Here is a 53,864-nt window from a genome sequence, read left to right on the forward strand (position 1 = left end):
GAGGCCTATGGCTGGCAGGTTATCCATGTCGACGATGCCAACGACACCGCGGCGCTGACCGCGGCGCTGGAGGCGTTCCGGGCGTGCGCCGACAAGCCGACCTTCATCGTCGTACGCTCGGTGATCGGCTGGGGCAGCCCCAAGGCCGGCAGCGAGAAGGCGCATGGCGAGCCGCTGGGCGCCGACGCGATCACCGCGACGAAGCAGGCCTATGGCTGGCCCGGTCAGGAGCCGTTCTTCGTCCCGGATGGCGTGCGTGAAGAATTCCGCGATGCGGTCGCCGGGCGCGGCGGGCGTCTGCGGGAGGAATGGGTCGTGAGCTTCGATCGCTATCGCGTTGAATTCCCGGAACTGGCGGGCGAGCTCGACCTGCTCTTGCGTGACAAGCTGCCCGACGGCTGGGATGCGGACGTGCCGGAATTCCCGGCGGACGAGAAGGGTCTCGCCAGCCGTGATTCGGGCGGCAAGGTGTTGAACGCGATCGCGGGCAGAGTGCCTTGGCTGCTCGGCGGTTCGGCCGATCTGGCGCCGTCGACCAAGACGGACATCAAGGGCAAGGCGTCGTTCGAATCCGGCAATTATGGCGGCCAGAACTTCCATTTCGGCGTCCGCGAGCATGGCATGGGCGCGGTGGTGAACGGCATGGCGCTGTCGCACTTGCGCTCCTACGGCTCTACCTTCCTCGTCTTCCTCGATTACATGCGCGCGCCGGTGCGGCTGGCGGCGATCATGGAAGTGGGCGCGATCTGGGTATTCACGCATGATTCCATCGGGGTCGGCGAGGACGGGCCGACGCATCAGCCGATCGAGCATCTGGCGACGCTGCGCGCGATCCCAGGCCTCGACACGATCCGGCCGGGCGACGCCAACGAGGTCGCCTGGGCGTGGAAGGCGGCGGTGATGGATGCCGATCACCCGACCGCGCTGATCTTCTCCCGCCAGGCGCTGCCGACGCTCGATCGCGGCAAGTATGCGTCCGCCGAGGGGGTGGTGAAGGGCGGCTATGTGCTGGCGGACAGTGACGACCCGCAGGTCATTCTGATCGCCACCGGCAGCGAACTGTCGATGGTGGTGCAGGCGCATGAGCGGCTTACGGCGGAGGGCGTGCGCAGCCGCGTCGTGTCACTGCCGAGCTGGTATCGGTTCGAGCTGCAGGATCAGGAATACCGCAATGCCGTGCTGCCGCCGCCGGTCAAGCCGCGCCTGGCGGTGGAGATGGCGGGGGAGATGGGCTGGGACCGCTATGTCGGCACGGCAGGCGACACGATCACCATGTCCACCTTCGGTGCGTCCGCCCCGATCGCCAAATTGCAGGACAAATACGGCTTCACCGTCGACAACATCGTGGCGAAGGCGAAGCAGTTGATCGCGGAAGCGGCGGATGAATAAGGTTCCTGCCGTTCGTCCTGAGGAGCCACTGAGCTTGTCGAAGTGGCGTCTCGAAGGACGATGTGGTTCGAGACGAGCCTTCGGCTTCGCTCAGCCTCTCCTCACCACGAACGGAATAGAGGACGCAGCTTATGAGCAAGCTTGGTGATCTCAGCGCGGCGGGGACCGCGGTGTGGCTGGACTTCGTCGACCGTAAGTTCCTCGCCGCTGGGGGGCTGGGCAAGCTGGTCGAGGAGGACGGCCTCACCGGTGTGACGTCCAACCCGTCGATCTTCGAAAAGGCCATGGGCTATGGCGACGCCTATGACGCCAGTTTGGCCAAGTTCGATGCCGCCAGCCCGGGCGCCGCGACGATCGACCGCTACGAAGCGCAGGCGATCGAGGACATCAAGGCGGCGGCCGACACGCTGCGCCCGGTCTATGACCGGCTGGGCGGCGCGGACGGCTATGTCAGCCTGGAGGTGTCGCCCTATATCGCCGACGATACCGACGCGACGATCGCCGAGGCACAGAAGCTGTGGCGCGCCGTCGACAAGCCCAATCTGATGATCAAGATCCCCGGTACGCTCGCCGGTGGCCCTGCCATCGCGGCGACGATCGCCGCCGGAATCAACGTCAACGTGACGCTGCTGTTCTCGCAGGCGGCGTATCAGCGGGTCGCGGAAGCCTATGCGACCGGACTGGAGGAGCGGGTGCGACAGGGGCAGCCGATCGACCGGCTGGCGTCGGTGGCGAGCTTCTTCGTCAGCCGGATCGACGCGGTGATCGACAAGCGGATCGACGACCAGGTTGCGGCTGGCGATGCGGAGGCGGAGGCGCTGAAGGCGCTGCGTGGCAAGGTCGCGATCGCCAACGCGAAGCTCGCTTATGCCTGGTATCGGGAGTTCGTCTCGTCCGAGCGCTGGCAGGCGCTGGCGGCGAAGGGCGCACGGCCGCAGCGGCTGTTGTGGGCCTCAACCGGGGTCAAGGACCCGGCGTATCCCGATACGCTGTACGTCGACACGCTGATCGGGCCCGACACGGTCAACACCATGCCGCCCAAGACGATGGACGCGTTCCGCCAGACGGGCACTGTCGCGCAGACGCTGACGCAGGGTGTCGACGACGCGCGCCACGTTCTAGCCGAAGCGGAGCGGCTGGGGCTCAACCTCGACGGCGTCACCGACGGGCTGGTCCAGGAGGGGGTCGCGTCATTCGCCAAGGCCTTCGACGACCTGCTCGGCGCGATCGCCAAGAAGCAGCCCGCCCCGCTCTAGACTGCGGTCTCTCTGAGCTCGTCTCAGGGTCGTGGGCGATGACGGTCGTCGGAGCGATGGCCGACGGCGCGCAAGGATGCTGAAACAGGTTCAGCATGACGAAGGTTGGGATGAACGCAATTCCGGATAGGGCATCAGCATGAAACTCGGGATCATCGGCCTGGGCCGGATGGGCGGCAATATCGGGCGGCGGCTGATGCGGGCCGGGCATCAGGTGGTGGCGTTCGATCGCGACCCGAAGATGGTCGAGGCGCTGGTCGCCGACGGGGCGGAAGCGGCTGGCTCGCTCGAGGCGATCAAGCGGCAACTGGACAGCCCGGCCATCTGGTGGGTGATGCTGCCGGCCGGCGACCCGACGGAGCAGACAATCCAGGCGCTGCTCGCGGCCGCCGAGCCCGGCGACATCATCATCGATGGCGGCAACACCTTCTACAAGGACGATATCCGCCGCGCGAAGCTGTTGGCCGAGCAGGGTGTGCGCTATGTCGATGTCGGCACGTCGGGCGGCGTATGGGGGCTGGAGCGCGGCTATTGCATGATGATCGGCGGCGACAAGGACGCGGTCGACTATCTCGACCCGGTCTTCGACACGCTGGCGCCGGGGCTCGGAACCATCCCCCGCACACCAAATCGGATGGCCGAGGAGGGCGAGGACGCGCGCGCCGAGAAGGGGTACATCCACGCCGGTCCCGCGGGCGCGGGCCACTTCGTCAAGATGATCCACAACGGCATCGAATACGGACTGATGCAGGCCTATGCCGAGGGCTTCGACATCCTCAAGGGCAAGTCGTCGGACAAGTTGGCCGAGGACGAGCGCTACGACCTCAATCTGACCGACATTGCGGAGGTGTGGCGGCGCGGATCGGTGATCTCGTCCTGGCTGCTCGACCTGACCGCCCAGGCGCTGGCGCACGACATGACGCTGGAGAAGTTCTCCGGCCGGGTCGCCGACTCGGGCGAGGGGCAGTGGACGATCGACGCGGCGATGGAGGAAAAGGTGCCCGCCAACGTCCTTACCGCTGCGCTGTTCGCGCGCTATCGCAGCCGGGTAGACCATACGTTCGGCGATCAGGTGCTGTCGGCGATGCGGTTCGGCTTCGGCGGGCATGTCGAGATGCCGCAGTGAGCTCGTTCCGGCTGCTGGTGTCCGACGTTGACGGCACGCTCGTGGACAAGCGCAAGCAGCTAACGGCCGGCACGATCCAGGCGGTCGGGCGGCTCCGCGCGGCGGGCATCGGGTTTACCGTCATCTCCGCGCGACCGCGCTCGGGCGTGCTGCCGATCGCCGACGCGCTCGCGATCGACGGGCCAATCGCCGCGTTCAACGGCGGGCTGATCTTCCGGCGGGAGGGCACGGTCGAGCGCCGGCACCTGATACCCGGCGATGTCGCGCGCGGGGCGTTAGAGGCGGTTGGCGAGCTGGCGGTCGACGTTTGGGTGTTCGCCGACGATCAATGGCATGCCTCGACCGACCAGGGCGCGCATGTCGTCAGCGAGCGCATCGCCGCGAATCAGGAACCGGTCATTCGCGGCGACTTCGCGGACCTGCTCGACCGCGCCGACAAGATCACCTTCGTCAGCGACGAGCCCGCGACACTGGCGACGCTCCACGCGCGGATCAACGCGGCGTTTCCGGGTCGCGCAACGGTGGCGCTGTCGCAGACCTATTATCTCGACGTCACCGCGATGGCCGCGAACAAAGGCGCGGGGATCGAGGCACTCGCCGCCGCCGCCGGCGTGCCGCTGACCCAGGTAGTCGCGATCGGCGATCAGGCCAACGACATCGCCATGCTGAAGCGCGCCGGTCTGGCGATCGCGATGGGCAACGCGCCCGATGCGGTGAAGGCGGTCGCTGATCAGGTCACCGCCACGAACGACGCCGATGGCGTCGCGCAGGCCATCGACACCCTCATCCTTTCCGCCGTGGAGCATTTACCGTGAAGCAACTCGTCGCCTTCGACCTCGACAACACGCTGGCCGCCAGCAAGCAGGCGCTGGAGCCGTTCATGGGCGAGGCGCTGGCCGACCTGCTCGGCGTTGCACATGTCGCGGTGATCTCCGGCGGCGACTGGCCGCAGTTTCAGAAGCAGGTCGCAAGCCGGCTGCCCGAGCGCGCCGATCGGTCGAAGCTGTGGTTGATGCCGACCACCGGCACCAAGCTCTACACCTTCCGCGACGGCGAATGGGGGACAGTGTATGCCGAGCTGTTCGAGCCGGAGCTGAAGGCGCGCATCCTCAGCGCCTTCACCGAGTCGCTCGCCGCCACCGGCTTCACGCCCGAACAGACCTGGGGCGAGTTGGTCGAGGATCGTGGCAGCCAGATCACCTTCTCCGCGCTCGGCCAGCAGGCGCCGCTGGAGGAGAAGGAGCATTGGGATCCCGATTTCGCCAAGCGCAAGATCATCCAGGCCGACCTGCGCACCCGGCTGCCCGGCCTGTCGATCAACATGGGCGGCGCGACCTCGATCGACATCACGCGCGAAGGCGTCGACAAGGCCTATGGCCTGCGCAAGCTGCACGAGGCCTCGGGTATTCCACTGGAGAACTTCATGTTCATCGGCGACGCCATCTTTCCGGGCGGCAACGACTACCCGGCGAAGACGATGGGGCTCGACACGGTCCGGGTCCGCGAGCCGCGCGAGACCGCGGCGGTAATCGAGGGGATTGTCGCCTGTCTGAAATAGGTTTGCGCCAGGGACTAGAGCGATGACGATCGATCGACGCTCACTGCTGGGGATGCTGGGCGCCGGCGCGGCATTGCCTGTCCAGGCGACGAGCGTACCGGCACCGCCAGCGATCGAGTTCTTGCACGGCGTTGCCAGCGGCGATCCGACCGTGCGTGGTGCGATCCTGTGGACGCGGGTGACACCGCCGTCCGGGTACGAAGCGCCGATCGAGGTGCGCTGGCAAGTCATGGAGGGCGATCGCCCGGTCGCGAGTGGCCGCACCCAGGCGCGCGCGAGCCGCGACTGGACGGTAAAGGTCGAGCCCCGCACCCTCAGGCCGGGCCAGGAGTATCGCTACTGGTTCGAGGCGGTCGGCATTCGCTCGCCGGAGGGTCGCGTCCGCACCCTGCCGGTGGGATCGATCCGCGACGTGGTGCTCGCCGTCGCCTCCTGCGCGCTGCACCCGGGCGGGCTGTTCAACGCTTATCGTTCGATCGCCGACCTGCCGCGCGTCGACGCGGTCGTGCATCTCGGCGACTATATCTATGAATATGGCGAGAGCGGTTTTGGCGCCAGCATCGGCAAAAAGCTGGGGCGCATCCCGGAGCCACGCCACGAGATCGTCACGCTGGCCGATTATCGGAAGCGGCACGCGCAGTACAAGCGCGACCCCGATCTTCAGGCCTGTCATGCCCGCGCGGCGATGATCGCCGTGTGGGACGATCACGAGACCACCAACGACGGCTGGACGGACGGCGCGCAGAACCATCAGCCGGGCACGGAAGGCGACTGGGCGACGCGCAAGGCGGCGGCGATGCAGGCCTATTTCGAGTGGATGCCGATCCGCGATCCGGTGCCGGGCAAGCCGTGGGAAGCGATCAACCGCGCGTTCCGCTTCGGCGATCTCGCGACGCTGGCGATGGTGGAAACGCGGCTGTTGGCGCGCAGCGAACAAGTGGTGGCCGGCGCCCCACGCGTTCCGAGCGCCTATGCCGCCGCGCTGGCCAGGCGCGACGATCCCGCCCGCGAGCTGCTGGGCGAGGGACAGCGGCGCTGGCTGGAGGGTGAGCTCGCGCGCTCGGTCCGCGCGGGAGAGCCGTGGCAGGTGCTGGGAAACCAGGTCGTCATGGCGCGGGTCGCCGGCGTGGCGGTCGATTCGGCCAAGGTGATACCAAGCTACCGCGCGCAGGCCGTGGCGGCGCAGGCGAGCTACGCCGCCGGCCTGCCATTCAACCTCGATGCCTGGGACGGCTATCCGGCGGCGCGCGAGCGGCTCTATGCCACCTTTCGCCGCGCCGGGTCGCGGCCGCTGGTGCTGTCGGGGGACAGCCACGCCCATTGGGCCAACCGGCTGGCGGACGCGGCCGGGATGCCGGTGGCGGCGGAGTTCGGCGCGACGGCGATCACCAGTCCGTCGATCGGCGACGCCATGCCCGAGCTGGCGGTCGGCGCGTTGCTGGCCGATGCCAATGACGAGGTGCTGTTCTGCGACCAGCGGTCGAAGGGCTATGTGCTCCTGACGCTGACGCGCGAACGGGCGCGGGCCGAGTTCCGGGCGGTGTCGACGGTGCTGGAGCGGCCGTTCACGGAGGCCACGGTCGCGACCTACGAGGTGCGAGCAGGGGACGCGCGTTTGGAGATGCGGCGGGTCTAGTCGCCGGAGGCCGGTGGTTACGCCGCCAGGGACGCCAGCCAGGCTTCGGCCTTCGCGAGCGCCGGCGCGTCGTCGACGTCGATCCAGTCGATGCCGCTGCAATCCACGGTGCGTGCATGGCCTCGGGCGGCGAGCAGGCGTACGCCCTCGGTCAGCGACGGCTGCGGCAGACTCGCCAGCGCGGCGAACAGCGCCGGACCGACCGCAAACACGCCGGTGTCGTGCGCGTTGTAAGGCTCCAGGCCCTTGCCGAGCGCGACGATGCGATCGCCTTCGGTCTGGACGCGGGTAACATCGTCGTCGTCGACCCAAGGATGCCGCAGCCGCCGGTCGATCCCGAGCCGCAGACCGTCGCCGGCGCCGGCCTGCGCGACGCGGCCGTAGAGCTGCGGCGAGACCAGGTGGTCGCACATCACCAACAGCGCCTCGCCACCGCCGACCGCCTCGGCCGCCGCCAGCGCGGAAACGCCATTGGGCAGGGCGGGGTCGGAAGTGCGGACACATCCCACCGCCAGCGGCAGGCGCGCCGAGGCGAGGTGCGCCTCGATTGCCTGCGCCTCATAGCCGAGCACCACCACCGCGCGCGTCAGGCCCGCCGCGGCCAACCCCGCGAGCGCATGGTCGATCAAGGTCCGGCCGTTCACCTCACACAGCGGCTTGATCGGCGCGGAGTCGCGCAGGCGGCTGCCGTGACCCGCGGCCAGGATCACGGCGGTGTCGATCATCACGCGGCCTTGATGAACTCTTCTACCGCGATCTGCGCCAGGTCGTCGGTCATCTGGTGGCGCGGATGCTTGCAGAAATACGCGCTCGCCGGGTCGATCACGCCCTTGATGCCGCGATCGCTGGCGATCTTGGCGCAGCGGATCATGTCGATGGCGACGCCGGCGGAATTGGGGGAGTCCTCGACCGAGAGGCGCAGCTCCAGGTTCATCGGCACGCCACCGAACATCGAGCCTTCCATGCGCAGGAAGCAGACCTTGTTGTCGTTCTGCCACGGCACATAGTCGCTGGGGCCGATATGGACGTTGTCGTCGCTGAGGCGCTCGGCGGCGACGGACTGCACGGCCTCGGTCTTGCTGACCTTCTTCGATGCCAGCCGGCGGTGGTTCGACATATTGAGGAAGTCGGTGTTGCCGCCGGTGTTGAGCTGGTAGGTGCGCTCCAGCTTGACGCCACGCTTGGCGAACAGGTCGGTTAGGACGCGGTGAACTATCGTGGCCCCCAGCTGTGCTTTGATGTCGTCGCCGATGATGGCGACGCCGGCATCCTCGAACCGCTTCGCCCAGACCGGGTCGGACGCGATGAAGACAGGGATGTTGTTGACGAAGGCGACGCCCGCCTCAAGCGCGCACTCGGCGTAGAATTCGGTCGCTTCCTGGCTGCCGACCGGCAGGTAGTTCATCAGCACGTCGGCGCCGGTGCGCTTCAGCTCGGCGACGATGTCGTCCTTAGTCGGCTGATCACCGTCGGCGACGAGGAAGGTGCGATCGTCGGCGAATTCGCTCATATGATCGGCGACGCCGTCGAGGATCTTGCCCATCTTCACGACGGTGCCGGTCGGCGTCACCTTGGGCGCGAAGACGGCGGTGCAGTTCGGCTTGGCGAAGATCGCCTCCGCGACGTCGGTGCCGACCTTGCGCCGGTCGACGTCCCAGGCGGCCACGACCTTGATGTCCGACGGTTTGTAGCCGCCCATCTCCCAATGCATCAGCCCGACATTGTCGTTGGTGCCTTCGCGGTAATGCTCCAGCCCCTGGACAAGGCTGCTGGCGCAATTGCCGATGCCGACCACGGCGACGCGGATGCTGCTCATTCGATATTCCCGTTATTCAAGCGAAAAAGGAGGGGCGACCGCCCCCGTGAGAAGCCGAGGGTGGGCCGAAACGCTGCTCGACGCGGCGATGCCAGACGAGCCCAATGGCGGCAATGGCGGTAAGCGCGACGATCTCGAGCCACCAGAACAGGGCGGGCCTGCCGGCGAGACAGGCCAGGAAGATCAGCAAGACGCGTACGTTCGCGCTGAGCAGGGACAGGAACCGCATCGGCGCGACCGCGTCGGCGCCATAGGCTTGCCCCATCCGCTCGGGCGAGGAACTGTCGGCGAGTGCTGTCTCAAACGGGCGGGCGAGCCGACCCACGCTGCCGGCGAGCGCGTCGTACCAGCGGACGAGCGGGTTGGCCGAAAGCGGCGGCGCATCCACCTCCGCCATGCCCTTCAGCCGGCGGTGATAGCGGGTACGCTCGCCCTCATAGAGGCTCGACTGGACGCCGTGGGCGATGCCGGCGACAACCGCGAGCACCCAGCCTTCGGCCGTGTTCACGGAGAAGGCCAGCGCCAAATAGATCAAGATAAAGACGCCGTGATCGCAGACGCCGTCGAGGAAACGGCCGAGCGGGCTGGCCGTCCCGGTCGCCCGCGCGATCATGCCGTCGAGCCCGTCGGCGATCAGCCAGCCGACCGACAGCAACAGCCCGGCAACGGCCGCCACGGGTGAGGACCAGTGCGAATAGGCCCAGGCCGCGCCCGCCCCGATCGCCAGTCCGGTCAGCGACACCGCGTTGGCGGACACGCGCGCACGCAGCGCGAACGGCAGCAGCGCACGGGCGGAAGGGTGTATCAACCAGCGGTTGGATGGGTCCTCGATCCGGCGATCGCGCGATCCATCCGGGGGAGGCGTTGTCATCAGGCCTTCCCAATGCGCGTCGCGGCGGGTTTTTGCAAGGCGGCTGAATGGCTTTGCAACCAGGGGCCAGCATCAGGGCAGGTTGGCGGCAAGCTCCTCCAGCCAAGCGCGTGCGGTGCCGTCGGACGGCGCCCGCCAGTCGCCGCGCGGCGAGAGCGCGCCGCCGCCGGACACCTTGGGGCCGTTGGGCAGCGCCGATCGCTTGAACTGCGACCAGGCGAAGAAGCGCTGGAGAAAACGCTCCAGCCACAGCCGTACGGTCGGCAGGTCATACGCGGTCCGCGCGTCGGCCGGGAAGTCGAGCGGCCAGCGGCCCGACTCCATGTCGCGCCAGGCATGCCAGGCCAGGAACGCGATCTTGGACGGCGCCAACCCGTGACGGAGGACGAAATGCGCGAAAAAGTCGTTGAGCGCATAGGGTCCGACCTTGTCCTCGGTGCTCTGCATCGCGCCCGAGGCATCCGCGGGGACGAGCTCGGGCGAGATTTCCTGCGCCAGGATCGCTTCCAGCACCGTGTCGGTAGCTACGTCATACTGATCCGTGCGGATGCACCAGCGGATCAGGAATTGGATCAGAGTCTTGGGCACACCCGCGTTGATGCCGTAATGGCTCATGTGGTCGCCGACGCCATAGGTGCACCAGCCGAGCGCCAGCTCGCTGAGGTCGCCGGTGCCGAGCACCAGCCCGCCGCGCTGGTTGGCGAGGCGGAAGAGATAGTCGGTCCGGAGGCCGGCCTGCACATTTTCGAAGGTAATGTCGTACACCGGCTCGCCCCGACCGAACGGGTGGCCCATCGTCTCCAGCATCGCTTGCGCGGCGGGCTTGATGTCGATCTCCTCGCCGGTGACGCCTAGCGCGAGCATCAATGCCCAGGCGTTGGCCTTCGTCCCTTCGCCGGTCGCAAAGCCGGGCAGGGTGAAGCCGAGAATGTCGCTACGCGGCTTGCCGAGCCGATCCATCGCCTTGGCCGCGACGATCAACGCGTGCGTCGAGTCGAGCCCGCCGGAGACCCCGATGACGAGTTTTTCGCTCTTGGTCGCCGACAGCCGCTTGGCGAGCGCCTCCACCTGGATGTTGAACGCCTCATAGCAATCTTCGTCGCGCTTCTCCGGCGTGTTGGGCACGAAGGGGAAGCGGCGGACAGGGCGGTGCAGCCCGATGTCGGCGAGCGTCGGCTGGTGCTCGAACGCGATGCGGCGGAAACGCGTCTCGGGGTGGGCGGTGAAAGCGGCGGAGTCGTTGAAGGTGCCGTTGCGCAGCCGCTCCTGCGCGATCTTCTCGACGTCGACATCGGCGATCACCATCGTGCCGCTGACGAAGCGCTCCGACTCGGCGAGCAGGTCGCCGGTCTCGTAGATCAGCCCCTGACCGTCCCAGGCGAGGTCGGTGGTGCTCTCACCCGGCCCGGCGGCAGAATAGACATAAGCGCAGATGCCGCGCGCGGACTGGGCCGCGCACAGCATCGCCCGCTCGCGCGCCTTGCCGATGACGATGTTGGAGGCGGACAGGTTGGTGCAGATCAGCGCCCCGGCGAGCGCGCCGGCGGTCGACGGCGGGGTGGGCGCCCAGTAATCCTCGCAGATCTCGGTGTGAAAGACGAAGCCCCGCAAATCGGCGGCGGCAAAGATCAGGTCGGTCCCGAACGGCGCCTGCTGGCCCGCCACCTCAATGGTCAAGCCGGTCAGCCCGGCGCCTGACGCGAACCAACGTTTCTCGTAATATTCGCGGTAATTGGGCAGGAACGTCTTCGGCACGACGCCCAATACCCGGCCGCGCGCGATCACGATCGCGCAATTGTAAAGCCGGCCGTTGCGCGGCAGGGCGGCGCCGACCAGCAGCACGGGGGCGAGGCCGGCGCTGGCTTCCACCACCCGGGCCAGCGCCTGCGCCGTGGCGCGGTGCTGCGCGGACTGCAGATGGAGGTCGTCGATCGCATAGCTGGTGAGGTTGAGCTCGGGACAGACGAGCAGGTCCACCCCCGCCGCATCCGCTTCACGCGCCATCGCGATCGTCGCGTCGGCGTTGAACAGCGCGTCGCCGACGCTCGCGGCCGGGGTACCGGCGGCGACGCGGACAAGGCCATGGGCGTGGATCGAATAGAAGGGGTGGGTCATGGTTCTCGTCCTAACGAGCGCCACAACCCCCGTCATGCTGAACTCGTTTCAGCATCCATGCGCAGGCGCTTCCTCGAACGTGACGTTTGCGGCTATCGGTTCGCATGGATGCTCAAACAAGTTCAGCTTGACGAGGGCTTTAGCGATGATCCTTTACGGCATCCGCAATTGCGACACGGTGAAGAAGGCGCGCGCCTGGCTCGACCCGCGCGGCGTCGGCTACACCTTTCACGACTATAAGACGGCGGGCGTCGGTCCTGAGCGGCTGGCAGGCTGGGTCGATCGGATCGGCTGGGAGGCGTTGCTCAATCGCTCCGGCACCACCTTCCGCAAACTGCCCGAGACCGACAAGGTTGAGCTGGATCGGGCCCGGGCGATGGCCCTGATGCTCGCCCATCCTTCGGCCATTCGGCGGCCCGTGCTGGAGAGCGGCGACACGCTGCTCGTCGGGTTCAAGCCCGAGGCCTATGCCGGGCTGGGCTGACGGCTTGCGCACGCCTCGACCTGGGCGCAGACTGGCGAGAGGGGAGAACGCACATGCTCAACGCACGCGCCACGCCGCCGGTCTGGTTTTGGGTGGTTGCCGCCCTTCTGCTGCTCTGGGGTCTGGCGGGCATCGCTTCCTTCTGGATGCACCTGACGTACAATCCGGACGATCCTGCCAACGCGGCTTATGATCGTCAGCTCTATCGGTCGCTGCCCGGCTGGTTGAACTGGGTCTATGCGGTTGCCGTAGGGGGCGGCCTGCTTGGCGCCGCGGCGCTGCTGATGCGCCATCGCGCGGCAGTGCCGCTGACGATCGCCTCGCTGATCGCGATCGTGATCCAGTTCGGCTGGACGCTGGGTATGACCGATCTGATCGCGGCCAAAGGCTTTGCGACGGCGGCTGGATTCCCGATCTTCATCTTCGCCATGGGCTTGTTGGGCGCCTGGACGGCGCGGACGGCGCGGGCGCGGGGGTGGATCGGCTGACCCTGCGGGCCTAAGCGCACCGCCATGTCCACCACCTTCACCGTCGATACCGCGACCAGCCGTGCCACCCCCGTCGCGGCGCCGATGAAGCGGCTCACCATTCCCGCCGTCCGCCGCCGCAAGGCGGAGATCGCGCGCGGCGAGGGGCAGCCGCTCGTGATGCTGACCGCCTATACGGTGCGCACCGCGCAGCTGCTCGATCCGCATTGCGACCTGCTGCTGGTCGGCGACAGCCTGGGGCAGGTGATCTATGGCCTGCCCTCCACCGTGCCGGTGACGCTGGAGATGATGGCGGCGCATGGCGCGGCGGTGGTGCGCGGAAGCTATCACGCCGCGGTCGTCATCGACATGCCGTTCGGCAGCTACGAAGCCTCGCCCGAGCATGCGTTCGCCAGCGCCGCGCGGCTGATGAAGGAGACCGGCGCGGCGGCGGTCAAGCTGGAGGGCGGCGCGGCGATGGCGCCGACGGTGCGCTTTCTGTCCGAACGCGGCATTCCGGTGATGGGGCATGTCGGGCTGACCCCGCAGGCGGTCAACATGCTCGGCGGCTATGGCGCGCGCGGACGGACCCAGGAGGAGGCGTCGAAGATCATCGAAGACGCGCAGGCGATCGCCGCCGCCGGCGCTTTCGCGATCGTCGTCGAAGGGGTGGTGGAGACCGTTGCGATCGAGATGACGCGCTCGGTCGATTGTCCGACCATCGGCATCGGTGCATCGGCGCAATGTGACGGGCAGGTCTTGGTCGCCGAAGACATGCTGGGGATGTTCGAGCGTGTGCCGCGCTTCGTGAAGCGCTTCGACGAGTTGGGCGAGCGCATCGCCGCCGCGGCGCAGACCTACGCCAGCGACGTACGGTCGCGCGCCTTCCCGGGGCCCGAGCAGGTCTACGCCGCCAAGTCGTGACCCTTTCGTTTGAGGGCCGGCGCGGCTAGAGACCCTCACTCGACTTTACCGGAGTTTCCCTTGGCTCTTCCGCCTGCCCCTGCCGACAAAGCCTTCATGCGCGAGGTCGACGAGGAGCTGCGCCGCGACCAGATCGCGACCGCGTGGCAGCGTTTCGGCCGCATCGGCATCGTCGCGGTCCTGGCGGGACTGATCGCGCTTGCAGGCTGGCTGTACTGGCAATCGCGCCAGCAAGCGCGGGCCGGAGCCGATGGCGAGCAGCTGCAGGCGGCGTTCGACCAGCTTCAGGCGGGACAGGCGCAGCAGGCCGAGCCGACACTGGCGACGCTCGCGAAATCACGCGGTGATGGCTATCGCGCGCTGGCGCAGTTGGCGCAGGCGGACCTGCTGCTCGGCAAGAACGACAGCAAGGGCGCCGCCGCCAAGTTCGCCGGCATCGCCGCCGACGCGTCGCTAGGCCAGCCGTTCCGCGATCTTGCGCTGGTGCGCCAGACCGCGATCGAGTTCGACACGCTGCCGCCGCAACAGGTGATCGAGCGGCTGCGGCCGCTGGCAGTCGCGGGCAACCCTTGGTTCGGCAGCGCCGGCGAGATGACCGCGGTTGCGCATCTGCGCCAGAACCGCCGCGACCTCGCGGGCAAGCTGTTCGGGCAGATCGCCAAGGCCGAGGACGTGCCCGACTCCACTCGTCAACGCGCGGTTCAGATGGCCGGGCTATTGGGCGTCGACGCCGCCCCGTCTGCAGGAGCTACCCCCTCGTGATCTCATTCCGTTCGCCGCTGATGGTGGCGGCGCTCATCGCGCTGTCCGGGTGCGGCATCTTCAAAGGGGGCACGAAGAAGACCCCGACCGTCGGCAACCGCGTCGCCATCCTCACCTCGGAGAACGCGATCGAGGCCGACAAGACGATCGCCGATGTTCAGGTGCTGCTGCCCGCCGCCGCCGCCAACGACAGCTGGACGCAGCCGGGCGGCAACGCGGCCAAGACGATGGGCCAGCTGGCGCTTGGCGACGCCCCCGCGCGCGCCTGGTCGGCGACCGTCAACGGCGGATCGGACCGCGAGCGATTGGCGGCGGCGCCGGTGGTTGCCGAGGGCAAGCTGTTCGTCATCGACGTCGATGCGACGGTGCGTGCCTTTGCCGCAGACACGGGCGCGGCGCTGTGGAATGCGAAGGTCGCGCAAGGGGACGAGAACCGCAATTCCCGCTTCGGCGGCGGCGTCAGCTATGACGGCGGCCAGGTGTTCGCGACCGACGGCGTCGGCGACGTGGTCGCGCTGCAGGCGGCGGACGGCAAGGAAGTGTGGCGCGCCAAGCCGGGCGGGCCGTTGCGTGGGAGTCCGACGATCGCCAACGGCGTTGTCTATGTGCTGACGCAGGACGACCAGCTCTTCGCGCTTGATCAGACCAAGGGGACGGTCAACTGGTCGGCGCAGGGCACGGCGGAGACGCAGGGCGTGTTCGGCGTCGCGGCGCCGGCGGCCGGGCAGGGATCGGTCGTCGCGGGCTACTCGTCCGGCGAACTCAACGCCTATCGCTACGAGAACGGCCGACCGCTGTGGCAGGACGCGCTGTCGCGCACCTCGGTCAGCACGTCGGTGTCGTCGATCGCGGATATCGACGCGGCACCGGTGATCGACCAGACCCGCGTCTATGCCGTGGGTCAGGGCGGCCGGATGGTCGGGCTGGAGCTCGCGACCGGGCGGCGGCTGTGGGAGCAGAACCTCGCCGGCATCTCGACACCCTGGCTGGCGGGCGAGTGGTTGTTCGTGGTGACCGACGACGCGCGGCTGCTGTGCCTGTCGGGCGCGAGCGGCAAGGCGCGCTGGATCGCGCAGCTGCCGCGTTTCCGTAACGCCAAGGGAAAGAAAGGGCCGATCACCTGGTTCGGGCCGGTGCTGGCGGGCAACAAGCTGGTGCTGACCAACAGCCGCGGCGAGGTGGTGTTCGCCAATCCCAACGATGGCTCGGTCGTGCGAACGGTCGAGGGTAAAGAGCCGTTCGCGCTGCCGCCGGTGGTGGCGAACGCGACCTTGTACACGCTGGATCAGACGGGGCGGATCACCGCCTGGCGTTGAAACCCTCTCCCTTCTAGGGAGAGGGAAGGTGACGGCTATACGCGCTTAGGCTACGGCCTCCCCATGCCCCTACCCACTGTCGCGATCGTCGGCCGGCCCAATGTCGGCAAGTCGACGCTGTTCAACCGCCTGGTCGGCAAAAAGCTCGCGCTGGTCGACGATCGGCCCGGGGTGACGCGCGACCGACGCGAAGGAGAGGCGAGCCTGGTCGGGCTCGACTTCCGCGTCATCGATACTGCCGGTTACGAGGACCAGGACGCCCAGTCGCTGCCCGGCCGGATGCGGCGTCAGACGGAGGCGGCGGTCGCAGAAGCCGACGTCGCACTGTTCCTGTTCGACTCGCGCGCGGGCATCGTGCCGCTCGACGAGGAGATCGCCCGCTGGCTGCGCAGCTCGACGACGCCGGTGGTGCTGGTCGCCAACAAGGCTGAAGGCCGCGCGGGCGATGACGGCATCCTCGATTCGCTCAGTCTCGGCTTCGGCGACCCGGTGCAGCTTTCGGCCGAACATGGCGAAGGTGTCGCCGACCTGTTCGAGGCGATCCTGCCGCTGCTCGAGGGTCGGGCAAGCATAGAGGAGCCCGAGGACGACGAGAGCCCCGACGCGCCGCTCAAGCTGGCGATCGTCGGCCGGCCGAACGCAGGCAAGTCGACGCTGGTCAACCGCATCCTGGGCGAGGAGCGCATGATCACCGGCCCCGAGGCCGGCATCACGCGTGATTCGATCGCGACCGACTGGCTGTGGACCGATCCAAAGGGCGGGACACGCCGGGTGCGGCTGATCGACACGGCGGGGATGCGCAAGCGCGCCAAGGTGCAGGACAAGCTGGAGAAGCTGTCAGTCGCCGACGCGCTGCACGCGGTCGATTTTGCCGAGGTGGTCGTATTGCTGCTCGACGCGACGCTAGGTCTGGAGTCGCAGGATCTGCGGATCGCCGACCGGGTGTTGGAAGAGGGCCGTGCGCTCGTGATCGCGCTCAATAAATGGGATGTGGCGGAGAACGCCTCGTCCCTGTTCAACGGCGTCAAGAAGGCGCTCGAGGACGGGCTGAGCCAGGTCAAGGGCGTGCCGCTGCTGACCGTCTCCGGCGCGACCGGGCGTGGTATCGACCAGTTGCTGGGTGCCGCGTTCGAAACGCGCGAGGCTTGGTCGAAGCGGGTCGGAACGGGTGAGCTCAACCGATGGTTCGAGCGCGCGATCGAGGCCAATCCGCCGCCCGCGCCGGGCGGCAAGCGGATCAAGATGCGCTATGTGACTCAGGTCAAGACACGGCCGCCGTCCTTTGTCGTGTTCGGCACGCGCGTCGATCAGCTGCCCGCAAGCTATGAACGCTATCTGGTCAACTCGATGCGCCGCGAGCTCGGCTTTGGCGCGGTGCCGGTGCGGCTCATGCTGCGCGCGCCGAAAAACCCGTTTGATCCTTGATTCGAAAGCAATTGTTTACGCTATCCGGATAGAGCCGACCGGCGGTAGGCGCGACCGGGAGTAGCTAGTGGGGTTCGAGGGCAGCACGTTGGTGAACTGGACCGCGTTCGCGCAGGCGCGCAGCGAGCTGGGCGCCGGGTTCGTCCGCATCCTTGGCTATTTTCGCGAGGACGGCGTCAAGTCCGTCGCCGCGATCGAAGCCGCAATGCAGGCCAAGAGCGCAGCCGGCCTGGTGATCCCCGCGCACACGCTGAAAGGCGAGGCGCGTCAGTTCGGCGCCGAGCCACTCGGCGCGCTCGCCGAGGAGATCGAGATGACGGCGCGCGACTGTGTCGAGGCGCAGGACACGCCCGATCATCTGCTGGAGCAGATCGCCAGGCTGCGACCGCTGTTCGAAGACACGCTGGCGCTGCTCGAGCGCGAATCCAACCCGCTGGTGATGCGCAAGCCGCAGGGCGGTGGCTTCGGTCGACGCGTCGGCTGAGTTCGACGCAAGCTGCTCCCCCGCGAGCGGGGGAGGATCGATTCAGCCCTTCAGATAGGCAGCCGCGCCGGTCTTCGGCTTATCTCCTTCGGTGACCGAGTGGAGCTGGATGTAATTCTGCAGCCCCATCCGGCCGATCATCTCGAATTGGCGTTCCAGCGTGTCGACATGCTCTTCCTCGCTGGCGAGGATACGCGCGAACAGCTCACGGCTGATATAGTCCTTCACCTGCTCGCAATGAGCGATCGCGCCCTTTAGCTGCTCGACCGCCTCGATCTCCATCGCCAGGTCGGACCTGAGCACCTCCTCGACCGTCTCGCCGATACGCAGACGACCGAGTAGCTGGAAGTTCGGCAGGCCGTCGAGAAAGAGGATGCGCTCCGCCAGCCAGTCGGCGTGCTTCATCTCGTCGATCGACTCCTCGCGCTCGTACTGGGCGAGCTTGTACACGCCCCAATGGTCGAGCAGCCGGTAGTGCAGCCAATATTGGTTAATCGCGGTCAGCTCGTTCCTGAGCGCCTCGTTCAGCAGCTCGATGACCCGGGGGTCGCCCTTGATCGCCATGATGTGCTCCTTTGCGCCCGCTCTAACGGTGCGACGCGACGCGGAGCAAGCGCGAACGACTCGCGCGAGTCACTCTCACTCCCAGCGGATCAGGCGGCGGCGCGCTCTTCGTCGAGGATAGCGCGGGCGACGACCGAGCACTGCCCGCATTTCGCCTGGCAACCGAGCGCCGCATACGCCTGGCAAGCGGTCCGGCATTGCTGCGCCACGCCGCGGATCTGGTTCTCGCGAATGGCATTGCAGATGCAGACGACCATGACCGGCTCCCTCGCTGGGGAGCCGTTTACCGCTAATGAGAACCGTTCGCAAGCCTGTTGTGAATAGGTCGCAATAGCGTCTATTCGTGATGCGCCACCATCAACCGGTCCGCCTGCGCCCGAAGCCGCTTGTCGCGAGTCCAAAGCCTAACATGCGGTGCCACCCTGGCGGATGCGAGGAGGTGTACATCCGCCAAGCCCATACCCAAGCTGAAAAGCTGCTGCCATTCGATCAGCGCCATGACTTCGGCATGTGTCGCCGCAACGACGCCGGGCAGGCGGTTCAGGTCACGAAGCGTATCGCGGCGATTGGGCAGGCTACTCATGGCGAGTTCGCCTATGACGAACGGGTGGGTGGCTGCCTCATTGCGTTCCACTAGCTCAATGACAGCAGAGATCGGGCGGCGGAAGTGATCGATCCACACCGACGTGTCGATCAGGATCATTCGTTCACGAAGCGAGGAGGGCGACGGCGTGGGGCGGCCTCGGCGGTAGGATCGCTGCCGCCCAGCCGTGCGAGTCGGCGGCCGGCTTCAACCGCGACGAGCGTCTTCATGGCATGACGGACCAAAGCAGCGCGATCTTCAATGCCGGTGTACTCGATCGCTGCCGCAATAAGCTCATCGTCTATGTTGATGGTGGTACGCATTCATCGCAGCTAACATCATGTGATGCGGCTTACAACATCACGCCAGCGCCGCGTCCGCGCCCATCAGCTTGGGGAAGAACCCCTCATGCGCCTCGCGCAATGCAGCGAGCGGCAGGGCGTAATCCGCATGCGCGCGCTCGAAGATCAGGCGGGTACCGCCGGTGCGGCCGAGCGGCTCCGCTGGCACGCCGGCGGCGTGCGCAGCGTGGAGGAAGCCCATCAGCGCGTGATCGTGAACGGTGACGAGGTAGACGCCCTGGTCCTCACCGAAAAAGGCGCGTGCGCAGCCGAAGGGCTGCGGCTTGTTGATCATGGCGCCGACATGGCCGGCCAGCGCCATCTCCGCGACCGCGACCGCCAGGCCGCCGTCGGCGACGTCGTGGCAGGCGGTGATCGCGCCACCCTCGATTTGCGCGCGGACGAAGTCGCCGGCGCGACGCTCGGCGGCAAGGTCGACCGGCGGCGGCGGGCCCTCCTCGCGGCCATGAATCTCGCGTAGCCATAGCGATTGGCCGAGATGGCCGGTGCGCGTGCCGAGCACCAGAATGATGTCGCCCGACGCCTTGAAGGCGAGCGTCGCCGCCTTGCGCCAGTCGGCGAGCAGGCCCACGCCGCCGATCGCAGGCGTGGGCAGAATCGCGGAGCCGCCGCCGGTCGCTTTGCTTTCGTTGTAGAGGCTGACATTGCCCGACACGATCGGGAAGTCGAGCGCGCGGCAGGCATCGGCCATGCCTTCGATACAGCCGACGAACTGGCCCATGATCTCGGGTCGCTGCGGGTTGCCGAAGTTCATGCAGTCGGTCGCCGCGAGCGGCTTCGCACCGACCGCGCAAAGGTTGCGCCAAGCCTCGGCGATCGCCTGTTTGCCGCCCTCGACCGGGTCGGCGAAGCAATAACGCGGCGTGCAATCGGTGGTGATCGCCAGCGCCTTGTCGGTACCATGGACGCGCACCATCGCCGCATCGCCGCCGGGCGGCTGTACGGTGTCCGCGCCGACCATGTGGTCATACTGCTCCCAAATCCAGCGGCGAGAGGCGAGATCGGGCGAGCCCATCAGCTTGAGCAGGTCGGCGGCGATGTCCGTGTCGTCGGCGATGCCGGTCAGCGGCGGCTGCGCGGGGGTGGGCACCCAGGGGCGGTCATAGCTCGGCGCGTCGTCCGCAAGCGGCCCGAGCGGAATGTCGCACACCGTCTCGCCGTGATGCCTCAGGACCATGCGACCGGTGTCCGTCACCCGTCCGATCACCGCGAAGTCGAGTTCCCATTTGCGGAAGATCGCCTCCGCCTCCGCCTCGCGGCCGGGTTTCAGCACCATGAGCATCCGCTCCTGGCTCTCCGACAGCATCATCTCGTACGCCGTCATGCCGGTTTCGCGCTGCGGCACGTCGTCCATCACCAACTCGATGCCGACGCCGCCCTTGCTCGCCATCTCGACCGACGAGGAGGTGAGGCCGGCCGCGCCCATGTCCTGGATCGCAACGATGACGTCGGTCGCCATCAGCTCCAGACAGGCCTCGATCAGCAGCTTCTCGGTAAAGGGATCGCCAACCTGGACGGTCGGGCGCTTGGCGTCGGCATCGTCCCCGAAATCGGCCGACGCCATGGTCGCACCGTGGATGCCGTCACGGCCGGTCTTGGAGCCCACATAGACGATCGGATTGCCGATCCCGGACGCGGCCGAGTAGAAGATCTTGTCCTGATCCGCGATGCCGACGGTCATCGCGTTGACCAGGATGTTGCCGTCATAGGCCGGGTGGAAGTTCACCTCGCCGCCGACCGTCGGCACGCCGACGCAATTGCCGTAGCCGCCGATGCCATGGACGACGCCGGCGATCAGATGCCGCATGCGGGGGTGATCGGGGCGGCCGAAGCGCAGCGCGTTCATGTTGGCGATCGGCCGCGCGCCCATCGTGAACACGTCGCGCAGGATGCCGCCGACCCCGGTCGCCGCGCCCTGATAGGGCTCGATATAGCTGGGGTGGTTGTGGCTCTCCATCTTGAAGATCGCCGCCTGGCCATCCCCGATATCGACCACGCCGGCATTCTCGCCGGGGCCGCAGATCACCTGCGGTCCGGTAGTGGGCAGCTTCTTCAGGTGGATGCGAGACGATTTGTAGGAGCAATGCTCCGACCACATGACGGAGAAGATGCCGAGCTCGACCAGGTTCGGCTCGCGGCCGAGCGCGTGGAGGACGTTGGCATATTCCTCGGGGGAGAGGCCGTGATCGGCAACGATCTGGGGCGTGATCTGGCTCATGGGGCGCGCGATAGCGGCGCGCGGTTCTTCTTGCCACCCGCGCTGCGCCTGTGCATCATCCGGCTAACACACTTAAGGGGGAGACTCGCCGTGACCAGAACCGCCAAGCTGCTGCTGCTCGCCACCGCCGCCGGCGCCGCCGTGCCGCTCGCCGCCCAGAGCGCCCCTGGGTCGGCGGTGCCGCTGATCGAACGCGCCAAGCTGTTCGGAAACCCCACCCGTGCCGCCGGTCGGCTGTCCCCGGACGGCAAGTGGCTGAGCTATATCCAGCCGCGCGATGGGGTGATGAACCTGTGGGTCGCGCCCGCGTCCGCCCCCAACGAGGCGCGGCCGCTGACGGCGGAGAAGGTGCGGCCGATCCGCAACGCCTTCTGGTCGCCCGACAGCAAGCAGCTGCTGTTCATCAACGACAAGGGCGGTGACGAGAACTTCCTGCTCTATGGCGTCGATGTCGCCACCGGCGCGCAACGGGCGCTGACGCCGTTCGAAAAAACGCGCGTCCAGCTGATCGGCGGCAGTCAGAAGATCAAGGACAAGCTGCTGGTCGGCGTCAACAACCGCGATCCGCGCTGGCACGACGTCCACCTGCTCGACCTCACCACCGGCAAGCTGACGCTGGTGTTCCAGAATGACGGCTATTCCGGCTTCGTCGCCGACGACGATCTGCGGCTGCGGCTGGTGTCGAAGCCTCGGCCGGACGCCGGCAGCGATTGGTTCCGGGTGACCAACAACGTGCCCGAGAAGACGGCGGTGGTCAGCTACGGGCTCGACGATTCGCAGACCACGGCACCGCTGGGCTTCACCACCGACGGCAAGACGCTGTACTGGACCGACGCGCGCGGCCGCGACCGGGCGGCACTGTTCGCGCAGGATGTCGCGACCGGCAAGATGACCGTGGTGGGCGAAAGTGCCCGCGCCGACGTGTCGGGCGGGCTGTTCCACCCGCGCACCGGCGCGCTGGAGGCCTATTCAGATTATTATCTGCGCAACGACTATGTTCCGGTCGGCGACTCGGTGCGTGCGGACCTTGCCTTCCTCAAGGCGCAGAACAAGGGCGACTTCGCGGTCACCTCGCGGACGGAAGCGGACGACAAGTGGCTGGTTTCGTTCGATCCGGTCACCGCGCCGGCCGCCACTTATCTCTACGATCGCCGCGCGAAGACGCTGACGCAATTGTACGTCAGCCGACCCGAACTGGTCGGCGCGCCGCTGGTCGGCATGCACCCCCAGGAGATCAAGTCACGCGACGGGCTGACGTTGGTGTCGTACCTGACGCTGCCCAAGGGCGCCGATCCCGATGGCGACGGCAAGCCGAACGCGGCGGTGCCGATGGTGCTGCTGGTCCATGGCGGGCCGTGGGCGCGCGACGGCTTCGGCTATAACAGCGCGCACCAGTGGCTCGCCAATCGCGGCTATGCGGTGCTGTCGGTCAACTTCCGTGCCTCGACCGGTTTCGGCAAGAGCTTCACCAGCGCCGGCGACGGGCAATGGGGACGGAAGATGCACGACGACCTGATCGACGCGGTCGACTGGGCGGTGAAGCGTGGCGTCACCACCAAGGACAAGGTCGCGATCATGGGCGGTTCGTACGGCGGCTATGCGACGCTGGCCGGGCTGACGATGACGCCCGACACCTTCGCCTGCGGGGTCGACATCGTCGGACCATCGAACCTGCACACGCTGTTGAAGACGATCCCGCCCTATTGGGAAGCGGTGAAGCTGCAATTCTACAAGCGAATGGGTGATCCGACCACCGATGCCGGGCGGGCGATGCTGACCGAGCGCTCGCCCCTGACCTATGCCGACAAGATCAAGAAGCCACTGCTGATCGGGCAGGGTGCTAACGATCCGCGCGTCAACGTCGCCGAATCGGATCAGATCGTCGCGGCGATGAAGGCCAAGAACATCCCTGTCACCTACATCGTCTTCCCGGACGAAGGGCACGGCTTCGCCCGGCCGACGAACAACATCGCCTTCAACGCGGCGGCGGAGAATTTCCTCGCCGGCTGTTTGGGCGGCCGCGCGGAGCCGGTCGGCGGCGCCATCGCGGCGTCGACGGCGCAGGTGAAGGAGGGCGCGCAGCACGTCGCCGGGCTGGCGCCCACCGCGCAGTAGTTTCGCCTCTCCCCTCCCGCTTGCGGGAGGGGAGACGCTTTTAAGCGGGGGCGTAGCTTTCGAGGTAGCCGCAGCGGCCGCAGCGCCAGGTGACGACGGGATAGTTGGTGCGGCCGCGAATCTTCAGGCCGGTCCACATGCTCTTTACCGGCGGACCCTCGTACCATTTGGCGACGGCGCGGGTGCCATAGCTTTCGTCGATCAGAAAGCCCTCGGCCATCCGGCCCTGGCACTTCGCACAGGTCTGTTGACCCGCCATCAGCAGTAGCCCTGTTCCCGATCGTAGCCCGCCAGCGTGAAGATCTCGCAGCCGGTGTCGGTGATGCCGATCGAATGCTCGAACTGCGCCGACAGCGAGCGGTCACGCGTCACCGCCGTCCAGCCGTCCTCTAGCAATTTCACGTCGGCGCGGCCGATGTTGATCATTGGCTCGATCGTGAAGATCATGCCGGGCTTGAGCTCCGGGCCGGTGCCGGGCTTGCCGACATGCACGACTTCGGGCGCGTCGTGAAACAGGCGGCCGAGGCCATGGCCGCAGAAGTCGCGCACTACGCCGTAGCGGTGCTTCTCCGCGTGGCGCTGAATGGCGTTGGCGACGTCGCCCATGTGATTGCCCGGCCGCGCCTGCTCGATGCCGAGCATCAGGCATTCATAGGTGACCTCGACCAGCCGCCTGGCCTTCAAGGGAACCTCGCCGATCAGGTACATGCGGCTCGAATCGCCGTGCCAGCCGTCGAGGATCGGCGTCACGTCGACATTGACGATGTCGCCCGCCTTCAAGGTCTTGTCCGATGGGATGCCGTGGCACACGACATGGTTGATCGAGACGCAGGTCGAGTGCGTATAACCGCGATAGCCCAGCGTCGCCGGCACCCCGCCGGCCGCGAGGACGAAGTCGTAGATCAGCCGGTCGATCGCGGCGGTCGTCGTGCCCGGCATCATGTGCGGCACGAGCATGTCCAGCGTCTCGGCGGCGAGCTTGCCCGCCTTGTGCATGCCGGCGAAGGCTTCGCGCCCATAAAGCTTGATCGCGCCGGTGCGGGCCATCGGCAGGTCGGCGGTCACGGTGGTATAGTCGGTCATCGTGCCGACGATATAGCGTGGCGGCGGCGGCTTGGCGAGGCTAGGGTCCGCGGATGCAGCCCGAACGTATCTGGACCGCCGCGCTGGTGGTGATCGGCGACGAGATCCTGTCCGGGCGGACCCAGGACAAGAACGTCGCACAGGTCGCCGCCTGGCTCAACGTCCAGGGCATCCGCCTGACCGAGGTGCGCGTCGTCGCCGATCGGACGGAGGCGATCGTCGAGGCGATCAATGCGCTCCGCGCGCGCAACGATTATCTGTTCACCACCGGCGGCATCGGGCCGACCCACGACGACATCACCGTCGATGCGATCGCCGAAGCGCTCGGGGTCGGCGTCGAGCACCACCCCGATGCGATGGCGATGCTCGACCGCTATTACGCGACACGCGGCGGACTGACCGAGACGCGCGCGCGGATGGCGCGGGTGCCGGCGGGCGCGACGCTGATCGTCAACAAGGTGTCGGGCGCGCCCGGCATCCGCTGGGGCAACATCTTTATCATGGCGGGCGTGCCGCACATCACGGCGGGCATGCTCGACGCGCTGACGGGAATGCTGGAGGGCGGCCGCCCGGTGGTGTCGCGCTCGATCGGCTGCTGGGTGGCCGAAAGCGAGGTCGCGGACCTGCTCCGCGACGCGGAACGTGCGCACGAAGGCGTCGCGATCGGCAGCTATCCGTTCTTCCGCGACGGCCGGGTCGGCGCCAACTTCGTGGTGCGCAGCCCCGATGCCGCGCTGGTCGAGCGCTGCCTGACGGCGCTGGCGGAGGCGCTGCGGGCGCAGGGCCGTGACGTGGTCGCCGATGGCATCTGAGGCCGCGCCACGGGCCGTGGCCGCCGACGAGGTGGCGGGCGGGCAGTTCCGCTATTTCGACTATGTCATGGCCGCGTTCGTCGCGGTGCTGCTGCTCTCCAACGTGCTGGGCGCGGGCAAGCGGGCGGTGATCGACCTGCCGTTCTTCGGGCCTTGGCCGTTCGGGGCAGGCATCCTGTTCTTCCCGATCGCCTATGTCATCGGTGACGTGCTCACCGAGGTGTATGGCTATGCCCGGGCGCGGCGCTGCATCTGGGCGGGGTTCGGGGCGCTGTTGTTCATGGTGTGCATGAGCTGGATCGTGGTGGCGCTGCCGCCCGACGCCGGTTGGGAGGGGCAGGCGGCGTACGAGGCGGTGTTCGGGCAGGTGCCGCGCATCGTCTTTGCGTCGATGATGGCGTTCTGGGCGGGCGAGTTCGTCAACTCCTATGTGCTGGCGCGCATGAAGGTGTGGACGCAAGGCCGCGCGCTGTGGAGCCGCACGATCGGTTCCACCGTGGTGGGGCAGGGGGTGGACAGCCTGCTCTTCTATCCGCTGGCGTTCCTCGGCGCGCCGGGGTGGACGGCGGAACAGGTGTGGTGGGTGCTGGTCACCCAATGGGTGCTCAAGGTGAGCTGGGAAGTGTTGCTGACGCCGTTCACCTACCTGGTCGTCGGCTGGCTGAAGCGGCGCGAAGGGGTGGATGTGTACGACCAGGCCACCGACTTCTCGCCGTTCAGATCCGCGGTTTGATCCACTCCGTGAGCCCGTTTCAGGAGGTCAAATGGTGGCTGATCCTCAACCTCGGCCTAGCGAAGGATGCGCTCCACGTCTATGTCGGCCTCACCGTGATGTTCGGCAGCGCGTTGTTGTTCGGGTGGCGGCTGTCGAGCTGGCGACCCTGGCTGGCGGTGCTCATCGCCGCGCTTGCGGGTGAGGCTTGGGACATCCGCGACCGCTGGGTGATCGGTTTCCCACAAGAATGGTCCGGTAACTGGCACGACCTGTGGAACACGCTGTTCTGGCCCAGCGTCTTCCTGCTGCTGGCACGCCGCACGTGGCTGTTCGGGCGCTAGGCGATCGCGCCGAGCAGCCCCTCGAACAGCCGCCGCCCATCCGCGCCGCCATGAGCCGCCTCTACCTTGCGTTCGGGGTGGGGCATCATGCCGAGCACGTTGCCGGCCGCGCTGACGATGCCGGCGATGGCGCGGGCGGAGCCGTTGACGGGCTCGGCGTAGCGAAAGGCGACTCGGCCTTCGCCCTCGAGGCGGTCGAGCGTGTCGGGATCGGCCACATAGTTGCCGTCGTGGTGCGCGACCGGCACACGGATGGTCTCGCCCGACTGGTAGCCGCTGGTGAACGCGGTGTCCGCATTGTCGATGGTCAAGGCCACGTCGCGGCACACGAAGTTCAACCCTTCGTTCCGCATCAGCGCGCCGGGCAGCAGTCCCGCCTCGGTCAGCACCTGAAAGCCGTTGCAGACGCCGAGCACGGGCAGCCCCTTGCCCGCCGCATCGACCACCGCGCGCATGATCGGCGACCGCGCGGCGATCGCGCCCGAGCGGAGATAGTCGCCATACGAGAAGCCGCCCGGCACCGCGACAAGGCCGACGCCCTCGGGCAATTCGCTGTCGCCATGCCAGACCATCATCGGCTTCGCGCCGGTCACGCTCTCCAGCGCGACCGCAAGATCGCGGTCGCAGTTGGAGCCGGGAAAGACGATGACCGCCGTTTTCACGCGGCCGTCTCTTGCCGCTCGATGCGGTAGTTCTCGATCACGGTGTTCGCCAGGAGCTGCCGGCACATGGCGTCGATAGCGGCGTCGTCGGTCGCGTCGTCCACGTCCAACTCGAGCAGCTTGCCGGCGCGCACGTCGTTGACACCGGCGAAGCCGAGGGCGCCAAGGGCATGTTGGATGGCGCGACCCTGCGGGTCGAGGACGCCGGGCTTGAGCGTCACGAAGATGCGCAATTTCATTCTGGCGGCTCCCGAGGCGCGGCCGCTATGCCGTCGCCGCCGGCGCCGGGCAAGCTTCACGACTTGTTTACGCCGAAAGCCGACCCTCCCCCGGCCGAGTCGGCGCGTGGGGTGTCGCGCTCGGGACGGGGAGACGCATCATGGCTGGACTTGCCATGGTCATGTTCATCGCGCTTTTCGCCTTCGGGGCGAGTTATTTCGGCTGGGAGGATCCCGGCGGGCGCGTGTCGCTAGCGCTATTCTCCAGCTTCATCTTCGGGATTATTTGCGGGTATCGGGTGAAGTAGCTCCAGAACGCGGGCCGTCACGGGGGTAGATCCCGTGACCCCGAAGCTCGGCAGCGCCGAGCCCGGCAGGCCCGACGCTTCTCGTTTCTAGCTGCGGTAGGCGCGTGGGCGCCGGCGGCTCAGCGGCCTCGCTTCTTACGGTGGCTGTCCAGATCGAGCACGGCGTGGTCGCCGCCCTCGGGCAACAGCCCCAGTCGCCGCGCGACCTCCTGATACGCCTCGACTTCGCCACCCAGGTCACGCCGGAACCGGTCCTTGTCGAGCTTCTCGCTGGTTTCCATATCCCACAAGCGACAGCAATCCGGGCTGATCTCGTCGGCCAGGATGATGCGGCCATAGTCATTGTCCCAGATCCGGCCGAACTCGAGCTTGAAATCCACCAGACGGATGCCGACGCCGGCGAACAGCCCGCAGAGGAAATCGTTGATGCGGATCGCCAAGTCGGCGATGTCGTGCATCTCTTCCTGCGACGCCCAGCCGAACGCGGCGATATGCTCGTCGGTGATCATCGGATCGCCGAGCGCGTCGTCCTTCAGCGCATATTCGATGATCGTGCGCGGCAGCTTGGTGCCTTCCTCGATCCCCAGCCGCTTCGACAGCGTGCCCGCGGCGACGTTGCGGACCATCACCTCGATCGGGACGATCTCCACCTGCCGGATGAGTTGCTCGCGCATGTTGAGACGGCGGATGAAATGCGTCGGCACGCCGATCAGGTCGAGCAGCGTGAAGATGTGCTCGGAGATGCGGTTGTTGAGGACGCCCTTGCCGTTGATCGTGCCCTTTTTCTGATTGTTGAAGGCGGTGGCGTCGTCCTTGAAATACTGGATCAGCGTGCCCGGCTCCGGACCCTCATAGAGGATCTTGGCCTTGCCCTCGTAGATCTGGCGGCGGCGAGCCATGTGTGTCCCCCAAAAAAACGCAAAGCCCCGGCGGCGGACGGCGGCCGGGGCGGATATGGCCTGCGCCATAGGCGAAGGGGGCTAGCCGATCAATCGGCAGGCGGCGCCGAGGAGACTGTCGCGCGCGGGGTGCGCCGCCGCCACGCAGCGCGCCCCCGCAGGAACAGATAAAGGGCCAGCCCGAGGGCGAGCGCGGGTGGGCCGAAGATGGCGAGGATGCCGAGCAGCACCGCAAAGGTCGCCTGCGCCGAGCCGATAGCGGTGTCGATCGCGCTGGTGAGCGGGGCCGAGGTGTCGAAGCCGCGCACCGCCGGACCGGATTCGTAGAGGAAGCTGACCGGAGTCTGCGCCAGGCTTTCGCGCGCGGTCGCCGCCGTGTCGCCGGCCGCAGCGATGCGGCGGGCGATCTCCGCACGCTGCGCCTGCAGCTCTGCGCGCTCAACGCCGGTGCGGGCACCTGCGATAGCGGCATCGAGGCGGCGGAGCTCGTCGCCGGCGCGCGCGCCATCGCTCCTGGAGCGGTCGATCACCGCACCGGCATCGGTGCCGGTGATCTCCGCGTCGACCAGGGTACCGTCGGCGCGCTCGACGACGGCAATCCCCTCCTTGCCGAAGCCGCGCGCCAGTTCGGGCGCGAGCTTGAGATCGAGCGCCGCCTCGATGTTGTTCTCGCCGAGCAGGCGGTAGCGCATGCCGGTGACGCGGCAGCGCGCGGTGCCCAGCTTCTCGCAGGCCTGGGCATGGCTCTCCTGCGCTGCGGAGATCCGTGCTGCCGGCAGTCGGAAGCCGTAGCGGTAGATGAATGCGACGCCCGGCGCGGCGGTGACGTTGATGCCGGGCGCGGTGAAGCCGGCCGCCCTGCTTTCGGCCCGGGACGCCGCCGCCATGTCGGTCGTGGTCATCTCCGCAGGCGCCGCTTCACGGCTCTCCTGTTGGCCGCATCCGGCGACGGTGAGCGCACCCAGTCCGATCAGCAGCAAACGCGTCATCGCAACCTCCCCGCCTACGTCGGGGATATCCTACTCAGCTGGTGTGGAATAGGTCAAGACACATTCTTGCCATATTTGGGCCATGATGTGGTCAGGTCACCAGATGCCGTTCGGAGAAGCGAGGATCGGTCCAGGGTTCTTGTCTCACCACCCCGGCCAACAGCTCTCCCGCGCGCCAGACGTCCTCGTGAGTTAGGTACAGCGGGGCCAGGCCAAGTCGGAGAATATCTGGGGCGCGAAAATCGCCGATCAGGCCCTGCGCAATCAGCGCCTGCGAGAGCGCATAGGCATGTGGGTGGCGAAAGCTGATGTGACTGCCGCGCAGGATTGGGTCGCGTGGCGTTATGCAGTCGAGGCCGAGGCGGTCGCCGGCCGCTGCGAGGATGTCGAACAGTGCCGCGCTCTTCGCCCAGACCGCCGCCGGCTCGATTCCGGTCCAGAGATCGAGACCGGCTTCAAACGCCGCCATCGCGAGGATCGACGGCGTGCCGGTGAGCCAACGCTTCATCCCGGGCGCGGGTGCGTACGCATCGGCAAAACCGAAGGGCTCAGCGTGGCCCATCCAGCCGGACAGCGGATTGGCAAGGCGCTCCTGCCATCTTTCCGCCACATACAGGAAGGCTGGCGCGCCCGGCCCGCCATTCAGATACTTATAGCCACACCCGACCGCGAGATCGGCGCCGCAGCCAGTCAGGTCGAGCGGTACCGCGCCGACCGAGTGGCTGAGATCCCACAGCACCAGCGCGCCTGCCTCGTGCGCGGCGGCGGTCAGCGCGGCCATGTCCCAGCGCTCGGCGGTCTTGTAATGGACATGCGTAAGGAGAAGCACCGCCGTGTCGGGGTCGAGCGCCGCCGTCACCTCAGCGCGCGGCACCGCCCGAAGCCGCCCGCCGGTCACGCACCCGGCGGCGCCCTCCGCGATGTGAAGATCGGTGGGGAAGTTGCCGGATTCACTCAGGATCGTGGTGCGGGCCGGATGGACGCGGAGCGCGGCCACCAGCAGCTTGAACAGATTGGCGGACGTGGAGTCGCCGACGATCACCTCATCCGCCCGCGCGCCCAGCAGCGGCGCCAGCTTGGCGCCGAGCCGCTGCGGCGCGTCGATCCAGCCCTCGTTCCAGCTGCGGATCAGCCGCTCGCCCCATTGCCGGTGCGTGAGATCCTCGAGCGCAGGGGCAGTCGCCCGCGGCAGGGGGCCGAGCGAGTTGCCGTCGAGGTAGATGATGCCGTCGGGCAGCTGGAAGCGGTCCCGGATCGAGGCGAGCGGGTCCGCGGCGTCGCGCGCGCGGGCTTGGGCGAGGTCCACTTACTTCTCTCCGGAACGTGGCGGACCGAAAGCGGCGGCGATCAGTTGCTTGGCTTTGGTCCAGGCGGCGCTTTCCGGGGCGATCAGCTCGACATGACCGGTGTTCGCCACCGCGTGCAGCACTACCCGGTCGCCCGCCCTGCGCGCCTGCTCCTCATATCCGGTGGCGAGCCGGAAGGGGATGATGCGATCCTCGCGGCCGTTGACCAGATCCTGCGGGACGCCCAGCGGCAGCAGGCGGGGCACGGAGGTGTCGGCAAAGCGGCCGCCGGTGAGCTGCGCGACGACTTCGGTGCCGCAGCCATTGTCCGGGCTGGCGGCGGTCGCCTCCAGATCGGGCAGGCCGCCCAGGCTGACGACATGCGCGATCCTCAACGGCTTGGCCGTGCGCAACGGACTGTTCCCGGGCAGCTTCGGCCGGCCGGCGAGCCACAGCGCCAGGTGACCTCCGGCGGAGTGCCCGATCGCCACGACCCGGCGCAGGTCGAGCTTGTACCGCCGCGCATGCAAGGCCAGCGCGTCGGTCGCCGCCGCGGCGTCGGCGAACGTACCCGGATAGCCGCCGCCGGCGCGATCGACGCCGCGATAGTCGATGTTCCACACCGCATAGCCGCTGCGACGCAGATCGTCGGCGATCCAGTTCATCAGGCCGCGGTCGGCGATCGAGGTCTGCCAGCAGCCACCGTGCACCATCACCAAGGTCCGGTGCGGCCCCGCTCCCGCAGGCAGCCAGACATCGACCTTCTGCATGCCGTCGGCACCATAGGTGACGGTCGCGTCGGGCTTCGGCTTGGGTCGGCTCGTAAGGTCTGGCCAGGTTAGGAGCTTGGGCGCGGTCATGGCGGTCAGCATCAGCAGGAGGAGTGCGGGTCGGATCATCACCGCAGCTTGGCACAGCCGCGCTGTCGATGGGAGAGCGAGCGGAACGCTTGTGGAACGATCCTGCCCTCTGCTAGCGAGCGTCATACATGGTCACCGCCGCCGCCGACCCCTTCGACACCATCGTCGACGCGCCGTTCGATTCCGCGCTGTCGGAGCGGTACCTCGTCTATGCCCTATCGACGATCACCGCGCGTTCGCTGCCGGACCTGCGCGACGGGTTGAAGCCGGTCCACCGCCGCCTGCTCTGGGCGATGCGACTGCTGCGGCTCGACCCTGCATCGGGGTACAAGAAATGTGCGCGCGTCGTCGGCGACGTGATCGGCAAATACCATCCGCACGGTGACGCGTCAGTCTATGACGCGATGGTCCGCCTCGCGCAGGATTTCGCGCTGCGCTATCCACTGGTCGACGGGCAGGGCAATTTCGGCAATATCGACGGCGATAACCCCGCCGCCTATCGCTACACCGAGGCGCGGCTGACGCAGGTCGCGATCGACCTGATGGTGGGGCTCGACGAGAACGCGGTCGATTTCCGCCCGACCTACAATAATGAGGAGGAGGAGCCCGAGCTCTTCCCCGGCCTGTTCCCCAACCTGCTCGCCAACGGCGCCGCCGGCATCGCGGTCGGCATGGCGACGAGCATTCCGCCGCACAATGCCGCCGAGCTGCTCGACGCCGCGATGCTGCTGGCCGACGACCGCAACGCCACCGACGCGCAGGTTTTGGAGCACGTCACCGGCCCCGATTTCCCGACCGGCGGCCTTGTCGTCGACACCCCCGCTGCGATCGCCGAAGCCTATGCCACCGGGCGCGGCAGCTTCCGGGTCCGCGCGCGCTGGCAGATCGAGCGCGAGAAGGGCGGCGGCTGGCAGATCATCGTGACCGAAATCCCCTACGGCGTCACCAAGGGCAAGCTGATCGAACAGGTCGCGGCGTTGGTGAACGAGAAGAAGCTGCCGATCCTGGGCGACGTGCGCGACGAATCGGACGCGGTGATCCGGCTGGTGATCGAGCCGCGCAGCCGCACGGTCGACCCGCAGGTGCTTATGGACGGTCTGTTCCGGCTGACCGAGCTGGAGAACCGCTTCCCGCTCAACCTCAATGTGCTCGACGCGCAGCGGACGCCACGGGTGCTGTCGTTGCGCGAGACGCTGGCGCAATGGGTCGATCACCAGTTCGTGGTGCTCAAGCGCCGGTCAGAGCATCGGCTGGCGAAGATCGCCGACCGGCTGGAGCTGCTCGGCGGCTATCTGATCGCATTCCTCAACCTCGATCGCGTGATCGAGATCATCCGTACCGAGGACGAGCCCAAGGCGGTAATGATCGCGGAGTTCGAGCTGACCGATCGTCAGGCGGAGGCGATCCTCAACATGCGATTGCGCTCGCTGCGCCGGCTGGAGGAGATGGAGCTGACCCGCGAGCGCAATGCGCTGACCAAAGAGCAGGCGGAGCTGGAACTGCTGCTCAGCTCCGACGCGCGCCAGAAATCGCGGCTGAAGCGCGACATGAAAAAGCTGCGCGATCGCTATGGGCCGGACACACCGCTCGGCAAGCGGCGGACCACGGTCAAGGAGGCGGCGCCGACCCGCGACATCCCGCTAGAGGCGATGATCGAGCGCGAGCCGATCACCGTCGTGCTGTCGCAGCGCGGCTGGATCAGGGCGATGCGCGGCCACCTCGACCTGGGCTCGGCGGAGACGTTGAAGTTCAAGGAGGGCGACGGCCCCGCCTTTGCCTTTCACGCTCAGACCACCGACAAGCTGTTGCTGGTGGCGGAGAACGGCCGCTTCTTCACGCTCGCCTCCGACCGACTGCCTGGCGGTCGCGGCTTCGGCGAGCCGGTGCGCGCGTCGATCGACCTCGACGGCAGCGTCGGCATCGTGTCGTTGTTGAAGGCAAAGGCGGGTACGCGACTGCTGGTCGTGGCTTCGGACGGCCGCGGCTTCGTCGTTCCCGCCGCCGACGTGCTGGCGGAGACCCGCAAGGGCAAGACCGTGATGACGCCGCGACCCGGCGCGAAGCTGAAGGTGGTGTGGCCGGTTGGACCCACGCACGATTACGTCGCGGCGATCGGCGACAACCGCAAGCTGCTGGTGTTCCCTCTGGTGGAGTTGCCGGAGATGACCCGGGGGCAAGGTGCGCAGTTGCAGCGGTACCGCGACGGCGGACTTGCCGACGCGGTCACCTTTCTCTTCGCTGCCGGACTGAGCTGGCCGATGGGCGGCGACACCGGCCGGACGCGCGCGGAGCCCGACATGGGCCCGTGGCGCGCGGCACGCGGTGCGGCGGGGCGGATGCCGCCGACCGGCTTCCCGCGCGATAACCGCTTCCATAATCTGGATTAACGTCTTTAGCGCGCTTTAACCGCGACGGCCTAGAGCATGGCGCAATGGTCGCGCGCGCTCCTCCCACGTTGTCCGACTTGTTGGAAGCGGGGATCGAGCTGATTCCGGTGCCTGCCGCGCATCTGATCAAGCAGGACGGGGTATGGGCGTTCGAGGCGCTCAATCGAGCTTATCGTCAGACCGGGCTCGACATCGCCCCCGTCGGCTCGCCATTTCTGATGGCGATCGCCGATCGGCTGGACCGCTTCATGGCGTCGAACCATTGCAACACGGAGTTCGACTGGACCACCGGCGAGGAGATCGACGGGCGCCACTACCGCATCGGTCTCGGCCGGCTCGCGGTGGGCGGACGGCGGTGCACGATGACCCTACTCGACCAGAGCTCGCGGCTCGCGACCGAGCGGACGTTGCGGCGCGAGATGACCACCGACAGCCTGACCGGGCTGCTCAATCGCACCGGCTTTGGCGACCTGATCGAGGCGTTGGCGGACCAGCGTGAGGGCCGGGCGGTGTTGGTCGTGGATCTGGTCCGGTTCGGACGGATCAACGCCTGTATGGGTTCTCTCGCAGGCGACGAGCTGCTGATCACCGTCGCGCGTCGCATCAAGGGCGCATTGCGCGCCGGCGACGTGCTGGCCCGAATCGGCGGTGACGAGTTCGGCGTGCTCATTCATGTGGCCCACGATCGCGCCGAGGCGATGGCGGTCGCGGAGCGCATCCGTGACGCGCTGCAGGCGCCGTTTCGGCTGACCGACTTCCAGATCGGCATGGAATGCTCGATCGGAATCGCGATCGGCGCGGAGGAAGCAGACGCGGCCGAGGAGTTGATCCGCCACGCCCAGTTCGCGATGAAGCGCGCCAAGACGACCGGCCGGACCGAAATCTATCTGGCGCAAGCCTTCACCATCGCGCGCGCGCAGTTCGCGATGGAGACGGCCCTTCGTTCCGCGATCGAGGACCGTCGGCTCCGCCTCACCTTTCAGCCGATCTGCAGCCTGGCCAACGGCCGGGTCGTCGCGTTCGAAGCGCTGGCGCGATGGACGGACGAGGGCGGACGCGACTGCTCGCCGGACGAGTTCATCCCGGTCGCCGAGGAATCCGGGCTGATCGTGCCGTTGGGACGATGGGCGATCGATGAGGCGGCGCGGACGCTGGCCGGTTGGGACCGGGCGGCGGGCGGACGGTGCGGCGTCAACATGGCGGTCAATCTGTCGCCGATCCAGTTGCAGCGAGACCGGGTGGCACCGGTGATCGAGGCGGCGCTCGCCGCCACCGGACTGACCGGCGACCGCTTGACCCTGGAGCTGACCGAGAGCGCGATCGTCAGCGATCCCGACCGCGTCGCGCGCGCATTGCATGAGCTCAAGGCGCTGGGCACGACGCTGGCGATGGACGATTTCGGAACCGGCTATTCCAATCTCGCGCACCTTCAAAAATTGCCGATCGACATCCTCAAGATTGACCGCAGCTTCGTGACCGACATGCTGGGCGATCGCGACAAGGTGGCGATCGTCCGGGCGATACTCGGCCTGGCGCAAGCGCTGGGCAAGCAGACGACGGGGGAGGGGGTGGAGACCAACGCCCTGGCGCAAACGCTGACGGCGCTGGGCTGTACCTATGGCCAGGGCTATTATTATGCCCGGCCGCTCGAGGCGTCGTCCGCCTGGCGGATGATCGCGCCTTCCAGCTGCTCGGAGACCACCGCGTCCGCGATTTCTTCCAGCCGCGGCTGATCGGGGAAGCCTTCCGCTACCCAGCGATTCTCAACGGCCTTCAGCGCAGTCGCGACTGCCGGCCCCTTCTGCAGGCCACGTTCTACCAGCGCCCCGCCGGAGATCGGCAGGCGCGGTGGCAGCCAATCCATGATCTCGCTCGGGTCGCCGCCAGAAAGCAGCAGCCGATCGACCGCCAGCTCCATGCCGGCACGATAGGCGAGCGCCCGCTTGCCTTCGTCGCCCGACCCCAGCCGCGCGGCCGCGAGCCGCCTGCGGTCGACGTTGGAGAGCTTGAGCCTGGCGCCGACCGCCTCCGTATCGGCAGGCGGGATGAGGGCGGCCAACCGGCGAATCGGATGGGGCGCGACACCTGCCCGCGACTCGGCCTCGGCAAGGGCCGTCAGCAGCTCGACACCGCTGACCTCGATTTCAGGGAGCACTGGGCGCAGGATGCCGTTCGTCACCATCAGGCGGACGACCGCCACCGCCTGCGGCGCGACCAGCAGCTTGAGCAGCTCGGCCGCCACCCGTTCGCGCGACAAGGCCATCAGGTCGTTGGCCCGCGCCACGCAGGCGGCGAGAGCGGCTTCGTCCACCTCCGCTCCGAACCGCGCATGGAAGCGGAAGAAGCGCAGGATGCGCAGATGGTCCTCGGCGATGCGGCGCAGCGGATCGCCGATGAAGCGGACGCGCCTGGCGTCGAGATCGTCGCAGCCGCCGAAGAAGTCGTCGATATGGCCCGTGCCTGGGTCGGCGTAGAGCGCGTTGATCGTGAAATCGCGCCGCGCGGCATCCTCGTGCCAGCTGTCGGTATAGGCGACCACCGCGTGGCGTCCGTCGGTGGCGACGTCGCGGCGCAGGGTCGTCACCTCGACGATCGCCCCCTGCGACACGGCGGTGACGGTGCCATGCGCGATGCCGGTGGGCACGGCCCTGATCCCCGCCGCCTCGAGACGGCGCACCACTTCGACGGGCTCGAGCGGGGTGGCGAGGTCCACGTCGGACACCGCGAGCCCGAGCAGCGTGTCGCGCACCGCCCCGCCCACATACCGCGCGTCGCCCAACACCGCGATCAGCTCGGCCAGGCCCGGCCGGTCACGCCACGGCGCAGGAGGCAAGATCACGCCCATGATCGCAGCCGCCGCGACAGGTTGACGATCATCGCCGCGGTCGCGCCCCAGATCCGGCGCTCCTCCCAGCGGAACTCCCAGTAACGGCGGTCGACGCCGCGCCACATCATCTCCGACTCGATCTGGTTCGCCGGGTCGAGCAGGAAGCCCAGCGGCACCTCGAACACGTCGGCAACTTCATGGGGGTTGAGGACGAAAGCGAGATCGGGCGCGATGACGGCGAGCACGGGGGTGACGCAGAAGCCGGTGACGGTGCGGTAGCGGTCGACCTCGCCGACGACTCCGACCCGGTCGCGCGGGAGGCCGATCTCCTCCTCTGCTTCGCGCAGCGCGGCGGCGATCGCGTCCTCGCCGGGATCGAGCCGCCCGCCCGGAAAAGCGACCTGCCCGGCATGGCGGCGCAGCGTGTCGGTGCGTTGGGTCAGGATGACACCGGGCTCAGCCCGGTCGGTGACCGCGACCAGCACCGCCGCGGCGCTCAGCGCGTCATCGGGCCCTTGATCCAGCCCGACCTGGTCGCCGGTCAGCAGCTCGGGCGGCCCGTCGCCATCGGCCGCCAGCGCCGCCGCCAGCCGCTCGGCCAGCGTCATGCCGGCTCGAGCGGGAAGAACACGCCGTCGCTCCACACGCCTGCGGGCTCCTCGTCGCTGGACAGCGCGCGCTCGGCCAGGTCGTAATAGATCGAACGCACCACCAGCGCCTCCAGCCCGCCACGGACATGGAGATAGGGGCGCGGCTCGTCGGGCGTGCCGGCGAAGCGCAGCGCGTTCTCCGGACCGGCGGTGACCAGGTCGCCGGTGTTGAGGCGAAAGGCGAGCCTGGCCTGCCGCCTGTCACCCTCCGCCTTCATCTCCACCGCGGTGAAGGGCGCGTCCTCCACCGCGATGTCGAGCTTTTCGACCGGCGTGACTAGGACAAAGCCGCCGTCCGGCTCGCGGCGCAGGATCGTCGAGAACAGCCGCACCATCGCCGGCCGGCCGATCGGCGAGCCCTGATGGAACCAGGTACCGTCGCGAGCGATCCGCATCTCGCTGTCGCCGCAATGCGTCGGGTTCCAGCGTTCGACCGGCGGCAGCCGCTGGTCGGCGGCGAGCTGCGCAATCTCGGCGAGGCTGAGTGCGGCGAGGTCGGGCAGGGGCGGCATCGGCATGGGCGCGAGGTAGCGACTTGGCGCCGGCTTGCAATGCTTGGCCGGCGGCGGGTCAGGCCGGGCCCAGCGTCCCCGCGCCATCGGGAACCGCATCGCCCCTCGCCAGCAGCCGGCGTTGCTCGATCGGGCCGGGAAGGCGCCAGCCGCCGGTGCGCTCGGCGGTGAAGCCGAAGAAGCGGCCATAATATTCCGGGTCGCCGATCAGCACCAGACGATCGTCGCAGCCGTGTTCGCCGGCCGCGGCGAGCGCGCGCACCATCAGCCGCCGGCCGATGCCATCGCGCTGACGCTCGGGGGCGACCGCGACCGGCCCGACCATGACGAGGGGAACGGACGCACCGAGATCGGGGGTGAAGCACACCGGCCAGCACTGGACGGTGCCGACCAACGCGCCTGCGTCGAGCGCGGCGAAGCTGAGCGCCGCCACCGCCGTCGCGTTTCCTCGTACCAGGTAGGCGGTGCGCTGCCGGCGGGTGGGCTCGAACGCGCGGTCGAGCAGTCGCTCCACCGCCGTTTCCTCCACCTCGGCCAACGGCACCAGCCCGATCACGACAACCCCTTCACAAAGGGCGCGCGCTGTAGCGGCCGGCGGCGCGAACGCAACGGCTTTCCTCCCGGGCCATGCATGCTAGACGCCGGCGCATGGACGACAGCCTGCGCCTCGAAGTGCACGATCTTGAGGTGCAGGTGCTGACCGGCATCTATTCGGAGGAGACCGGCGCGACCCAGCCGCTGCGCATCTCCGTCACCGCCGACCTTGCCTGCCCGGCGCAGTTCCGGCCGGACGCGCGGCTGACCGAATCGAAGAACTATCTGGACCTGAAGCACGCCGCCACCACCGCGCTGCCGCCCGGCGTCCACTTCACGCTGATCGAGGCGGTCGCCGACCATATCTGCGAGACGCTGTTCCTGCAGGACCGGCGCGTCACGCGGGTTGAGGTCAAGATCGTCAAGCTCGCGATCGCCGAAGCCGCCGAATCGATCGGCATCACGCTGGTGCGGCACCGGCGCTGAACCGAGCCCGGCTTCGGCTCGGGTCGCCGGCTCAGCCGCGCGTTCGTCCGCAGGGACCGAGCTGAGCCAGCACGAAGCGATAATCCTCCTCGGCCTTGACCGCGTCGGCGGGTGCCAGCGCGGCGGTGCTGGTCGCGGGCAGCGTCGGGGGGAGCGCGCAGGCGAGGCGATACCAGAGCAGCGTGTCGCGTGGCGGCGGGCCCGCAGCCTCGTCGACGATCTCCGACAACGCCACCGCCCAGCGCGGCCGCTCGCCCGGCCGGCGCAGCACCGACAGCGACACCGGCCGGCCGTCGGCGGTCTGGAGGAAGACCTGGGTCTCTCCCTCGCCGGGCAGGGCGCCGGGGACGTGGAAGGCGTTGCCGACGCCGGTCAGGCGCGGCGCCGCGTCGGCCGCCAACGCCTCGCGGACGATCGCGCGGACCTGCGCGTCGGCGGCCGGGGTCCAGCGCAGCTGCGCGTCGGGCGCGACGAGTTGCAGCTGGCCGGGCAGGGCGGAGGGTCGCGCGAACAGCAGTACCCGCGCCTTCTTGAGCTGAGGCAGCTTGCCGCGCGCGTCCGGCCGCACGTCGAGCAGATAGCCGACGCGCGGTGGCAGCCCGCCGGCACCGCGGATCAGCGCGGTCATGTCGGCCTCGACATACAGCCGCACCAGCCCGATCGGTACGCCCGCCGCGTCCGGCCCTTTCAGCCGCACGGTGGAGCGAATCGTGGCATCCCCGATCACCGGCGCCGCGAGCGCAAGGTCGGCGAGATCGGCATAGGCGGGCTGAACAATGGCGGCCGCCGGCAGCTGCATCGGCGGCGGCGTCGTCGCCAGCAACAGGACGGAGAGGGGCAGGAGGGCGGAGCGGATGCGGGTCATGGCGGCACGGCTACGCCCGCGGACCTGAACCGCCAAGCAACAAAGCCGAACTCCGCCACGCAATATCGTTGCGCCTACAAAGCGTTTGCGTGTCACAGGCGGCGGCATTAGACGGCAATAACAGGCACAGGGATACAACATCCCAGTGTACGCGTTTTTCCTTAATGGACTTCACCTCCGGCATGCGAAGGCGGGAGATCAAGGGAGAGTTGGAGCCGAATGGCCTACGCTGATCGTGATACAACCGGTAGCCGCACGGTGGCGATCGTTATCGTCTGCCTCCTCATCGCAGGGCTCGGCTATGCCTTTGTGACCGGGCTCGCGCAGGATTTCGCGAAGAAGGTCAACAAGGACCTGAACGTGTTCGACGTGGCGCCACCACCGCCGCCGCCGCCGCCGGAGGAGCCGCCACCCCCGCCGCCCGACCAGAACGTGCCACCGCCGCCGGTGGTGTCGCCGCCGCCGATCGTGCAGACCAACACGCCGCCGCCGGTGACCATGAACACCGTGCCGACGCCGCCGCCGGTCTACATCCCGACGCCGACCGCGCCGCCGCCGTCGCCGCCGGCGCCGCCTCCAGCTCCGCCCGCACCGCCTCGGGTTTCGCAGGCGGCCGTTGCAAGGGGCAATCCGGGCCAGTATTTCAGCGCGGACAACTACCCGGCCGATGCACTGCGTGCTCAGGCGCAGGGTCGCGTCTCGGCTCGTCTGACGATCGGGACGGACGGACGCGTGTCGGACTGCGCCGTTACGTCGTCGAGCGGCAACGACTCACTGGACAACGCGGTGTGTCGGATTTCGCGAAGCCGGATCCGGTTCACGCCGGCGAAGGACGACAATGGCAACCCGATGAGCACCACCTATCCGCTGAACGTTCGCTGGGTGTTGCCCACGGACTGAGATCATGGTGACGGGCTCCGGCCCGCCGCTTTCGCCACCATCTGCTAAAGGACCGTTCCGATCATGCTCACCACCATCCTCGCCGCTGCGCCAGCCGGCACCCAACAGTACGGCCTCGTGCAGGCGCTCGAGGAAGGAGGCCCGATCTCCTGGGCCACCTTCGCCATCCTGGTGCTGATGCTGGTGGTGTCGCTGTACATCCTTTTCACCAAGCTGTTCGAGCAACAGAAGATCCGCAACCAGGCCAAGCGGGTGCAGCAGAGCTTCTGGGCGTCCAATTCGCTGCGCGAGGGCGCTGCCAAGCTCGAGAAGAATTCGGCCTATCGCCAGATCGTCGACGACGGTCTGGCCGCGCAGGATCAGCACACCAAGCTGACGGATCCGGTCGAGGCGCATGACTGGCTGCACGGTTCGCTGGCCCGATCGGAGGCTTCGATCAACTCGCAGCTCAACGCCGGTCTCGCGTTCCTCGGAACGGTCGGCGCAACGGCGCCGTTCATCGGCCTGTTCGGCACCGTGGTCGGCATCTATCGCGCGCTGATCGCGATCGGTGCGTCGGGTCAGGCCTCGATCGACAAGGTCGCAGGGCCGGTCGGCGAGGCGCTGATCATGACCGCGCTCGGCCTGGTCGTCGCGGTGCCGGCGGTGCTGTCGTACAATTGGCTGCAGCGTCGCAACAAGTCGATCCAGGAGGATCTGTCGTCCTTCTCCAACGACGTGTTGGGCTTCCTCGCCTCCAACGGCGCGGTGAAGCCGAACTATCGCAACGCGGGCGCCACCGCGACCGCCTCGTCGGGCGGGACCGCGGCAGCCAAGGCGCCGGCACGCGCCACCAGCGCTTCGACGACGATGGGCGCCACCGGCGCGAACCCGACGCAGAGCTGAACAATGACGAGCCGGCGTTGCACTCTGGCGACGCCGGCCGCATATACCGGCCACGGGCAAGAATATGCCCTGGTTTCAATCGAGTAGGATGGTTCTGTCATGGCAATGAGTGTTGGCGGTGACGAAGGCGGCACCATGTCGGACATCAACACGACGCCGCTGGTCGACGTCATGCTGGTGTTGCTCATCATCTTTCTGATCGCGGTCCCCGTCGTGGTCCAGTCGGTCAAGATGAAGCTGCCCGACGTAAAGTTCGAGCCGACGGACACCAAGCCCGAGAATGTCTCGCTGTCGGTGATCTCGGACGCCGGCGGCAAGTGTGCGGTCTATTGGGGCATGTCGCAGGTCGGCAACGAAGAGCTGTTGAGCCGCGCGGTCGAGAAGTTGAAGGCGGAGATCGCGCGCCAGGGTGGCGTCGGCAATCCCGACCTGGAGCTGCCGGAGGCTCACATCCGCGCCGACGTCAACACGCCCTGGGAGTGTGTGGGCGGCGCGATCTACAACATGCAGATGGCGGGCTTTGCAAAGGTCGGCTTCATCTCCGCGCCGACGGCGACGGAGAATGCGCCGCGCCTCAGCCTCGGCAGCTGACATCAAGCGATTTAGGAGTAAGACCTCATGGCAGTGAGCGGCGGCAACGACGACGGCGAGCCGATGATGGATCTGAACATGACGCCGTTGATCGACGTCCTGCTCGTGCTCATCATCATGTTCATCATTACTATTCCAATCCAGACCCATGCGGTGAAGGTTGATCTGCCGGTCAAGAGTGACCAGCCGCAGCAGATCATCGACCCGCAGAAGAACAAGATCACCATCGATCCGGCGGGCACGGTCGCCTGGAACGGCGTACCGGTCAACGAGGCCACGCTGGCGGGGTACCTCGGCCAGACCGCAGCGTTGAACCCGGAGCCCGAATTGCACTTTCAGCCGGACGCGAACACCCGGTATGAGGTGGTCGACAAGACGCTGGCCGTGATCAAGAGCTCGCCGATTACCAAACTCGGCTTCATCGGCAACGAGCAATATTACAACCGCTTCTGACGTAGCGCGCTCGGCCGCGGCCTAACCGCCGCGGCGATGTGCATGTCCGGCTGGCCCCGGCCTGAGCCGGGTCCGACTTTACGTTGATCCGCTGCCGTGACGGGAGGTCACGGGAGACCGATCGGGGCGGCTCTTCGTGGTCGCCCTTCAACGTCCGTGGTCGCGCCGAGAATTTCTCGCTGTCCTACAAGGGCCGGCCTGTGCCCTAAGCTCTTCGATGAGCAACACAGCACACGCAACCCCCGGCGCCTCCGGCCAGGAGCAGCCGATTCCCTTCACTCCGGTGTCGGTACGCCCGCGCCATGACGGCTGGACTCCCGGCAAGCAGGTGGCGTTCATCCATGCGCTCGCCGAAACCGCCTGCGTCGACGAGGCCTGCCGCCGCGTGCAGATGTCGCAGCAGTCGGCCTATCAGCTCCGTACTCGGACAGATGCCGTGAGCTTCCGACAGGCGTGGGCGGTCGCGCTCGACCTCGGCACATCCAGGCTTGCCGATCGCGCCATGGCCCGGGCGATGAACGGAGTGGCTGTTCCCATCTTCTACAAGGGTGAAAAGGTCGGCGAGCGGCGGGTTTTCAACGAGCGGCTGACCATGTTCCTGCTCCGCATGCACGCCCCCGAGCGGTATGGCGCGTGGCGCGATCAGACGGTGCAAACCCGGGCGCACCCCGATGGGCTGGCGGTCTTGTTCAAGGCGGCGGTGCGGGCGGTCGCCGAAGACGCGCTCGCCGACGAGCAGGGCGCGCCACGGCCCAAGCGCAATCTTCTCAAGCTGATCAACGCACCACAGGAAGATGGGGATGAGACCGAGCCGGTCTCGGCCTTCGAAGAGATGACCGAGCGGTACGAGAAGATCTTCGAGGAGCAGGAGCGCGAGATCCAGGCGCTGAATGGGCGGTTGACCGTCGCTGCCGGGACGGAAGGCTCTGCGTGCGACGGAGGCTCAACATGGCCAACTTCCGAGCCGTTGTGACCTCGACGAAAAGTCCGCTTGCACACGAGTCACCGAAGTGTCACTCTCTCGTCACAAATCAGTCATGTGGAGAGATGTCATGAAGAAAGCAGGGTTAGCGGTGATCATTGCAGCGGGGCTGGCCGGTTCTGCGGCGGCAGCGGACCGGGTGGCCTATCAAGCGATCACGGCAGGCGATTTCGCCGCCGCGGCGCAACAGCTCGAAAGCGAACGCCGAATTTACCCACAGCGGCCCGAGCTGATGCTCAACCTCGCCGCGGCCTATCGCGGCATGGGACGTCTCGCCGAGGCGCGCGCCCTCTACTCCGCAGTGCTCAGCCGTCCGGCGGTAATGCTTGACCGGCCCAATGGCGATCCGATTTCGTCCCGCGACCTGGCGGTCGTTGGTCTGGAGCGGACCGGCGCGGCACTCGCCTCGCGCTGAAGCCGTACGCCGCGCGCCACCGCTCTTGGCTCATAGCCGGGGGAGGGTGACGCCCTGCTGGCCCATATATTTGCCGGCGCGGTCGGCATAGCTGACCTCGCACGGCTCGTTCCCCTGCAGGAACAGGAACTGGCAGGCGCCCTCGTTGGCATAGATCTTGGCGGGTAGGGGCGTAGTGTTGGAGAATTCCAGCGTCACATGCCCCTCCCAGCCGGGCTCGAGCGGCGTGACGTTGACGATGATCCCGCACCGCGCATAGGTCGATTTGCCCAGGCAGATGACCAGGACGTCGCGCGGCACCCGGAAATATTCGACCGTCCGCGCCAGCGCGAAGCTGTTGGGCGGGATGATGCAGACATCGGTCTTGCGGTCGACGAAGCTGTTCGCCTTGAAGTCCTTCGGATCGACGATCGCGTTGTCGACGTTGGTGAACAGCTTGAACTCGTCGGCGACGCGCGCGTCATAGCCATAGGAGGACAGGCCATAGGAGATGCAGCCCTCGCGGCGCTGCGCCTCGACGAACGGCTCGATCATGCGGTCCGCCAGCGCGCGCTCGCGAATCCAGCGGTCGGATTGGATGGCCATGGCGACCGGTCATGCGGGCAAAGCGGCGCCCCGGCAAGCCACGCTACCCGGCAGCGATGCCCAGATCGGCGGGACCGAAGGCATGGGGGAGGAGCTCGGACAACCGATGTTCCTCCATCGCTTCGCCGGTCAGGCCGGCGCAATAGACCGGCAGATCGCGGCCGCCGAGCTGCGCGGCCTCGTTGAGCACCTGGCGGCACCGGCCGCACGGGCGCACCGGCATGTCGCCCGCGCCGTCCATGACCCCACCGACCACGCCGATCGCGACGACATCGCGCAGCCGACCCTGCGCGCTCGCGGTGGCGATCGCGACCGTCTCCGCGCACAGCGACAGGCCATAGCTCGCATTCTCGACATTGGCGCCGGTGACGACGCTGCCGTCGTTCAGCAACACCGCCGCGCCGACGGCGAAGCGGGAGTAGGGCGCATGGGCATGGACGGCGGCGGCGCGCGCGGCGGCGATCAGGTCGTGGGGGTTCATGGCCCCACCACATCCCAGTTGACAGGTTCGTCAACCCCCTCGATCCGCCGCCGGTCGCTGGCGCGCCACAATCGCCAGGGTCGGTCGGTGTAGCCCGGCCGGAGGAAATTGCCCGATAGCCAGAGCGGCCGATCGAGGGCGGTGGAGAATTCGTAGCGTCGCTCGACGGCGCGGGAGAGGCGCAGGATCACGGGCTTGCCGCTATGCGTCTCGACCCGCTTGACGAAGCTGCGGAGGTTGTCGGTGACCGGAGCACCGCGCTCGGGTGGCTCGCATCCCTCGCGAATGTCGATGTCGACCGCAGGCGGCAGCGCATCGGCCGTGCGTGGCACGGTTGCGTTGAAGGCGTCGGCCTGGGTCGCACCATCATCGCATAGCGAGTAGACGTGCACCGCACCGCGCCGAAGCCCAGCCCCTGGCAGCGCCTGCCAATTGTGCTCGAAAGCAGGGTCACGGACCCGGTCGCCCACCGTCGCGACCAGATAAGCGAAGTCGGCCCCCGCCGCCCGGACGCTGCCCCACTCGATCGCTGTCGGTCGCTCGCCCAAGTCGACGCCCTGAAGCGGGTAGCGCGCAGGTGATGGTCGCCACCCAGCGGCGAAGCCGTGCGCGCCGAAGCCGATCGCGCCGGCAAGGAGCGCGCCGAGCAGCAGCCGCCCTCCGCTAGCCACGGATGTGGAGCACACAGATCAGCGTGAACAGCCGTCGCGCGGTGTCGAAGTCGACCTCGATCTTGCCCTCGAGCCGCTCCCTCAGCAACTCGGCCGCCTCATTGTGGATCGCCCGCCTGGCCATGTCGACCGTCTCGATCTGCTGCGCGGTGGATTGGCGGATGGCCTGGTAATAGCTGTCGCAGATCGCGAAATAGTCGCGGATCGGCCGGCGGAACCGTCCCATCGCGAGGATCAGCGTCTCCAGCGGCGTGTCGTCCTCGCGCTTGATGCTGAGCACCAGCCGCCCCTCCTCGACCGACAGGGCGATCCGGTAGGGGCCGGCATAGCCATCGGCATGCGGGCGTTGCGGCGCGAAGTGGTTGCCCTCGATCAGGTCGAAGATCGCGATCCGACGCTCCTGCTCGACATCGGCCGAGCGCCACAAGATGGTGCGGTCGTCCAGCTGGACGTCGATGATGCGCGGATCGGCCACGTCAGTGGCTTAGCGAGCCGTCAGGGACTCGTCACCCCGGCGCCAGGGCCGTTATCCACAGCCGTTTGCCGCAAGCGGCTTGAGGCACGACCGGCGTCGGGCCAAGGCACGGCAATGGCCACTCTCGCGTTTCCTGCTCCCGTACCCGCACCTGAGCCATTGCAGCTGCCCCGCAACGTCGAGGCGGAGGCGGCGATGCTCGGGGCGATGATGATCGACAACCGGCTGGCCGACGATCTGCTCGATCGATTGGAGCCCGCACATTTCTATGAGCCGCTGCACGGCCGCGTGTTCGCGGCGATCCGGACGCTGCGCTCGAACGACATGCTCGCCACCCCCGTGACGCTGCGGCCGATGTTCGAGGCGGACGAGGCGATGAAGGAGCTGGGCGGTCCGGCATATCTGGCGGGGCTGACCGGATCGGGCGCGGGGCTGATCGGTGCGCGGCAGTTCGCGACGCAGATCTACGATCTCGCGATGCTGCGCGCGCTGGTGACGGTGGGCCGCACGCTGGTCGACCGCGCCATGGACACTTCCGAGGAGGTCAATCCGCGCGCGCAGATCGAGCTGGCCGAGGAGGAGCTGTTCAAGGTCGCGGCGGACGGTGGCGCGGAGAACGCGACCAAGACCTTCGCACAGGCGACGACGATGGCGGTCAAGATGGCCGAGCGCGCGCTCAACTCCGGCGGCAATCTGTCGGGCGTGACGACCGGGCTCGACTCGATCAATGCCAAGATCGGCGGCATGCATCATTCCGACCTGATGATCCTCGCCGGCCGGCCGGGGATGGGCAAGACTTCGCTCGCGACCAACATCGCCTTCAACGCCGCGTCGCGATGGATGCGGGACATGCGCGACGGGATCGCGCCCAAGGAGTCGGTCGGCGCCAAAGTCGCCTTTTTCAGCCTCGAGATGAGCGCCGACCAGCTGGCGACGCGTATTCTTTCGGAGCAATCGGGGATCAGCTCCGAGGCTTTGCGCATGGGCAAGATTTCCAAGGCGGACTTCAGCCGGCTGGCGTCGGCGGCGGCGGAGCTGGAGAACCTGCCGTTGTTCATCGACGATACCGGCGGGCTGTCGATCTCCGCGCTGCACACCCGCGTCCGGCGGCTGCAGCGACGGCACAACAACGAGATCGGGCTGATCGTCGTCGATTACCTCCAGCTGCTGACCGGCTCCGGCAAGCAGACGGACGGCAACCGGGTGCAGGAGATTTCCGAAATCTCGCGCGGATTGAAGACGTTGGCCAAGGATCTGAACGTGCCGGTGCTGGCACTGTCGCAGCTCAGCCGTGCGGTCGAGCAGCGCGAGGACAAGCGGCCGATGCTCTCCGACCTGCGTGAATCGGGCTCGATCGAACAGGACGCCGACATGGTCTGGTTCGTCTATCGCGAGGATTACTACGTCGCCGCCAAGGAGCCGAAGCGGCCGAGCGAGGGCGACGATGCCCGCGTCTTTGACGACCATGCGAAATGGGCGGCGGACATGGAGCGCGTCTATGGCCTGGCCGAGCTGATCGTCGCCAAGCAGCGCCACGGCTCGACCGGGAAGGTGATGATGAAGTTCGACCCAACGGTGACGAAGTTCAGCGACTATGCAGGCTACTGACCGGCCAGGAACCTAACAAAAGGCAAGTTCGTCGAGGCCCCCTGTTCATCGACAGGAGTGTCCCATGCGTAACCCCTTGCTATTCAGCGGTGCCGCCGCCGCCATCCTGGTCTTGGCGTCGCCCGTTATGGCGCAGAGCCAGAGCGATCGCGCCCGGGCCGCGATCGCGGCTGCGCGCGCGAAGATCGAGGTCGCGGGCAAGCTGAGCGCCAGCGGCGAGACACCGCGCATGCAGGCCGAGGCGGCTGCCGCGCTGCGTACTGCGGAGGAGCGGTTGGAAAGCGGTCGCGAGCGCGAGGCCATCGCCGAGGCCAATCGCGCCCAGACCATCGCCGACACGGCAATCGGTGTCGCGGAGCGCAATCGCGCGAGCGCAACGGCATCTCAGCAGGCCGAAGCACAGGCCGCCGCAGGTGCCGCGCAGCAGCAGGCGGCCGAAGCCAGCGCCCGTGCCGCTGCCGCCGAACAGGCTGCCGCTGCCGCCCAGGCGGATGCCGCCGCGGCCCAGGCAGCGCCGCCGGTCGTGGTCGCGCCACCGACGCCGGCTACCACCATCACCACCGAGACCGTGCGGACCACGCCGGTCGTGGCGCGAGCGACCGTGCGTACGCCCGTACACAAACGCACCGCTCGTATTGTCAAGCGAAAGCCCGCCGCAAGCGCGACCGTGCGCACGACCACAACGGTCCGAACCGACTGATGCGAGGAGGCGGGCGACACCTTGCCGCCGCCGCTTTGTCAGAATACCGGTTCTTCGTCCGGCCGATTGGGCAGGTGGATGCCGCATTCCACCTTGTCCCAACCGCGCCAGCGGCCGGCGCGCGGATCCTCGCCCGGCTGGATCTTCGACGTGCAGGGTGCGCAGCCGATCGACGCATAGCCTTGCGCCTCCAGCGGATGGCGCGGCAGTTCGTGCACCGCGAAATAGGCGTCGAGATCGGCCTTGGACCAGTCCGCCAGCGGGTTGATCTTCAGCCGGCCCTCGTCAGCCTCGAAGCGCGGCATGGCGATGCGGGTGCCGGCCTGAAAGCCCTTGCGGCCGCTGATCCAGGCGTCGAACGGCGTCAGCGCGCGGCGCAGCGGCTCGACCTTGCGCAGGTCGCAGCAGCCGTCGGGATCGTAGGACCAGCGCATGCCGGTGCGGTCCTTGGCGGCGAGCAGGCGCGGGTCGGGCCGGAACACGCGCAGGTCGGTGAAGCCGAGCTGCTCGGCCGTGGTGTCCCGATAAGCGAGCGTCTCGCCGAACATCTTCTGCGTGTTGACCGATATCACCGGAACATCCGGGTCGATCTGTGCGATCAGGTGCAGAAGCACCGCGGACTCGGCGCCGAACGAGGATACCGTCGCGACCCGGCCGTGTAGTTCACCGGCAAGCAATTCGCGCAGCATCGCGGGCGCCGACACGCCGGCGAAGCGCGCCTGCATCTCGGCCGCGTCGACCTTGGTAAAGGGCGGCGCGGTGTCGATGAAGTCGATGACGCGCGCGGGCTCAGCCATGGCGCTTCTTCCATACCGGCACGACCGCATCTGCGGCGGTTTGGTAATGCTCGGTGTAGCGATCGAGCGCACGCTCGAGCACCGCGGGATCGATCGGTGTTTCCGGCGCGAAGCTGTCGAAGCCGCAGCGGCGCATGAAAGGCAGCTGGTCGACGAGCACGTCGCCGGCGGCGCGAAGCTCGCCCGCATAGCCGGCCTCGCGCAGGATACGGGCGGACGAGTAGCCGCGACCATCGCGGTAGGTGGGAAAGCTCACCTCGACGAGCGCCAGCTGGCCCAGATGCGGCAGCAGCGCGCGCGCGTCGTCCCCGGCCTCCAGCCGCACTGCGTTGGCGTTCGTCTGTCCGTCGAGGAATGCGTCGAGTGTGACCGCCGGCTCCTGATGCTCGATGTCGCCGCGAAAGCGGAGCAGGCCTTCTGAACCGCCCGACAGCGTCAGGCTGGTCTGGTCGGGATCAGCCATAGATCGCCTCCTTGAACGGCTCAATTCCAACCCGGCGATAGGTATCGAGGAAGCGCTCGCCATCCGTCCGCTCGGCCAGATAACGGTCGGTAACGCGCTCGATCGCGTCGACCACGCCGTCCTCGGAGAAGCCTGGGCCGGTGATCTTGCCGAGGCTGACGTCCTCCGCGCCAGAGCCGCCGAGCAGGAGCTGGTAATTCTCCGTGCCCTTCCGGTCGACGCCGAGGATGCCGATGTGGCCGGCGTGGTGGTGGCCGCAGGCGTTGATGCAGCCGCTGATCTTGAGCTTGAGCTCGCCAAGGTTGCGCTGCCGCTCGGGGCTGGCGAAGCGGGTCGCGATCTTCTGCGCCACCGGGATCGAGCGCGCGTTGGCGAGGCTGCAATAATCGAGGCCGGGGCAGGCGATGATGTCGGAGATGAGGTCCAGGTTCGCCTCGGCCAGCCCCACGCCCGTCAACGCTTGCCACAAGGCCGGCAAATCCGCGGTGCGAACGTGGGGGAGGACGATGTTCTGCGCATGCGTGACGCGCAGCTCATCGAAGCTGTAACGTTCGGCGAGGTCCGCCATCAGGTCGATCTGGTCGGCCGAGGCATCGCCTGGGATGCCGCCGATCGGCTTGAGGCTGATCGTCACCACCGCATAGCCGGGGCGCTTGTGCGGATGCGTGTTCTGGTCGAGCCAGACCGCGAAGTCGGGGTCGGAACGATCCGCCGCCGCTGCGTCACCTGCCTCGAAGGCGGGATCGGCGAACATCGCCGTGATGCGCTCCAGTTCGGCCAGCGGCGGGTCGATGCCGAGCTGCTTCACCAGCGCCCATTCTTCCTCGACCTGGCGGCGGTATTCGTTGGCGCCGAGCTCGTGGAGCAGGATCTTGATGCGCGCCTTGTAGATATTGTCGCGCCGACCGTAGCGATTGTAGACCCGCAAGCACGCCTCGAGGTAGCTCATCAGCTCCTCGGCGCGGACGAAGCCCTTGATCTCGGGCGCGATCATCGGGGTGCGGCCCATGCCGCCGCCGACGAACACCTTCGCGCCGAGCACGCCGTCCTGCTCGACCAACCGGATACCGATGTCGTGGAGGCGCATTGCGGCGCGATCGGTGTCGGACGCGATCACCGCGATCTTGAACTTGCGTGGCAGGTAGCTGAATTCGGGATGGAAGGTCGACCACTGCCGGATCAGCTCCGCCCAGGGGCGCGGGTCCGCGACCTCGTCGGCAGCGGCGCCGGCGAACTGATCGGACGAGATGTTGCGGATGCAGTTGCCGCTGGTCTGGATGGCGTGCATCTCGACCGTCGCCAGATCGGCGAGGATGTCGGGCGCGTCCTCGAGCTTGATCCAGTTGTACTGGATGTTCTGGCGGGTGGTGAAATGGCCATAGCCGCGGTCGTACTTGCGGGCGATGTGGCCGAGCATGCGCATCTGACGACTGTCTAGGGTGCCGTAAGGCACTGCGACGCGCAGCATGTAGGCGTGGAGCTGCAGATAAAGACCGTTCATCAGCCGCAGCGGCTTGAACTGGTCCTCGGTCAGCTGACCGGCGAGGCGGCGCTGCACCTGATCGCGGAACTCGTCGACACGGGCATCGACGATGGACTGATCGTATTCGTCATATTTGTACATCAGATCACCCAGGAGCCGGCGGCGGGATCGCTCGGCTTCAGCGTCAGGTCGGGGCGCACGGTGGGGCCGAGCGCGCGGATGCGGTCCTTGATATGCGCGGGGCGGGGGCCGTCCGCGGTCGGGGTCGCGTCGATCACATAGGCGCCGTTGACGCGCCGCGCGCCTTCCTCGGCGCGGGCGAGCGGTTCGCCCTCGGTGCCGACGTCCGCCGCCTCCTCGACATGGCGCGACCAGTTGGAGCCGGTCCACCAGATCACGTCGCCTGTCGGGAGGTCGTTGCCGGTGAGCAATTTCACGCGTGCGCCTCCTCAGCCGCGCGGGCCCAGCGGGCGAGCTTGTCGGCGGCGTCGCTCAGCTCCACCACCTCGCCGACGACGATGATCGCCGGGCTGCAGACCTGTTCTCGCGCCACCATCGGGCCGAGATCGGCGAGGAGGGTCTTGAGCGCGCGGGAGCCGGGGCAGGTGCCGCGCTCCAGCACTGCCACCGACATGTCGGGGGCGACGCCGTCGCCGATCAGCTTGTCGGCGATGTCGGCGGCGGTGGCGACGCCCATATAGATGACCAGCGTGCGGCCCTGGCCGGCGAGCCCGGACCAGTCCTGATCGGCCAGGCCTTTGCACTGACCCGCGACGAAGCTGACCGCGCTGGAATGATCGCGATGGGTCAACGGCAGCATCGCCTCCGCCGCCGCGCCGAGTGCCGCGGAAATGCCGGGCACGACCTCGACCGGCAGGCCGGCGGCGCGCACCGCTTCGACCTCTTCCCCGCCGCGGCCGAAGATGAAGGGATCGCCGCCCTTCAGCCGCACGACGATCGCGCCGGTCTTCACATGCGCGACGATCAGCGCGTTGATCGCTTCCTGCGGCAGGGTGTGACGGGCGCGGCGCTTGGCGACCGAGATGCGCTGCGCGGCGGCGGGGGCGAGTTCGAGGACGCGCGGGTCGATCAGCCCGTCATGGACGACGATATCCGCCTGCTCCAGCGCCCGGACGGCCCGGACGGTGAGCAGCTCGGGATCGCCGGGTCCGGCACCGACGAGGATGACGCGGCCGCGCGCCTGCGGATCGAGGAGTGTCGCCATGATCGGCAGATGCGCTTCGGGAGTGGCGGGTGCAAGCGAGGGGTTGCTTGGGGTGAGGGTAGGAGAGCTTTGCGAGGGACGGAGAGCATCGGATCATCTCCTCTTCTCCGGCGGAGGCCGGGCCCAGTTGCGGGCTTCGTGCTTAGCGCTGACTTCCCTCGACGCGTTGATGGCGACTGGGCCCCCGCCTTCGCCGGGGAAGAAGAATCGTCGGAACGAGATCTACGAGTCGCGCAGCCCGACGCCGATGCTGGCGCGGGCGGCGTCGGCTTCGTTGCTGACGACCGGATAGGCGCAATAGTCGGCCGCATAATAGGCCGACGGGCGGTGATTGCCCGACCAACCGACGCCGCCGAACGGGGCATTGGAGGGCGCGCCGTTGGTGGGGCGGTTCCAGTTGACCACACCGGCGCGGATGCCGGCCCAGAAGCGGTCGTAGAGCGCCGGCGTCTGGCTGATAAGCGACGCCGACAGGCCATAGCGGGTGGCGTTCGCCTCCTCGATCGCCTCGTCGAAATCATGCGCCCGAAAGACCTGGAGGATCGGTCCGAACAGTTCGATGTCCGGGCGCTCGGGCATGTCGGTGACGTCGATCAGCGCGGGCGCCAGGAACGGCAGGGCCGGATCGGCGCGCTCGAGGTGGCGGATCGGCCGGCCACCGCGGGTGATGAGACCGACAAAGCCGTCAGCGAGCTGATCGGCGGCCGCGTTGTCGATCACCGGGCCCATGAAGGGCTGAGGGTCGCCATGGGGATCGCCGACGATCAGGCGGCCGGCTAACGCGTCGACCGCCGCCACCAGCGGCTCATAGAGCGCGTCCTGTACGATCAGGCGCCGGGCGCAGGTGCAGCGCTGGCCGGCCGAGGTGAAGGCGGACTGGACGACGATCGTCGCGGCGGTGGCGATGTCGGGCGTGTCCCAGACCACGATCGGATTGTTGCCGCCCATCTCCAGCGCCAGGATCTTCTCGGGCTTGGCGGCGAAGGCACGGTTGAGTGCGAGGCCGGTGCGCGCCGAGCCGGTGAACAGCAGCCCGTCGATGCCGGGATGCTCGGCCAGCGCCTTGCCCGCCGCCGGACCGCCGATCACCAGCCGGATGCATTCGGGCGGCACGCCGGCGGCACGGTAGCATTCGGCCAGGAAGGCGCCGGATGCGGGTGTCTTCTCCGACGGCTTGAATACCACCGCATTGCCGGCGAGCAGTGCTGGGACGATGTGGCCGTTGGGCAAATGCGCGGGAAAATT

Annotated in this window: 61 protein-coding genes (2 of these 61 running past the window's edge); 29 read left to right on the forward strand and 32 right to left on the reverse strand. The window is 67.8% G+C overall.

Annotation, left to right across the window (positions count from 1 at the left end; translation table 11 throughout):
- From tkt to VFQ64_RS07385, 6 genes are all read left to right on the forward strand, one after another.
- A protein-coding gene (tkt, locus tag VFQ64_RS07360) for a transketolase (RefSeq protein WP_325102648.1) crosses the window boundary here: on the forward strand, positions 1-1,389 show its 3' portion. It extends 702 nt beyond the left edge of the window; 1,389 of the gene's 2,091 nt are visible here — the last part of the coding sequence; its start codon lies off the left edge, out of view; the stop codon is at positions 1,387-1,389.
- A 131-nt stretch (positions 1,390-1,520) separates the two neighbouring features.
- Positions 1,521-2,645, forward strand: coding sequence for a transaldolase (gene tal / locus VFQ64_RS07365; RefSeq protein WP_325102649.1), 1,125 nt, complete (start codon positions 1,521-1,523; stop codon positions 2,643-2,645).
- A gap of 139 nt (positions 2,646-2,784) precedes the next feature.
- Positions 2,785-3,771: a phosphogluconate dehydrogenase (NAD(+)-dependent, decarboxylating) gene (gnd, locus tag VFQ64_RS07370; protein ID WP_325102650.1), complete on the forward strand. Its 987-nt coding sequence runs from the start codon at positions 2,785-2,787 to the stop codon at positions 3,769-3,771.
- Positions 3,768-4,586, forward strand: coding sequence for a Cof-type HAD-IIB family hydrolase (locus VFQ64_RS07375; RefSeq protein ID WP_325102651.1), 819 nt, complete (start codon positions 3,768-3,770; stop codon positions 4,584-4,586). Before gnd ends, VFQ64_RS07375 begins: the two co-directional genes overlap by 4 nt.
- Positions 4,583-5,329, forward strand: coding sequence for an HAD-IIB family hydrolase (locus VFQ64_RS07380; RefSeq protein ID WP_325102652.1), 747 nt, complete (start codon positions 4,583-4,585; stop codon positions 5,327-5,329). The genes VFQ64_RS07375 and VFQ64_RS07380 overlap by 4 nt, the downstream gene beginning before the upstream one ends.
- 22 nt (positions 5,330-5,351) lie before the next feature.
- The gene (locus VFQ64_RS07385) at positions 5,352-6,965 is read left to right on the forward strand and encodes an alkaline phosphatase D family protein (RefSeq protein ID WP_325102653.1); all 1,614 of its coding nucleotides are present in this window, start codon (positions 5,352-5,354) and stop codon (positions 6,963-6,965) included.
- Positions 6,966-6,982: 17 nt separating this feature from the next.
- On the opposite strand, the gene VFQ64_RS07390 is transcribed toward VFQ64_RS07385, so the two are convergent.
- The 4 genes from VFQ64_RS07390 to VFQ64_RS07405 all read right to left on the reverse strand — a co-directional run bounded on the left by VFQ64_RS07390 (position 6,983) and on the right by VFQ64_RS07405 (position 11,767).
- On the reverse strand, positions 6,983-7,690 hold the full coding sequence (locus VFQ64_RS07390) for an NTP transferase domain-containing protein (protein ID WP_325102654.1): 708 nt from the start codon (positions 7,688-7,690) through the stop codon (positions 6,983-6,985).
- The gene (locus VFQ64_RS07395) at positions 7,690-8,781 is read right to left on the reverse strand and encodes an inositol-3-phosphate synthase (protein WP_325102655.1); all 1,092 of its coding nucleotides are present in this window, start codon (positions 8,779-8,781) and stop codon (positions 7,690-7,692) included. Before VFQ64_RS07395 ends, VFQ64_RS07390 begins: the two co-directional genes overlap by 1 nt.
- 16 nt (positions 8,782-8,797) lie before the next feature.
- Positions 8,798-9,652, reverse strand: a complete 855-nt coding sequence (locus VFQ64_RS07400; protein ID WP_325102656.1) for a CDP-alcohol phosphatidyltransferase family protein — start codon at positions 9,650-9,652, stop codon at positions 8,798-8,800.
- A gap of 72 nt (positions 9,653-9,724) precedes the next feature.
- The gene (locus tag VFQ64_RS07405; RefSeq protein ID WP_325102657.1) at positions 9,725-11,767 is read right to left on the reverse strand and encodes an NAD(+) synthase; all 2,043 of its coding nucleotides are present in this window, start codon (positions 11,765-11,767) and stop codon (positions 9,725-9,727) included.
- A 145-nt stretch (positions 11,768-11,912) separates the two neighbouring features.
- On the opposite strand from VFQ64_RS07405, the gene VFQ64_RS07410 reads away from it, so the two are divergent.
- The 7 genes from VFQ64_RS07410 (at position 11,913) to VFQ64_RS07440 (ending at position 17,629) form a co-directional block, all read left to right on the forward strand.
- Complete coding sequence (locus tag VFQ64_RS07410; protein ID WP_325102658.1) at positions 11,913-12,251, forward strand: ArsC family reductase; 339 nt, start codon at positions 11,913-11,915, stop codon at positions 12,249-12,251.
- Between the two features lie 53 nt (positions 12,252-12,304).
- Positions 12,305-12,739, forward strand: a complete 435-nt coding sequence (locus VFQ64_RS07415; RefSeq protein ID WP_325102659.1) for a hypothetical protein — start codon at positions 12,305-12,307, stop codon at positions 12,737-12,739.
- 24 nt (positions 12,740-12,763) lie between these two features.
- Positions 12,764-13,642, forward strand: a complete 879-nt coding sequence (gene panB, locus VFQ64_RS07420; protein WP_325102660.1) for a 3-methyl-2-oxobutanoate hydroxymethyltransferase — start codon at positions 12,764-12,766, stop codon at positions 13,640-13,642.
- 60 nt (positions 13,643-13,702) lie between these two features.
- Entirely contained in the window at positions 13,703-14,404 is a 702-nt protein-coding gene (locus tag VFQ64_RS07425; RefSeq protein WP_325102661.1) for a tetratricopeptide repeat protein, read from the forward strand.
- 20 nt (positions 14,405-14,424) lie between these two features.
- Entirely contained in the window at positions 14,425-15,720 is a 1,296-nt protein-coding gene (locus VFQ64_RS07430; RefSeq protein ID WP_325103411.1) for a PQQ-binding-like beta-propeller repeat protein, read from the forward strand.
- 63 nt (positions 15,721-15,783) lie between these two features.
- Positions 15,784-17,145, forward strand: a complete 1,362-nt coding sequence (der, locus tag VFQ64_RS07435) for a ribosome biogenesis GTPase Der (protein WP_325102662.1) — start codon at positions 15,784-15,786, stop codon at positions 17,143-17,145.
- A gap of 67 nt (positions 17,146-17,212) precedes the next feature.
- Entirely contained in the window at positions 17,213-17,629 is a 417-nt protein-coding gene (locus VFQ64_RS07440) for an Hpt domain-containing protein (RefSeq protein WP_325102663.1), read from the forward strand.
- A gap of 42 nt (positions 17,630-17,671) precedes the next feature.
- On the opposite strand, the gene bfr is transcribed toward VFQ64_RS07440, so the two are convergent.
- From bfr to purL, 5 genes are all read right to left on the reverse strand, one after another.
- A complete protein-coding gene (bfr, locus tag VFQ64_RS07445; protein WP_325103412.1) occupies positions 17,672-18,187 on the reverse strand; it encodes a bacterioferritin in 516 nt (171 codons plus the stop codon).
- Positions 18,188-18,282: 95 nt separating this feature from the next.
- The gene (locus tag VFQ64_RS07450) at positions 18,283-18,450 is read right to left on the reverse strand and encodes a (2Fe-2S)-binding protein (protein WP_325102664.1); all 168 of its coding nucleotides are present in this window, start codon (positions 18,448-18,450) and stop codon (positions 18,283-18,285) included.
- Between the two features lie 80 nt (positions 18,451-18,530).
- Positions 18,531-18,896, reverse strand: coding sequence for a type II toxin-antitoxin system VapC family toxin (locus tag VFQ64_RS07455; protein ID WP_325102665.1), 366 nt, complete (start codon positions 18,894-18,896; stop codon positions 18,531-18,533).
- On the reverse strand, positions 18,893-19,099 hold the full coding sequence (locus VFQ64_RS07460) for a type II toxin-antitoxin system VapB family antitoxin (protein WP_325102666.1): 207 nt from the start codon (positions 19,097-19,099) through the stop codon (positions 18,893-18,895). The genes VFQ64_RS07455 and VFQ64_RS07460 overlap by 4 nt, the downstream gene beginning before the upstream one ends.
- Positions 19,100-19,136: 37 nt before the next feature.
- The gene (purL, locus tag VFQ64_RS07465) at positions 19,137-21,356 is read right to left on the reverse strand and encodes a phosphoribosylformylglycinamidine synthase subunit PurL (protein ID WP_325102667.1); all 2,220 of its coding nucleotides are present in this window, start codon (positions 21,354-21,356) and stop codon (positions 19,137-19,139) included.
- A gap of 90 nt (positions 21,357-21,446) precedes the next feature.
- Between purL and VFQ64_RS07470 the strand changes: the two genes are divergently transcribed.
- On the forward strand, positions 21,447-23,471 hold the full coding sequence (locus VFQ64_RS07470; RefSeq protein WP_325102668.1) for a S9 family peptidase: 2,025 nt from the start codon (positions 21,447-21,449) through the stop codon (positions 23,469-23,471).
- A 40-nt stretch (positions 23,472-23,511) separates the two neighbouring features.
- Here the strand turns inward: VFQ64_RS07470 and VFQ64_RS07475 are convergent, their stop codons facing one another.
- Entirely contained in the window at positions 23,512-23,730 is a 219-nt protein-coding gene (locus tag VFQ64_RS07475; RefSeq protein WP_325102669.1) for a hypothetical protein, read from the reverse strand.
- A complete protein-coding gene (gene map, locus VFQ64_RS07480; protein ID WP_325102670.1) occupies positions 23,730-24,554 on the reverse strand; it encodes a type I methionyl aminopeptidase in 825 nt (274 codons plus the stop codon). The genes VFQ64_RS07475 and map overlap by 1 nt, the downstream gene beginning before the upstream one ends.
- A 53-nt stretch (positions 24,555-24,607) precedes the next feature.
- On the opposite strand from map, the gene VFQ64_RS07485 reads away from it, so the two are divergent.
- From VFQ64_RS07485 to VFQ64_RS07495, 3 genes are read left to right on the forward strand one after another with little or no spacing between them, the layout of a single operon-like run.
- The gene (locus VFQ64_RS07485) at positions 24,608-25,366 is read left to right on the forward strand and encodes a competence/damage-inducible protein A (RefSeq protein WP_325102671.1); all 759 of its coding nucleotides are present in this window, start codon (positions 24,608-24,610) and stop codon (positions 25,364-25,366) included.
- On the forward strand, positions 25,356-26,099 hold the full coding sequence (locus VFQ64_RS07490) for a queuosine precursor transporter (protein WP_325102672.1): 744 nt from the start codon (positions 25,356-25,358) through the stop codon (positions 26,097-26,099). Before VFQ64_RS07485 ends, VFQ64_RS07490 begins: the two co-directional genes overlap by 11 nt.
- 8 nt (positions 26,100-26,107) lie before the next feature.
- Positions 26,108-26,422 (forward strand): hypothetical protein, encoded by a 315-nt coding sequence (locus tag VFQ64_RS07495; protein WP_325102673.1) that lies wholly within the window; start codon positions 26,108-26,110, stop codon positions 26,420-26,422.
- Here the strand turns inward: VFQ64_RS07495 and purQ are convergent.
- Both purQ and purS read right to left on the reverse strand, forming a co-directional pair.
- Positions 26,419-27,084, reverse strand: coding sequence for a phosphoribosylformylglycinamidine synthase subunit PurQ (gene purQ / locus VFQ64_RS07500; protein ID WP_325102674.1), 666 nt, complete (start codon positions 27,082-27,084; stop codon positions 26,419-26,421). The genes VFQ64_RS07495 and purQ overlap by 4 nt on opposite strands.
- Positions 27,081-27,323: a phosphoribosylformylglycinamidine synthase subunit PurS gene (gene purS, locus VFQ64_RS07505; protein ID WP_325102675.1), complete on the reverse strand. Its 243-nt coding sequence runs from the start codon at positions 27,321-27,323 to the stop codon at positions 27,081-27,083. Before purS ends, purQ begins: the two co-directional genes overlap by 4 nt.
- Positions 27,324-27,463: 140 nt before the next feature.
- Between purS and VFQ64_RS07510 the strand changes: the two genes are divergently transcribed.
- Complete coding sequence (locus VFQ64_RS07510; RefSeq protein WP_325102676.1) at positions 27,464-27,610, forward strand: hypothetical protein; 147 nt, start codon at positions 27,464-27,466, stop codon at positions 27,608-27,610.
- Positions 27,611-27,729: 119 nt separating this feature from the next.
- Here the strand turns inward: VFQ64_RS07510 and purC are convergent, their stop codons facing one another.
- The 4 genes from purC to VFQ64_RS07530 all read right to left on the reverse strand — a co-directional run bounded on the left by purC (position 27,730) and on the right by VFQ64_RS07530 (position 31,683).
- The gene (gene purC, locus VFQ64_RS07515) at positions 27,730-28,509 is read right to left on the reverse strand and encodes a phosphoribosylaminoimidazolesuccinocarboxamide synthase (RefSeq protein ID WP_325102677.1); all 780 of its coding nucleotides are present in this window, start codon (positions 28,507-28,509) and stop codon (positions 27,730-27,732) included.
- Between the two features lie 89 nt (positions 28,510-28,598).
- Complete coding sequence (locus tag VFQ64_RS07520; protein WP_325102678.1) at positions 28,599-29,498, reverse strand: hypothetical protein; 900 nt, start codon at positions 29,496-29,498, stop codon at positions 28,599-28,601.
- A gap of 91 nt (positions 29,499-29,589) precedes the next feature.
- A complete protein-coding gene (kynU, locus tag VFQ64_RS07525; protein WP_325102679.1) occupies positions 29,590-30,804 on the reverse strand; it encodes a kynureninase in 1,215 nt (404 codons plus the stop codon).
- A complete protein-coding gene (locus VFQ64_RS07530) occupies positions 30,805-31,683 on the reverse strand; it encodes an alpha/beta hydrolase (RefSeq protein WP_325102680.1) in 879 nt (292 codons plus the stop codon).
- A gap of 89 nt (positions 31,684-31,772) precedes the next feature.
- Between VFQ64_RS07530 and parC the strand changes: the two genes are divergently transcribed.
- Both parC and VFQ64_RS07540 read left to right on the forward strand, forming a co-directional pair.
- Positions 31,773-34,031 (forward strand): DNA topoisomerase IV subunit A, encoded by a 2,259-nt coding sequence (gene parC, locus VFQ64_RS07535; RefSeq protein ID WP_325102681.1) that lies wholly within the window; start codon positions 31,773-31,775, stop codon positions 34,029-34,031.
- A 44-nt stretch (positions 34,032-34,075) separates the two neighbouring features.
- A complete protein-coding gene (locus VFQ64_RS07540; protein WP_414712879.1) occupies positions 34,076-35,764 on the forward strand; it encodes a putative bifunctional diguanylate cyclase/phosphodiesterase in 1,689 nt (562 codons plus the stop codon).
- Here the strand turns inward: VFQ64_RS07540 and VFQ64_RS07545 are convergent.
- From VFQ64_RS07545 to VFQ64_RS07560, 4 genes are read right to left on the reverse strand one after another with little or no spacing between them, the layout of a single operon-like run.
- A complete protein-coding gene (locus tag VFQ64_RS07545; RefSeq protein ID WP_325102683.1) occupies positions 35,665-36,876 on the reverse strand; it encodes a CCA tRNA nucleotidyltransferase in 1,212 nt (403 codons plus the stop codon). The two genes, VFQ64_RS07540 and VFQ64_RS07545, sit on opposite strands and share 100 nt — an antisense overlap.
- The gene (locus tag VFQ64_RS07550) at positions 36,867-37,466 is read right to left on the reverse strand and encodes a CoA pyrophosphatase (protein WP_325102684.1); all 600 of its coding nucleotides are present in this window, start codon (positions 37,464-37,466) and stop codon (positions 36,867-36,869) included. The genes VFQ64_RS07545 and VFQ64_RS07550 overlap by 10 nt, the downstream gene beginning before the upstream one ends.
- Complete coding sequence (locus VFQ64_RS07555) at positions 37,463-38,026, reverse strand: DUF1285 domain-containing protein (protein ID WP_325102685.1); 564 nt, start codon at positions 38,024-38,026, stop codon at positions 37,463-37,465. The genes VFQ64_RS07550 and VFQ64_RS07555 overlap by 4 nt, the downstream gene beginning before the upstream one ends.
- A gap of 52 nt (positions 38,027-38,078) precedes the next feature.
- Positions 38,079-38,576 carry an N-acetyltransferase gene (locus VFQ64_RS07560; RefSeq protein WP_325102686.1) on the reverse strand — a complete coding sequence of 166 codons (498 nt, stop codon included), beginning with the start codon at positions 38,574-38,576 and terminating at the stop codon, positions 38,079-38,081.
- A gap of 92 nt (positions 38,577-38,668) precedes the next feature.
- On the opposite strand from VFQ64_RS07560, the gene VFQ64_RS07565 reads away from it, so the two are divergent.
- Positions 38,669-39,040, forward strand: a complete 372-nt coding sequence (locus tag VFQ64_RS07565) for a dihydroneopterin aldolase (protein WP_325102687.1) — start codon at positions 38,669-38,671, stop codon at positions 39,038-39,040.
- 31 nt (positions 39,041-39,071) lie between these two features.
- On the opposite strand, the gene VFQ64_RS07570 is transcribed toward VFQ64_RS07565, so the two are convergent.
- A complete protein-coding gene (locus VFQ64_RS07570) occupies positions 39,072-39,905 on the reverse strand; it encodes a hypothetical protein (RefSeq protein ID WP_414712880.1) in 834 nt (277 codons plus the stop codon).
- A 219-nt stretch (positions 39,906-40,124) separates the two neighbouring features.
- Here VFQ64_RS07570 and VFQ64_RS07575 point away from each other — a divergent pair, with 219 nt between their 5' ends.
- The 6 genes from VFQ64_RS07575 to VFQ64_RS07600 all read left to right on the forward strand — a co-directional run bounded on the left by VFQ64_RS07575 (position 40,125) and on the right by VFQ64_RS07600 (position 44,131).
- Positions 40,125-40,805: an energy transducer TonB gene (locus VFQ64_RS07575; RefSeq protein WP_325102688.1), complete on the forward strand. Its 681-nt coding sequence runs from the start codon at positions 40,125-40,127 to the stop codon at positions 40,803-40,805.
- Positions 40,806-40,868: 63 nt separating this feature from the next.
- A complete protein-coding gene (locus VFQ64_RS07580) occupies positions 40,869-41,690 on the forward strand; it encodes a MotA/TolQ/ExbB proton channel family protein (RefSeq protein WP_325102689.1) in 822 nt (273 codons plus the stop codon).
- Between the two features lie 99 nt (positions 41,691-41,789).
- Positions 41,790-42,281: a biopolymer transporter ExbD gene (locus tag VFQ64_RS07585; RefSeq protein ID WP_325102690.1), complete on the forward strand. Its 492-nt coding sequence runs from the start codon at positions 41,790-41,792 to the stop codon at positions 42,279-42,281.
- 27 nt (positions 42,282-42,308) lie between these two features.
- Positions 42,309-42,734: a biopolymer transporter ExbD gene (locus tag VFQ64_RS07590; protein ID WP_325102691.1), complete on the forward strand. Its 426-nt coding sequence runs from the start codon at positions 42,309-42,311 to the stop codon at positions 42,732-42,734.
- Positions 42,735-42,870: 136 nt separating this feature from the next.
- On the forward strand, positions 42,871-43,707 hold the full coding sequence (locus VFQ64_RS07595) for a hypothetical protein (RefSeq protein WP_325102692.1): 837 nt from the start codon (positions 42,871-42,873) through the stop codon (positions 43,705-43,707).
- A 79-nt stretch (positions 43,708-43,786) separates the two neighbouring features.
- Complete coding sequence (locus tag VFQ64_RS07600) at positions 43,787-44,131, forward strand: tetratricopeptide repeat protein (RefSeq protein WP_325102693.1); 345 nt, start codon at positions 43,787-43,789, stop codon at positions 44,129-44,131.
- Between the two features lie 30 nt (positions 44,132-44,161).
- Here the strand turns inward: VFQ64_RS07600 and dcd are convergent, their stop codons facing one another.
- Genes dcd through VFQ64_RS07620 form a run of 4 tightly spaced genes read right to left on the reverse strand, consistent with a single transcriptional unit; the run spans position 44,162 to position 46,343 of the window.
- Positions 44,162-44,716: a dCTP deaminase gene (gene dcd, locus VFQ64_RS07605; protein ID WP_325102694.1), complete on the reverse strand. Its 555-nt coding sequence runs from the start codon at positions 44,714-44,716 to the stop codon at positions 44,162-44,164.
- 43 nt (positions 44,717-44,759) lie between these two features.
- Positions 44,760-45,197, reverse strand: a complete 438-nt coding sequence (locus VFQ64_RS07610; RefSeq protein WP_325102695.1) for a cytidine deaminase — start codon at positions 45,195-45,197, stop codon at positions 44,760-44,762.
- A complete protein-coding gene (locus VFQ64_RS07615) occupies positions 45,194-45,868 on the reverse strand; it encodes a glycoside hydrolase family 25 protein (RefSeq protein ID WP_325102696.1) in 675 nt (224 codons plus the stop codon). The genes VFQ64_RS07610 and VFQ64_RS07615 overlap by 4 nt, the downstream gene beginning before the upstream one ends.
- Positions 45,861-46,343, reverse strand: coding sequence for a UPF0262 family protein (locus tag VFQ64_RS07620; protein WP_325102697.1), 483 nt, complete (start codon positions 46,341-46,343; stop codon positions 45,861-45,863). The genes VFQ64_RS07615 and VFQ64_RS07620 overlap by 8 nt, the downstream gene beginning before the upstream one ends.
- 114 nt (positions 46,344-46,457) lie before the next feature.
- Between VFQ64_RS07620 and VFQ64_RS07625 the strand changes: the two genes are divergently transcribed.
- Positions 46,458-47,951, forward strand: coding sequence for a replicative DNA helicase (locus VFQ64_RS07625; RefSeq protein ID WP_325102698.1), 1,494 nt, complete (start codon positions 46,458-46,460; stop codon positions 47,949-47,951).
- Between the two features lie 64 nt (positions 47,952-48,015).
- Positions 48,016-48,651: a hypothetical protein gene (locus VFQ64_RS07630; RefSeq protein WP_325102699.1), complete on the forward strand. Its 636-nt coding sequence runs from the start codon at positions 48,016-48,018 to the stop codon at positions 48,649-48,651.
- A gap of 38 nt (positions 48,652-48,689) precedes the next feature.
- Here VFQ64_RS07630 and VFQ64_RS07635 read toward each other — a convergent pair whose 3' ends face one another.
- From VFQ64_RS07635 to astD, 6 genes are all read right to left on the reverse strand, one after another.
- Positions 48,690-49,448 carry a phosphoadenylyl-sulfate reductase gene (locus VFQ64_RS07635; RefSeq protein ID WP_325102700.1) on the reverse strand — a complete coding sequence of 253 codons (759 nt, stop codon included), beginning with the start codon at positions 49,446-49,448 and terminating at the stop codon, positions 48,690-48,692.
- Positions 49,441-49,911, reverse strand: a complete 471-nt coding sequence (locus VFQ64_RS07640; protein ID WP_325102701.1) for a DUF934 domain-containing protein — start codon at positions 49,909-49,911, stop codon at positions 49,441-49,443. The genes VFQ64_RS07635 and VFQ64_RS07640 overlap by 8 nt, the downstream gene beginning before the upstream one ends.
- A complete protein-coding gene (locus VFQ64_RS07645) occupies positions 49,904-51,535 on the reverse strand; it encodes a nitrite/sulfite reductase (protein ID WP_325102702.1) in 1,632 nt (543 codons plus the stop codon). Before VFQ64_RS07645 ends, VFQ64_RS07640 begins: the two co-directional genes overlap by 8 nt.
- Positions 51,535-51,831 carry a DUF2849 domain-containing protein gene (locus tag VFQ64_RS07650; RefSeq protein ID WP_325102703.1) on the reverse strand — a complete coding sequence of 99 codons (297 nt, stop codon included), beginning with the start codon at positions 51,829-51,831 and terminating at the stop codon, positions 51,535-51,537. The genes VFQ64_RS07645 and VFQ64_RS07650 overlap by 1 nt, the downstream gene beginning before the upstream one ends.
- The gene (cobA, locus tag VFQ64_RS07655; protein WP_325102704.1) at positions 51,828-52,619 is read right to left on the reverse strand and encodes a uroporphyrinogen-III C-methyltransferase; all 792 of its coding nucleotides are present in this window, start codon (positions 52,617-52,619) and stop codon (positions 51,828-51,830) included. Before cobA ends, VFQ64_RS07650 begins: the two co-directional genes overlap by 4 nt.
- 222 nt (positions 52,620-52,841) lie before the next feature.
- A protein-coding gene (astD, locus tag VFQ64_RS07660) for a succinylglutamate-semialdehyde dehydrogenase (RefSeq protein ID WP_325102705.1) crosses the window boundary here: on the reverse strand, positions 52,842-53,864 show its 3' portion. 390 nt of this gene lie beyond the right edge of the window; the window shows 1,023 of its 1,413 coding nt (coding positions 391-1,413); the start codon falls outside the window, past its right edge — the gene reads right to left on this strand; it ends in the stop codon at positions 52,842-52,844.

Origin of the sequence: Sphingomonas sp. (genome assembly GCF_035714405.1) — a bacterium.
Taxonomy (GTDB): Bacteria; Pseudomonadota; Alphaproteobacteria; order Sphingomonadales; family Sphingomonadaceae; genus Sphingomonas.

What these genes read in the sequence shown, in the direction of transcription:
- tal (WP_325102649.1), top strand. Translation starts at nt 1,521, where the DNA reads ATGAGCAAGCTTGGTGATCTCAGCGCGGCGGGGACCGCGGTGTGGCTG.
- gnd (WP_325102650.1), top strand. Translation starts at nt 2,785, where the DNA reads ATGAAACTCGGGATCATCGGCCTGGGCCGGATGGGCGGCAATATCGGG.
- VFQ64_RS07385 (WP_325102653.1), top strand. Translation starts at nt 5,352, where the DNA reads ATGACGATCGATCGACGCTCACTGCTGGGGATGCTGGGCGCCGGCGCG.
- VFQ64_RS07390 (WP_325102654.1), bottom strand. Translation starts at nt 7,690, where the DNA reads ATGATCGACACCGCCGTGATCCTGGCCGCGGGTCACGGCAGCCGCCTG.
- VFQ64_RS07395 (WP_325102655.1), bottom strand. Translation starts at nt 8,781, where the DNA reads ATGAGCAGCATCCGCGTCGCCGTGGTCGGCATCGGCAATTGCGCCAGC.
- VFQ64_RS07400 (WP_325102656.1), bottom strand. Translation starts at nt 9,652, where the DNA reads ATGACAACGCCTCCCCCGGATGGATCGCGCGATCGCCGGATCGAGGAC.
- VFQ64_RS07405 (WP_325102657.1), bottom strand. Translation starts at nt 11,767, where the DNA reads ATGACCCACCCCTTCTATTCGATCCACGCCCATGGCCTTGTCCGCGTC.
- VFQ64_RS07410 (WP_325102658.1), top strand. Translation starts at nt 11,913, where the DNA reads ATGATCCTTTACGGCATCCGCAATTGCGACACGGTGAAGAAGGCGCGC.
- VFQ64_RS07415 (WP_325102659.1), top strand. Translation starts at nt 12,305, where the DNA reads ATGCTCAACGCACGCGCCACGCCGCCGGTCTGGTTTTGGGTGGTTGCC.
- panB (WP_325102660.1), top strand. Translation starts at nt 12,764, where the DNA reads ATGTCCACCACCTTCACCGTCGATACCGCGACCAGCCGTGCCACCCCC.
- VFQ64_RS07430 (WP_325103411.1), top strand. Translation starts at nt 14,425, where the DNA reads ATGGTGGCGGCGCTCATCGCGCTGTCCGGGTGCGGCATCTTCAAAGGG.
- der (WP_325102662.1), top strand. Translation starts at nt 15,784, where the DNA reads ATGCCCCTACCCACTGTCGCGATCGTCGGCCGGCCCAATGTCGGCAAG.
- VFQ64_RS07450 (WP_325102664.1), bottom strand. Translation starts at nt 18,450, where the DNA reads ATGGTCGTCTGCATCTGCAATGCCATTCGCGAGAACCAGATCCGCGGC.
- VFQ64_RS07455 (WP_325102665.1), bottom strand. Translation starts at nt 18,896, where the DNA reads ATGATCCTGATCGACACGTCGGTGTGGATCGATCACTTCCGCCGCCCG.
- VFQ64_RS07460 (WP_325102666.1), bottom strand. Translation starts at nt 19,099, where the DNA reads ATGCGTACCACCATCAACATAGACGATGAGCTTATTGCGGCAGCGATC.
- purL (WP_325102667.1), bottom strand. Translation starts at nt 21,356, where the DNA reads ATGAGCCAGATCACGCCCCAGATCGTTGCCGATCACGGCCTCTCCCCC.
- VFQ64_RS07475 (WP_325102669.1), bottom strand. Translation starts at nt 23,730, where the DNA reads ATGGCGGGTCAACAGACCTGTGCGAAGTGCCAGGGCCGGATGGCCGAG.
- map (WP_325102670.1), bottom strand. Translation starts at nt 24,554, where the DNA reads ATGACCGACTATACCACCGTGACCGCCGACCTGCCGATGGCCCGCACC.
- VFQ64_RS07485 (WP_325102671.1), top strand. Translation starts at nt 24,608, where the DNA reads ATGCAGCCCGAACGTATCTGGACCGCCGCGCTGGTGGTGATCGGCGAC.
- VFQ64_RS07490 (WP_325102672.1), top strand. Translation starts at nt 25,356, where the DNA reads ATGGCATCTGAGGCCGCGCCACGGGCCGTGGCCGCCGACGAGGTGGCG.
- purS (WP_325102675.1), bottom strand. Translation starts at nt 27,323, where the DNA reads ATGAAATTGCGCATCTTCGTGACGCTCAAGCCCGGCGTCCTCGACCCG.
- VFQ64_RS07510 (WP_325102676.1), top strand. Translation starts at nt 27,464, where the DNA reads ATGGCTGGACTTGCCATGGTCATGTTCATCGCGCTTTTCGCCTTCGGG.
- purC (WP_325102677.1), bottom strand. Translation starts at nt 28,509, where the DNA reads ATGGCTCGCCGCCGCCAGATCTACGAGGGCAAGGCCAAGATCCTCTAT.
- VFQ64_RS07520 (WP_325102678.1), bottom strand. Translation starts at nt 29,498, where the DNA reads ATGACGCGTTTGCTGCTGATCGGACTGGGTGCGCTCACCGTCGCCGGA.
- VFQ64_RS07530 (WP_325102680.1), bottom strand. Translation starts at nt 31,683, where the DNA reads ATGATCCGACCCGCACTCCTCCTGCTGATGCTGACCGCCATGACCGCG.
- parC (WP_325102681.1), top strand. Translation starts at nt 31,773, where the DNA reads ATGGTCACCGCCGCCGCCGACCCCTTCGACACCATCGTCGACGCGCCG.
- VFQ64_RS07540 (WP_414712879.1), top strand. Translation starts at nt 34,076, where the DNA reads ATGGTCGCGCGCGCTCCTCCCACGTTGTCCGACTTGTTGGAAGCGGGG.
- VFQ64_RS07545 (WP_325102683.1), bottom strand. Translation starts at nt 36,876, where the DNA reads ATGGGCGTGATCTTGCCTCCTGCGCCGTGGCGTGACCGGCCGGGCCTG.
- VFQ64_RS07550 (WP_325102684.1), bottom strand. Translation starts at nt 37,466, where the DNA reads ATGACGCTGGCCGAGCGGCTGGCGGCGGCGCTGGCGGCCGATGGCGAC.
- VFQ64_RS07555 (WP_325102685.1), bottom strand. Translation starts at nt 38,026, where the DNA reads ATGCCGATGCCGCCCCTGCCCGACCTCGCCGCACTCAGCCTCGCCGAG.
- VFQ64_RS07565 (WP_325102687.1), top strand. Translation starts at nt 38,669, where the DNA reads ATGGACGACAGCCTGCGCCTCGAAGTGCACGATCTTGAGGTGCAGGTG.
- VFQ64_RS07570 (WP_414712880.1), bottom strand. Translation starts at nt 39,905, where the DNA reads ATGACCCGCATCCGCTCCGCCCTCCTGCCCCTCTCCGTCCTGTTGCTG.
- VFQ64_RS07575 (WP_325102688.1), top strand. Translation starts at nt 40,125, where the DNA reads ATGGCCTACGCTGATCGTGATACAACCGGTAGCCGCACGGTGGCGATC.
- VFQ64_RS07580 (WP_325102689.1), top strand. Translation starts at nt 40,869, where the DNA reads ATGCTCACCACCATCCTCGCCGCTGCGCCAGCCGGCACCCAACAGTAC.
- VFQ64_RS07585 (WP_325102690.1), top strand. Translation starts at nt 41,790, where the DNA reads ATGGCAATGAGTGTTGGCGGTGACGAAGGCGGCACCATGTCGGACATC.
- VFQ64_RS07590 (WP_325102691.1), top strand. Translation starts at nt 42,309, where the DNA reads ATGGCAGTGAGCGGCGGCAACGACGACGGCGAGCCGATGATGGATCTG.
- VFQ64_RS07600 (WP_325102693.1), top strand. Translation starts at nt 43,787, where the DNA reads ATGAAGAAAGCAGGGTTAGCGGTGATCATTGCAGCGGGGCTGGCCGGT.
- dcd (WP_325102694.1), bottom strand. Translation starts at nt 44,716, where the DNA reads ATGGCCATCCAATCCGACCGCTGGATTCGCGAGCGCGCGCTGGCGGAC.
- VFQ64_RS07610 (WP_325102695.1), bottom strand. Translation starts at nt 45,197, where the DNA reads ATGAACCCCCACGACCTGATCGCCGCCGCGCGCGCCGCCGCCGTCCAT.
- VFQ64_RS07625 (WP_325102698.1), top strand. Translation starts at nt 46,458, where the DNA reads ATGGCCACTCTCGCGTTTCCTGCTCCCGTACCCGCACCTGAGCCATTG.
- VFQ64_RS07630 (WP_325102699.1), top strand. Translation starts at nt 48,016, where the DNA reads ATGCGTAACCCCTTGCTATTCAGCGGTGCCGCCGCCGCCATCCTGGTC.
- VFQ64_RS07635 (WP_325102700.1), bottom strand. Translation starts at nt 49,448, where the DNA reads ATGGCTGAGCCCGCGCGCGTCATCGACTTCATCGACACCGCGCCGCCC.
- VFQ64_RS07640 (WP_325102701.1), bottom strand. Translation starts at nt 49,911, where the DNA reads ATGGCTGATCCCGACCAGACCAGCCTGACGCTGTCGGGCGGTTCAGAA.
- VFQ64_RS07645 (WP_325102702.1), bottom strand. Translation starts at nt 51,535, where the DNA reads ATGTACAAATATGACGAATACGATCAGTCCATCGTCGATGCCCGTGTC.
- cobA (WP_325102704.1), bottom strand. Translation starts at nt 52,619, where the DNA reads ATGGCGACACTCCTCGATCCGCAGGCGCGCGGCCGCGTCATCCTCGTC.